58 protein-coding genes (1 of these 58 running past the window's edge) are annotated in these 55040 nt (G+C 62.5%); 26 read left to right on the top strand and 32 right to left on the bottom strand.

Going from position 1 to position 55040, the window contains the following annotated elements; genetic code table 11:
- Positions 1-265, top strand: partial view of a sigma-54-dependent response regulator transcription factor AlgB gene (algB, locus tag APH35_RS13400; RefSeq protein WP_012269937.1) — the 3' portion only. It extends 1082 nt beyond the left edge of the window; only the last 265 of its 1347 coding nucleotides appear in the window; its start codon lies beyond the left edge, outside the window; it ends in the stop codon at positions 263-265.
- Positions 266-276: 11 nt separating this feature from the next.
- On the top strand, positions 277-2043 hold the full coding sequence (locus APH35_RS13395) for a KinB sensor domain-containing domain (RefSeq protein WP_012269936.1): 1767 nt from the start codon (positions 277-279) through the stop codon (positions 2041-2043).
- Between the two features lie 14 nt (positions 2044-2057).
- Here APH35_RS13395 and APH35_RS13390 read toward each other — a convergent pair whose 3' ends face one another.
- The 7 genes from APH35_RS13390 to APH35_RS13360 form a co-directional block, all read right to left on the bottom strand.
- Positions 2058-3656: an EAL domain-containing protein gene (locus tag APH35_RS13390; protein ID WP_012269935.1), complete on the bottom strand. Its 1599-nt coding sequence runs from the start codon at positions 3654-3656 to the stop codon at positions 2058-2060.
- 87 nt (positions 3657-3743) lie between these two features.
- Positions 3744-4532, bottom strand: coding sequence for an N-acetylmuramoyl-L-alanine amidase (locus APH35_RS13385; RefSeq protein ID WP_012269934.1), 789 nt, complete (start codon positions 4530-4532; stop codon positions 3744-3746).
- Positions 4533-4610: 78 nt separating this feature from the next.
- Positions 4611-6551, bottom strand: a complete 1941-nt coding sequence (locus APH35_RS13380; protein WP_060514960.1) for a GGDEF domain-containing protein — start codon at positions 6549-6551, stop codon at positions 4611-4613.
- 27 nt (positions 6552-6578) lie between these two features.
- Complete coding sequence (locus tag APH35_RS13375; RefSeq protein WP_012269932.1) at positions 6579-7433, bottom strand: endonuclease/exonuclease/phosphatase family protein; 855 nt, start codon at positions 7431-7433, stop codon at positions 6579-6581.
- Positions 7434-7445: 12 nt separating this feature from the next.
- Entirely contained in the window at positions 7446-8078 is a 633-nt protein-coding gene (gene dsbA, locus APH35_RS13370) for a thiol:disulfide interchange protein DsbA (RefSeq protein WP_012269931.1), read from the bottom strand.
- 150 nt (positions 8079-8228) lie between these two features.
- Complete coding sequence (locus APH35_RS13365; RefSeq protein WP_012269930.1) at positions 8229-8846, bottom strand: c-type cytochrome; 618 nt, start codon at positions 8844-8846, stop codon at positions 8229-8231.
- Between the two features lie 31 nt (positions 8847-8877).
- Complete coding sequence (locus APH35_RS13360; RefSeq protein WP_012269929.1) at positions 8878-9180, bottom strand: c-type cytochrome; 303 nt, start codon at positions 9178-9180, stop codon at positions 8878-8880.
- Between the two features lie 201 nt (positions 9181-9381).
- On the opposite strand from APH35_RS13360, the gene yihA reads away from it, so the two are divergent.
- On the top strand, positions 9382-10014 hold the full coding sequence (yihA, locus tag APH35_RS13355; RefSeq protein WP_012269928.1) for a ribosome biogenesis GTP-binding protein YihA/YsxC: 633 nt from the start codon (positions 9382-9384) through the stop codon (positions 10012-10014).
- Between the two features lie 334 nt (positions 10015-10348).
- Here yihA and polA read toward each other — a convergent pair whose 3' ends face one another.
- Complete coding sequence (gene polA / locus APH35_RS13350) at positions 10349-13096, bottom strand: DNA polymerase I (protein ID WP_060514959.1); 2748 nt, start codon at positions 13094-13096, stop codon at positions 10349-10351.
- Between the two features lie 75 nt (positions 13097-13171).
- Here polA and APH35_RS13345 point away from each other — a divergent pair, with 75 nt between their 5' ends.
- Both APH35_RS13345 and APH35_RS13340 read left to right on the top strand, forming a co-directional pair.
- The gene (locus APH35_RS13345; RefSeq protein ID WP_010951520.1) at positions 13172-13459 is read left to right on the top strand and encodes a DUF2782 domain-containing protein; all 288 of its coding nucleotides are present in this window, start codon (positions 13172-13174) and stop codon (positions 13457-13459) included.
- A gap of 69 nt (positions 13460-13528) precedes the next feature.
- A complete protein-coding gene (locus tag APH35_RS13340; RefSeq protein WP_012269926.1) occupies positions 13529-14479 on the top strand; it encodes a homoserine kinase in 951 nt (316 codons plus the stop codon).
- 93 nt (positions 14480-14572) lie between these two features.
- Here the strand turns inward: APH35_RS13340 and APH35_RS13335 are convergent, their stop codons facing one another.
- Positions 14573-15529 carry a zinc ABC transporter substrate-binding protein gene (locus APH35_RS13335; protein ID WP_060514958.1) on the bottom strand — a complete coding sequence of 319 codons (957 nt, stop codon included), beginning with the start codon at positions 15527-15529 and terminating at the stop codon, positions 14573-14575.
- A gap of 18 nt (positions 15530-15547) precedes the next feature.
- Here APH35_RS13335 and zur point away from each other — a divergent pair, with 18 nt between their 5' ends.
- The 4 genes from zur (at position 15548) to APH35_RS13315 (ending at position 18413) form a co-directional block, all read left to right on the top strand.
- Complete coding sequence (gene zur / locus APH35_RS13330; protein WP_012269924.1) at positions 15548-16033, top strand: zinc uptake transcriptional repressor Zur; 486 nt, start codon at positions 15548-15550, stop codon at positions 16031-16033.
- Positions 16030-16803, top strand: coding sequence for a zinc ABC transporter ATP-binding protein ZnuC (gene znuC, locus APH35_RS13325; RefSeq protein ID WP_012269923.1), 774 nt, complete (start codon positions 16030-16032; stop codon positions 16801-16803). Before zur ends, znuC begins: the two co-directional genes overlap by 4 nt.
- Positions 16796-17578 carry a zinc ABC transporter permease subunit ZnuB gene (znuB, locus tag APH35_RS13320; protein ID WP_012269922.1) on the top strand — a complete coding sequence of 261 codons (783 nt, stop codon included), beginning with the start codon at positions 16796-16798 and terminating at the stop codon, positions 17576-17578. The genes znuC and znuB overlap by 8 nt, the downstream gene beginning before the upstream one ends.
- Positions 17579-17705: 127 nt before the next feature.
- Positions 17706-18413, top strand: coding sequence for a PA5502 family lipoprotein (locus tag APH35_RS13315; RefSeq protein ID WP_012269921.1), 708 nt, complete (start codon positions 17706-17708; stop codon positions 18411-18413).
- Positions 18414-18509: 96 nt separating this feature from the next.
- Here APH35_RS13315 and katE read toward each other — a convergent pair whose 3' ends face one another.
- On the bottom strand, positions 18510-20645 hold the full coding sequence (gene katE / locus APH35_RS13310; protein ID WP_012269920.1) for a catalase HPII: 2136 nt from the start codon (positions 20643-20645) through the stop codon (positions 18510-18512).
- A 227-nt stretch (positions 20646-20872) separates the two neighbouring features.
- Here katE and APH35_RS13305 point away from each other — a divergent pair, with 227 nt between their 5' ends.
- The 3 genes from APH35_RS13305 to APH35_RS13295 all read left to right on the top strand — a co-directional run bounded on the left by APH35_RS13305 (position 20873) and on the right by APH35_RS13295 (position 23386).
- Positions 20873-21880 carry a methionine ABC transporter ATP-binding protein gene (locus APH35_RS13305; RefSeq protein ID WP_012269919.1) on the top strand — a complete coding sequence of 336 codons (1008 nt, stop codon included), beginning with the start codon at positions 20873-20875 and terminating at the stop codon, positions 21878-21880.
- The gene (locus APH35_RS13300; protein WP_012269918.1) at positions 21880-22551 is read left to right on the top strand and encodes a methionine ABC transporter permease; all 672 of its coding nucleotides are present in this window, start codon (positions 21880-21882) and stop codon (positions 22549-22551) included. Before APH35_RS13305 ends, APH35_RS13300 begins: the two co-directional genes overlap by 1 nt.
- A gap of 64 nt (positions 22552-22615) precedes the next feature.
- Positions 22616-23386: a MetQ/NlpA family ABC transporter substrate-binding protein gene (locus tag APH35_RS13295; RefSeq protein WP_012269917.1), complete on the top strand. Its 771-nt coding sequence runs from the start codon at positions 22616-22618 to the stop codon at positions 23384-23386.
- Positions 23387-23509: 123 nt separating this feature from the next.
- Here the strand turns inward: APH35_RS13295 and APH35_RS13290 are convergent, their stop codons facing one another.
- Genes APH35_RS13290 through APH35_RS13270 form a run of 5 tightly spaced genes read right to left on the bottom strand, consistent with a single transcriptional unit; the run spans position 23510 to position 27393 of the window.
- Positions 23510-24142, bottom strand: a complete 633-nt coding sequence (locus APH35_RS13290) for an SCO family protein (protein WP_012269916.1) — start codon at positions 24140-24142, stop codon at positions 23510-23512.
- Positions 24139-25032, bottom strand: coding sequence for a heme o synthase (cyoE, locus tag APH35_RS13285; protein ID WP_060494166.1), 894 nt, complete (start codon positions 25030-25032; stop codon positions 24139-24141). The genes APH35_RS13290 and cyoE overlap by 4 nt, the downstream gene beginning before the upstream one ends.
- On the bottom strand, positions 25017-26096 hold the full coding sequence (locus APH35_RS13280) for a COX15/CtaA family protein (RefSeq protein WP_060514957.1): 1080 nt from the start codon (positions 26094-26096) through the stop codon (positions 25017-25019). The genes cyoE and APH35_RS13280 overlap by 16 nt, the downstream gene beginning before the upstream one ends.
- Positions 26097-26105: 9 nt before the next feature.
- Positions 26106-26687: a hypothetical protein gene (locus tag APH35_RS13275; RefSeq protein ID WP_060514956.1), complete on the bottom strand. Its 582-nt coding sequence runs from the start codon at positions 26685-26687 to the stop codon at positions 26106-26108.
- Complete coding sequence (locus APH35_RS13270; protein WP_060514955.1) at positions 26656-27393, bottom strand: SURF1 family protein; 738 nt, start codon at positions 27391-27393, stop codon at positions 26656-26658. Before APH35_RS13270 ends, APH35_RS13275 begins: the two co-directional genes overlap by 32 nt.
- A 51-nt stretch (positions 27394-27444) precedes the next feature.
- Here APH35_RS13270 and APH35_RS13265 point away from each other — a divergent pair, with 51 nt between their 5' ends.
- Positions 27445-27648, top strand: a complete 204-nt coding sequence (locus APH35_RS13265; protein ID WP_060514954.1) for a twin transmembrane helix small protein — start codon at positions 27445-27447, stop codon at positions 27646-27648.
- A 62-nt stretch (positions 27649-27710) separates the two neighbouring features.
- On the opposite strand, the gene APH35_RS13260 is transcribed toward APH35_RS13265, so the two are convergent.
- The 4 genes from APH35_RS13260 to coxB are packed head-to-tail and all read right to left on the bottom strand — an operon-like array spanning position 27711 to position 31952.
- Positions 27711-28598 (bottom strand): cytochrome c oxidase subunit 3, encoded by an 888-nt coding sequence (locus APH35_RS13260; protein WP_012269911.1) that lies wholly within the window; start codon positions 28596-28598, stop codon positions 27711-27713.
- A 16-nt stretch (positions 28599-28614) separates the two neighbouring features.
- Positions 28615-29181 (bottom strand): cytochrome c oxidase assembly protein, encoded by a 567-nt coding sequence (locus APH35_RS13255; RefSeq protein WP_012269910.1) that lies wholly within the window; start codon positions 29179-29181, stop codon positions 28615-28617.
- Positions 29182-29191: 10 nt separating this feature from the next.
- Positions 29192-30781: a cytochrome c oxidase subunit I gene (gene ctaD / locus APH35_RS13250; RefSeq protein ID WP_012269909.1), complete on the bottom strand. Its 1590-nt coding sequence runs from the start codon at positions 30779-30781 to the stop codon at positions 29192-29194.
- 43 nt (positions 30782-30824) lie between these two features.
- Entirely contained in the window at positions 30825-31952 is a 1128-nt protein-coding gene (coxB, locus tag APH35_RS13245; protein ID WP_012269908.1) for a cytochrome c oxidase subunit II, read from the bottom strand.
- A 369-nt stretch (positions 31953-32321) separates the two neighbouring features.
- Between coxB and APH35_RS13240 the strand changes: the two genes are divergently transcribed.
- The gene (locus APH35_RS13240) at positions 32322-32963 is read left to right on the top strand and encodes a hypothetical protein (RefSeq protein WP_012269907.1); all 642 of its coding nucleotides are present in this window, start codon (positions 32322-32324) and stop codon (positions 32961-32963) included.
- Between the two features lie 133 nt (positions 32964-33096).
- Here APH35_RS13240 and APH35_RS13235 read toward each other — a convergent pair whose 3' ends face one another.
- From APH35_RS13235 to prlC, 5 genes are all read right to left on the bottom strand, one after another.
- Positions 33097-34629, bottom strand: a complete 1533-nt coding sequence (locus tag APH35_RS13235) for a SulP family inorganic anion transporter (protein WP_060514953.1) — start codon at positions 34627-34629, stop codon at positions 33097-33099.
- Between the two features lie 192 nt (positions 34630-34821).
- Positions 34822-35541, bottom strand: coding sequence for a carbonic anhydrase (locus APH35_RS13230; protein ID WP_012269905.1), 720 nt, complete (start codon positions 35539-35541; stop codon positions 34822-34824).
- Between the two features lie 292 nt (positions 35542-35833).
- Positions 35834-36892 carry a PA0069 family radical SAM protein gene (locus APH35_RS13225; RefSeq protein WP_060514952.1) on the bottom strand — a complete coding sequence of 353 codons (1059 nt, stop codon included), beginning with the start codon at positions 36890-36892 and terminating at the stop codon, positions 35834-35836.
- 80 nt (positions 36893-36972) lie between these two features.
- Positions 36973-37254, bottom strand: a complete 282-nt coding sequence (locus tag APH35_RS13220; protein WP_012269903.1) for a YheV family putative zinc ribbon protein — start codon at positions 37252-37254, stop codon at positions 36973-36975.
- Complete coding sequence (gene prlC, locus APH35_RS13215; protein ID WP_060514951.1) at positions 37251-39338, bottom strand: oligopeptidase A; 2088 nt, start codon at positions 39336-39338, stop codon at positions 37251-37253. Before prlC ends, APH35_RS13220 begins: the two co-directional genes overlap by 4 nt.
- 66 nt (positions 39339-39404) lie before the next feature.
- Here prlC and APH35_RS13210 point away from each other — a divergent pair, with 66 nt between their 5' ends.
- Together APH35_RS13210 and APH35_RS13205 are read left to right on the top strand one after the other, a co-directional pair.
- Complete coding sequence (locus APH35_RS13210) at positions 39405-39953, top strand: gamma carbonic anhydrase family protein (protein ID WP_012269901.1); 549 nt, start codon at positions 39405-39407, stop codon at positions 39951-39953.
- Positions 39954-39973: 20 nt separating this feature from the next.
- A complete protein-coding gene (locus APH35_RS13205) occupies positions 39974-40624 on the top strand; it encodes an HAD family hydrolase (protein ID WP_041166626.1) in 651 nt (216 codons plus the stop codon).
- A gap of 33 nt (positions 40625-40657) precedes the next feature.
- On the opposite strand, the gene APH35_RS13200 is transcribed toward APH35_RS13205, so the two are convergent.
- Entirely contained in the window at positions 40658-41731 is a 1074-nt protein-coding gene (locus APH35_RS13200; protein WP_060514950.1) for an aminopeptidase, read from the bottom strand.
- An 85-nt stretch (positions 41732-41816) separates the two neighbouring features.
- On the opposite strand from APH35_RS13200, the gene APH35_RS13195 reads away from it, so the two are divergent.
- Both APH35_RS13195 and APH35_RS13190 read left to right on the top strand, forming a co-directional pair.
- Complete coding sequence (locus tag APH35_RS13195) at positions 41817-42230, top strand: PA0061/PA0062 family lipoprotein (RefSeq protein ID WP_060514949.1); 414 nt, start codon at positions 41817-41819, stop codon at positions 42228-42230.
- A gap of 55 nt (positions 42231-42285) precedes the next feature.
- Entirely contained in the window at positions 42286-42699 is a 414-nt protein-coding gene (locus APH35_RS13190; protein WP_012269897.1) for a PA0061/PA0062 family lipoprotein, read from the top strand.
- Positions 42700-42734: 35 nt separating this feature from the next.
- Here APH35_RS13190 and APH35_RS13185 read toward each other — a convergent pair whose 3' ends face one another.
- Entirely contained in the window at positions 42735-42968 is a 234-nt protein-coding gene (locus tag APH35_RS13185; protein ID WP_012269896.1) for a DUF1161 domain-containing protein, read from the bottom strand.
- A gap of 74 nt (positions 42969-43042) precedes the next feature.
- Positions 43043-43468, bottom strand: a complete 426-nt coding sequence (locus APH35_RS13180; RefSeq protein WP_012269895.1) for an OsmC family protein — start codon at positions 43466-43468, stop codon at positions 43043-43045.
- 152 nt (positions 43469-43620) lie between these two features.
- Here APH35_RS13180 and APH35_RS13175 point away from each other — a divergent pair, with 152 nt between their 5' ends.
- A complete protein-coding gene (locus APH35_RS13175) occupies positions 43621-44625 on the top strand; it encodes an LLM class flavin-dependent oxidoreductase (protein WP_060514948.1) in 1005 nt (334 codons plus the stop codon).
- Between the two features lie 37 nt (positions 44626-44662).
- Here APH35_RS13175 and APH35_RS13170 read toward each other — a convergent pair whose 3' ends face one another.
- Both APH35_RS13170 and APH35_RS13165 read right to left on the bottom strand, forming a co-directional pair.
- On the bottom strand, positions 44663-44884 hold the full coding sequence (locus tag APH35_RS13170; RefSeq protein WP_003253075.1) for a DUF1161 domain-containing protein: 222 nt from the start codon (positions 44882-44884) through the stop codon (positions 44663-44665).
- Positions 44885-44985: 101 nt separating this feature from the next.
- A complete protein-coding gene (locus APH35_RS13165) occupies positions 44986-45201 on the bottom strand; it encodes a dodecin (protein WP_012269893.1) in 216 nt (71 codons plus the stop codon).
- Positions 45202-45351: 150 nt separating this feature from the next.
- Between APH35_RS13165 and APH35_RS13160 the strand changes: the two genes are divergently transcribed.
- Complete coding sequence (locus tag APH35_RS13160) at positions 45352-45675, top strand: DUF883 family protein (RefSeq protein WP_012269892.1); 324 nt, start codon at positions 45352-45354, stop codon at positions 45673-45675.
- Here APH35_RS13160 and APH35_RS13155 read toward each other — a convergent pair.
- Positions 45672-46568, bottom strand: a complete 897-nt coding sequence (locus APH35_RS13155; protein WP_060494174.1) for a LysR family transcriptional regulator — start codon at positions 46566-46568, stop codon at positions 45672-45674. The two genes, APH35_RS13160 and APH35_RS13155, sit on opposite strands and share 4 nt — an antisense overlap.
- Before the next feature lie 110 nt (positions 46569-46678).
- On the opposite strand from APH35_RS13155, the gene trpB reads away from it, so the two are divergent.
- Together trpB and trpA are read left to right on the top strand one after the other, a co-directional pair.
- The gene (trpB, locus tag APH35_RS13150; protein WP_012269890.1) at positions 46679-47896 is read left to right on the top strand and encodes a tryptophan synthase subunit beta; all 1218 of its coding nucleotides are present in this window, start codon (positions 46679-46681) and stop codon (positions 47894-47896) included.
- A complete protein-coding gene (gene trpA / locus APH35_RS13145; protein WP_012269889.1) occupies positions 47893-48702 on the top strand; it encodes a tryptophan synthase subunit alpha in 810 nt (269 codons plus the stop codon). Before trpB ends, trpA begins: the two co-directional genes overlap by 4 nt.
- 119 nt (positions 48703-48821) lie before the next feature.
- Here trpA and APH35_RS13140 read toward each other — a convergent pair whose 3' ends face one another.
- On the bottom strand, positions 48822-49154 hold the full coding sequence (locus APH35_RS13140; RefSeq protein WP_012269888.1) for a DOPA 4,5-dioxygenase family protein: 333 nt from the start codon (positions 49152-49154) through the stop codon (positions 48822-48824).
- Between the two features lie 52 nt (positions 49155-49206).
- Between APH35_RS13140 and APH35_RS13135 the strand changes: the two genes are divergently transcribed.
- A complete protein-coding gene (locus tag APH35_RS13135; protein ID WP_012269887.1) occupies positions 49207-49761 on the top strand; it encodes an NAD(P)H-binding protein in 555 nt (184 codons plus the stop codon).
- Positions 49762-49876: 115 nt separating this feature from the next.
- Here the strand turns inward: APH35_RS13135 and APH35_RS13130 are convergent, their stop codons facing one another.
- On the bottom strand, positions 49877-50776 hold the full coding sequence (locus APH35_RS13130) for a choline sulfate utilization transcriptional regulator (protein WP_012269886.1): 900 nt from the start codon (positions 50774-50776) through the stop codon (positions 49877-49879).
- Between the two features lie 108 nt (positions 50777-50884).
- Here APH35_RS13130 and betC point away from each other — a divergent pair, with 108 nt between their 5' ends.
- The 3 genes from betC to APH35_RS13115 all read left to right on the top strand — a co-directional run bounded on the left by betC (position 50885) and on the right by APH35_RS13115 (position 55033).
- Positions 50885-52402 carry a choline-sulfatase gene (gene betC, locus APH35_RS13125; RefSeq protein WP_060514947.1) on the top strand — a complete coding sequence of 506 codons (1518 nt, stop codon included), beginning with the start codon at positions 50885-50887 and terminating at the stop codon, positions 52400-52402.
- A gap of 14 nt (positions 52403-52416) precedes the next feature.
- Complete coding sequence (choX, locus tag APH35_RS13120) at positions 52417-53340, top strand: choline ABC transporter substrate-binding protein (protein WP_060514946.1); 924 nt, start codon at positions 52417-52419, stop codon at positions 53338-53340.
- Between the two features lie 127 nt (positions 53341-53467).
- Positions 53468-55033, top strand: coding sequence for a SulP family inorganic anion transporter (locus APH35_RS13115; RefSeq protein WP_012269883.1), 1566 nt, complete (start codon positions 53468-53470; stop codon positions 55031-55033).
- Positions 55034-55040: the final 7 nt, after the last annotated feature.

Here is a 55040-nt window from a genome sequence, read left to right as displayed (position 1 = left end):
CGGCAACATTCGCGAACTGCGCAACGTCGTGGAACGGGCCAGCATCATCTGCCCACAGGAGCGTGTGGAAATAAGCCACCTGGGCATGGGTGAGCAACCCACCGGCAATGCGCCGCGCGTGGGTGCCGCGCTTAGCCTGGATGAGCTGGAGCGCGCGCATATCGGTGCCGTGCTGGCCGCCAGCGATACCCTCGACCAAGCGGCCAAGACCTTGGGCATCGATGCCTCCACCCTGTACCGCAAGCGCAAGCAGTACAACCTGTGAAGTGGCCGCCCATGAAGCTGCGCACGCGGCTTTTCCTCAGCATCTCGGCGCTGGTGACCGTGGCGTTGCTGGGCCTGCTGCTGGGCCTGGTCAGCGTGCTGCAGATGGCCGCCGTGCAACAGCAGTTGGTGCGCGAAACCACCCATGCCCTGGAAGTGGGGCTGAAATTGCGCCAGAACCTGGGCGAACAGCTGACCCTCATTCTTGATGAAGAAACCGCCCCGGATAACCTGCGGCTGCTGCAGGACAACTTCCAGGCCCTGCTCAACCAAGGGCTGGAACAAGGCGGTGAGCGCACCGGTTTCAGCAAGGCCAGCAGCAATTACCAAGCTTTTCTCCAGGCCTATCGCGATAGCGCCGCACCCGCCCGCAGCATGGGAGTCGATCAACCGCTGGGCGCCGCGTTCAACCAGGTGCGAACCGACCTGATCGATGCCCACAAGCAGGCCTTGGACCTGATCACCCGCAGCGAGGAGCACACCCGTGACCGCGCCCTGCTGGTCAGTGGTGTACTCGGCCTGATGGGTCTGGTGGTACTGGTGCTCGGCTTCATCACCGCACACAACATCGCCCGGCGTTTTGGCCAGCCTATCGAAGCCTTGGCCAAAGCGGCCGACCAACTGGGCAAAGGCAATTTCGACGTCACCTTGCCGGTCACCCAGGCGACCGAGCTGAACCAGCTGACTCGCCGCTTTGGCCTGATGGCCGATGCCTTGCGCAAACACCAGGCCACCAACGTTGACGAGCTGCTGGCCGGTCAGCAGCGCTTGCAGGCTGTGCTCGACAGCATCGACGATGGCCTGCTGATCATCGACCGCCAGGGTCGCCTTGAGCACCTCAACCCCGTGGCGCAACGCCAGCTCGGCTGGAGCGACAGCCGCGTGGGCAGCGGCCTGGCCAACGCCCTGCAGCGACCAGAGCTTGAGCAACAGCTGCGCCAGGTACTGCGCGGAGGTAGCCTAGACCGTCAACCGGACGACCTGAACATCGAAGTCGATGAAGAAACACGCCTGCTCACCTACAGCTTGACCCCCGTCAGTCACCCGCAGGGGCCCATCCTCGGCGCGGTGATGGTGCTGCACGATGTGACCGAGCAACGAGCCTTCGAGCGCGTGCGCAGCGAGTTCGTGCTGCGCGCCTCCCACGAACTGCGTACCCCAGTGACCGGCATGCACATGGCCTTCGGCCTGCTGCGCGAGCGGGTCAAGTTCCCGCCCGATGCACGCGAGAACGACCTGCTGGAAACCATCGGCGAAGAAATGCAGCGCCTGACCCAGTTGATCAACGACCTGCTCAACTTCTCCCGATACCAGAGCGGGCTGCAAAAGCTCGAGCTGGCCCCCTGCGCCCTCGACGAACTGCTGGAGCGTGCGCAGCTGCGCTTTGCCGAGCAGGCGCAGCAAAAGCAGATCGAGTTGCTCAAGGAGCTGGAAGCGCCACTACCGCGCATTCAGGCCGACGTCGCCCAGCTGGACCGGGTGCTGGACAACCTGCTGCACAATGCCATCCGCCATACCGCCAACGGCGGGCGCATCCGCCTGCATGCCAGGCGACATGCGGAGCGGGTGATCATCAGCATCGAGGACAACGGTGAGGGCATTGCCTATGGGCAGCAAGGGCGCATCTTCGAGCCTTTCGTGCAGGTAGGCCGCAAGAAAGGTGGCGCAGGGCTGGGGCTGGCGTTGTGCAAAGAGATCGTGCAACTGCACGGCGGGCGCATGGGCGTATTTTCACGGCCAGGGCAAGGGACCCAGTTCTACATGGCATTGCCGGTATGAATGCTGTAATGCGCCTACACCCGACGTGGCAGGTGCCCGCGGGTCACCAGCTCGGCAAATTGACGGGCGTTCAGTGGCCGGGCAAACAGCCAGCCTTGGCCGTAATTGACTCCCTCACTGTTCAGTAGCACCGCCTGGTCCTCGAACTCGATGCCTTCGGCAATCACCCGTAGGTGCAGGTCATGGGCCATGCGGATGATATGCGGAGCCACGCCGCTACTGGCGGCATCATGGCCCAGGGCATCAATAAACGCCTTGTCGATTTTCAGGCAGTCCACTGGCAGGGTCTGCAAGTAGGCAAGGCTGCAATAGCCGGTACCAAAATCGTCGATCAGCACTTGATGCCCCACGGCGCGCAGCGCCTGCAGGTTGTCGCGGGCCACCACCACGTCGATCAGGCCGCGCTCGGTTACCTCGAAGGCGATCTGGCTGGGTGCCACGCGATGCAACGCCAGCAAGCGCGCCGCCACCCGGCCGATACGAGGCACCATCACATCGCAGGCCGCCAGGTTTACCGATATGTACAGCTTGGGGTGCGAGCGCAGCAACTGCCCTAATTGTTCAAGTACACGTTGCAGGACAAAGTCGGTGATCTGGCGAATCTGCCCGGTATTCTCCGCCAACGGAATGAACAGGTCCGGGCTGGTCAGCGTGCCGTCCGGACGGCGCCAGCGCACCAAGGCTTCGGCCCCAACGCAACGCCGGCTGTCGAGCTCGATGATTGGCTGGTACAGCACCTGCAACTCTCCACGGCGCAAGGCATTCTGCAACTCCGAGCTCATCGACCGCCGTTGCAGGATCAACTGCAATACCAGCCAACCGATGCAGCAGGCCGCCAGCACGCTACCGGGGAACAGCAACCAGAGCATGCCGTTCATCCTCAGCGGCAGGCTGGCCCGCGGCGCGATCAGTACAAGCTGGTAATCCGGTGACTTGGTTGGCATTCGGTAGATCAGCCGATCACTGAGTTCCAGCAGCGACTTGTGGCTGGTTGACCAGGCCGAGGGTGGTGGCCATACCTGTGGCGGGCCGAGCACGGGGATGGCCCGCGCGCCATTGTCCAGCACCACCACCAGGCTGCCGCCTGGGGGCAGGTCGACTACATCGGTCAAGTGACCACGCGAGGTGGAAACCAGAAACTTGCCACGGCCCAGCATCAGTGCTGCCAGGTTCTCGTTCGGCTCGGTGGTGGTGTTAAGCCAGTAGCTGTACGTCGGGCCTTGGATATCCGGCGCTCGCAAGGGAACGAACGCGCGCTCGTCACCGCGGTTGGAGCAGGCAACGTCGCCATCCACATAGGCCGCTTCATAGATGAACCGCGAGCTCAGGCCAACCTGCTGCAAGGCTGCCAGCATCGCCGGGCTGCAGCCGCGCAATGGCTGGGCCTGCAGCAGGTCGACCCCTTCGCGCAACTGGCCGAACACCTGTTCGAGGCGATCCAGAAAACGCTCGCCCTGGGCGTTCATCTGTTCGCTTTCGCTTTGCTTCATTTGTTGCAGGGCAATGCCGATGCTGGCAGAGAGCAATAACGCAGCGCTGGCCAACGCTGCCAAGGTGGCCAGCATCCAGGGGCGGTAAAAAATTTGGCGCAGCAAGGCGATGAGTGCTGACATCAAAGGCATCCAGTTGATAACTAAGGTATAGCAACTGAATCGAGAATCACCCGCACCGTTTGGCGCTTCGCTGCGGGCTACACAGGCTTAGCGCATCCGGTTGAGCACCTGCAGCATCGCGGCTGTCTGCGCATCCGGCATGCCGTCGAAGCGCTGCGGGCGGAAGCGCATCTGGAAGGCAGCGATCACATGGCGTGTAGCGACATCCAGCACGCCGGTCTGTTCGACTTGATAGCCAAAACGTGCCAGTTCCTGCTGGTACCAGCCAACGCTTGGCGGGTTGACACTGAAGTAGGCCTGCTGCCGTGCAACCGCGTTGGCATCCGGCCAGATACCCAGCCCGGCGTCGGCCAGGCGCTTCCACGGGAACAATGGCCCTGGGTCCAGCTTGCGCAGCGGGGCGATGTCGCTGTGGCCGATGATATGCCGGGGTTCGATGTTATTGCGTTTGACGATGTCCTTGAGCAGCGCGATCAACGACTGGACCTGCGCCTCGCTGTAAGGGTGCCAGACACGGCCGTTCGGGGTGTCGGTGAAGCCCGGGTTGACGATCTCGATACCGATGGACGAGGAATTCAGCCAGGTGCGCCCCTGCCACTGGCTATCACCTGCATGCCAGGCGCGACGGTTTTCATCCACCAGTTGATACACCGTCGCCGGGCCATCGCCGATCAAGTAATGGCTGCTGACCTCACCGTGGGTAAGCAACGCCAGAGAACGCTCCAGCGAAGCATTGGTGTAGTGCAGGACAACGAACTGGATGCGGTTGTCCTGATTGGCTGAAGGGTGGCTGCGGTCGATGCGCAGGCCCGTCGAGCAACCGGCGACAGACAACAACAAAAAGGAAATCAGGGTTTTTTTAAGCGTGGAAAGCACGTCAGTGGCCTCAGCGTATGAGCGCTACAGTATAACGTGCTCCCCACAGCTGCGCCTGCCGTGGATCGACGTGACTGGCTAACCTTGTTCGACGCGATTGCGCCCATGCTCCTTGGCCCGGTACAACGCGGCATCGGCGCGCTTGAGCACTTGGTCGCTGCGCTCCCCAGGACGGAATGCGCCCAGACCGATGGAGGTAGTGATCACCACCCGTTCACCCTTGAAGTGAAATGGGCAGGCCTCGACGGTGGCACGCAGCAGCTCGGCCACCTGTGCGGCGGCCGCCGGCGGGGTCTGCGGTAGCAGCAAGACGAACTCTTCGCCGCCAAAACGGGCGATGAAATCACGACCACGCAGGCGCTTGCGCAACTGGTCGGCAACGATCTTGAGGACCTTGTCTCCAGCCAGGTGCCCATAGCTGTCATTGATGCGTTTGAAATGGTCAAGGTCGAGAATCGCCATCGCCAGATGGCCACCGTTTTCTTGCCAGTCGAGCATTTCGCGTTCGACTCGCTCGCTCCAGGCGGCACGGTTGGGCAGGCCAGTGAGCGGGTCGAGCAGGGCTTTCTGGCGCTGCTCCTCCAGATGCTCGCGATAGCCAAGCGCCTCGTGCTCCATGTTCGCCACCCGCTCCGACAGGCCTTGCAGACGGCCAGCCAGCTCTTGCTCACGGCGATCACGCTCATGCTTGTGCTCGTCCATGGTCACCAGCAAGCCTTCCAGGCGGTTTTCCAGGATGTGCTTGAGGCTGTCTACGTCGGCGGCGCCTTGCACGCTGCTCTGCAGGCCATCGACGTGCTCGCGCAGTTGGCTATCCAGCTCGCGGGCCGCACTGCTGTTGTCGGCATGGCCGGCGCTGGCCTCATGCAAGTGGCTCTGGAAACCTTCCAGGCGTTCGTTGAGCTGCTGCAGGTAGGTTTCAAATTCGTGCTGGCCGCTGTCGGTAATCGCCAGCATGAGCACCGCCAGATCATCCAGCACCGGGATCAGCTCATACCAGTTCAAGCCGCGGGCAACCCGCTCGCGCATTTCCAACGCCTGGGCCTTGTGCCGCTCGGGCAGGCTGAGGTCATCGAGCAGGCCGATCAGGGTTTGCTCGATGTGCGCGGCAACCTGGCTGTAAGGCGGCTCCACCGCATAGGGCAGGGCATAGGGGCCGTCTTCACCGAAGGTTTCTTCCAGAGCCTGTAGTGGCTCTGCCTCAGCCAGCGGCTCGCTGGCGGCAGCTTCTGCCACTGGTGCTTCATCCTGTGGCATTTGCGGCAACGAGGCGGGCTGCGTTTCGACCGACTCGATCAGCGCCGGGCCAGAAACCTCCAGCTCAGCCTCGGGTGCGTCAGTCACTTCGGCGCAGGAGGCAGCAGGGCCCGGCAACGGTTGTAGCGCGTCGACGTCATCGGGCGGCAAGAGTGCGATGCTGCCCGCTGCCTGGGGTTGGGCTTCGGCCGCTGGCTGCGCCACCGGCGCATGCTCTGCCTCCGCCAGTGTTTCTTCTTCGCGGCTGCCGAACAAACGCTGCAGAAAACCTGGCCGGGCGTCTTCGCCGGGTTTGCCCAAGGCCGACAGCGCGCGCCCCTGCAGGCCGCTCAACTCGCCCAGCAGCGGCGGCAGCTCGCGTGACTGGGCAACCCCGCCGTCGAGCTTCTTCGCCAGTTTTTTCAATGGCCGCGAGATATCGCTGGGCAGCGGTAAGCCTTGCAGTTGGCCAACCAGTGCGGTCAGCGCATCGCTGACTTGGTTCATGCGGGTTTCGCGACGCTGTTCGGAGTCCAACACCGCTTTTTCAAGGCGCGGAATCAACCCGGCAAGGCCGGCGTCCATATTGTCGCTGCGGATGACATCGCGCATTTCCTTCATGCACTCATCGACGATCTTGTCACTGCCTTCGGCAGCCAGGGTGCTACGCACCAGGCCGCGACGCAGCAAGTCAAGACGGGCATCCCAACGGCGTTCGAGCCTTTCTTGCTGCTCGATGCTTTTCAGGTATTTTTCTTTCCAGCGCTCTGCGTCTTCAGTCATGCCCAGGTCCGCAAACGGTGATGGCAATTAGCTCAAAACCGGCAGCGTATCCACAGTCAATGCATCAGGCAATCGAATCTCGACAGCAACGGGAAGGTGGTCGGAAATTGGCTGCGCCAGCACCTCGACCCGCTCCAAAGTGAGGCTTGGGCTGAGCAGGATATGGTCCAGGCAACGTTGCGGTCGCCAGCTGGGGAAAGTGGCTTCGACTTGCGGGGCAACCAGGCCAAGGTCGCGCAACGGCGAATGCTCCAGCAGGTCGGTGGCATGGGTGTTCATGTCGCCCATCAGTACCTGGTGACGGTAACCGCCAATCAGCTCGCGAATGTAGCCCAGCTGCAGGGCGCGGGTCTTGGCCCCCAATGCCAGGTGCATCATCACCACGATCAGCGCATCTTTGCCCTCGCCAAAACGCACCAGGATCGCACCACGCCCGGCCGGCCCTGGCAACGGGTGGTCTTCGAGCAGTTGCGGTTTCAGGCGGCTGAGCACGCCGTTGCTGTGCTGGGCAAAACGCCCGAGGTTACGGTTGAGCTGCTGGTACCAATAGGGGAAGGCACCCAGATGGGCCAAGTGTTCCACCTGGTTGACGTAGCCCGAGCGCAGGCTACCGCCATCGGCTTCCTGCAGGGCCACCAGGTCGAAGTCACCCAGCAGCTTGCCGATCTTCTGCAGGTTGCCGGCCCGCCCGTTGTGCGGCAGCAAGTGCTGCCAGCTACGGGTCAGGTAATGCCGGTAGCGCTCGGTGCTGATGCCCACCTGGATGTTGAAACTGAGCAGCCGCAGCCGACCATCCTCGGGCAGGCCTGGGGCCTGCAGGTGGTGCTCGTTGACCTGCGGCTGGTGCAGGCCAATGCCACGCGTAGCTCTGAGGCGGGGCATGGGTTACGCCGCTTACTTAGCGGCGCGCTCCTTCTCGATCAGCTGGTCGGCGACGTTCAGCACACCTTCCGGCCCGCCAGCGGTACCCAGGTCGAAGCGATACTTGCCGTTGACCACCATGCTCGGTACGCCGGTAATTTCATACTTCTTCGCCAGTTCCTTGGCCTGGTTGACCTGGCCCTTGATGGCGAACGAATTGAAGGTGGCGAGGAACTTGTCCTTGTCCACGCCCTGAGTGGCGAGGAAGTCGGCCATCTCTTCTGGTTTGGTCAAATGCTTGCGCTGGTTCTGGATGGCATCGAACACCGCCGCGTGCACCTTGTGCTCGACGCCCATGGCTTCGAGGGTGAGGAACATCTGGCCGTGTGCATCCCACGGGCCACCGAACATGGCCGGTACGCGTTTGAAGTTGACGTCCTTGGGCAGCTTGTCGACCCACGGGTTGATGACCGGCTCGAAGTGGTAGCAGTGAGGGCAGCCGTACCAGAACAGCTCGACCACTTCGATCTTGCCAGGCACGGAAACCTGAACAGGGTTGCTCAGCTCGATGTATTCCTTGCCGGCAACAGGCTCCGCGGCCTGGACGGCAGTCATACCGAATACGCTGGCGGCGACCAGCGCAGCGCTGAGAATCAGTTTACGCATGCTTTACTCCTGAGCAGTCATGGGTCGCCACGACGCGACCTGCACTGAGACAGGCCGGGAAGGGCCGAGTTCTGTAGTGTAACGGCTGCGGACTGAAAAAAGGGCGGCCCGGCCGCCCTTTCATCATTGGCCTACAACATTAACTGAAAGTTAATGCAGGCCCTGGATATAGCTGGCCAACGCCTCGATGTCGTGGTTGCTCAGCTTGCCGGCAATGGTGCGCATGGTCATGGCATCGCCATCGTTGGTGCGGTTGCCTTCGCGGAAGTCCGTGAGCTGCTTGGTCACGTACTGAGAGTGCTGGCCACCCAGGTGCGGGAAGCCGGCCAAAGCGATGCCTGCGCCGTTGGGCGAGTGGCAGCCGGTGCAGGCAGGCATGCCTTTCTCCAGGTCGCCGCCATTGAACAGCGAACGGCCGCGCTCGACCAGCTTGGGATCGGCAGCGCCCACGCTACCTTTCTGGCTGGAGAAGTAGGCGGCGATGTCGGCCAGGTCCTGGTCGCTGAAGGCGGTCAGCATGCCGGTCATCTCCAACACGGTACGCTTGCCCGACTTGATATCGTGCAGTTGTTTTTCGAGGTAGCGCTGGCCTTGGCCGGCCAGTTTCGGGAAGTTCGGTGCCAGGCTGTTGCCGTCGGGGTTGTGGCAGGCGCCACAGACGGCAGTCTTGGCCTGGCCAGCGGCGGCATCGCCTTTGATAGGTTGCGCAGCAGTGGCCGCACCTGCGACACCCAGGGTCAACAGCAGACTCACGACTAGTTTGTTCATCAGCTAATCCAACACGGCTAAGGGTGAAATGTTATGTATCGGGACTGCCGCTCATCCAAAGGATGACCAAACGGTAGTCCTCGGCACTGCAGTCCATGCACAATCCACGCGGCGGCATAGCCTTGAAACCCTGGGTCACGTGCTTCACCAGTACCTCCATGCCTTGCGCCAGCCTTGGCTCCCAAGCCGCCCGGTCACCCTGTCTGGGTGCCTGTGGCAACTGCCCGGTGTGACAGGCCGCACACGTGCGGTTGTACAACACCTCGGGATCCTGTGTAGCCTGTGCGCTGAAAACCGGCAGGAACATACCGACAGCAAGCAGCCATTTCGCCATGCGGAACGACCTTCAGGGTTGGGGGCCGCGCTGCGTTCTGTTGCGCGAGCTATTGTTCGACACCCCATGCCCGTTCTCCTTCGCTGGGAGAATGAGCACACAAAAACTGGGGCATTATATACTTCCGCCATCCAAACGGAAACGACACCGCTTGCCAGGCTCGGGCCTACAGAGTCAGGCAACACCCACATCGGATATCCCATGCAAGTCAAGAACCCCATCCTCGGCCTCTGCCAGAAAGCCACATTCGCCCTTAGCGCAGCCAAGGTCGAACAATGCCCGGACGACCAGGGTTACGAGGTGGCTTTTGCCGGCCGTTCAAACGCCGGCAAATCCAGCGCCCTCAACACCCTGACTCATGCCAGCCTGGCGCGTACCTCGAAAACTCCAGGGCGCACCCAGCTGTTGAATTTCTTCAGTCTGGACGATGAACGGCGTTTGGTCGACCTGCCGGGCTACGGTTATGCAAAAGTCCCGATTCCGCTCAAGCAGCACTGGCAAAAACACCTGGAAGCCTACCTGGGCAGCCGGGAGTGCCTGCGTGGCGTGATCCTGATGATGGACGTGCGCCACCCGATGACCGACTTCGACAAGATGATGCTCGACTGGGCCAAGGCCAGCGGCATGCCGATGCACATCCTGCTGACCAAGGCCGACAAGCTGACCCACGGCGCGGGCAAGAACACCTTGCTCAAGGTGCAGTCGGAAATCCGCAAGGGCTGGGGCGATGGCGTGACCATCCAGCTGTTCTCGGCACCCAAGCGCCTGGGCGTGGAAGACGCCTACCGGGTGCTGGCGGGCTGGATGGAGCTGGAAGACAAGCCAGTCGCCTGAAGCTGCACTGCCCCGCTCTTGTGGGAGCGGGGCACCTTGGTGGCAAATTCCGGGCAAAAAAAACCCCGGACTTCGTATGGGGAGGGGGAAGTTCGGGGTCCAAGTCCGGACCGCTAGGGCGGGGTCCAGATATCTGCCAACACTTAACACAACATAGGAGCATCGAAGGGCTTCACCAGCCATTCAGTTACTCTGAGTTCCGCTTCACCGGTTTAGTTCCGAAGCCCTGAAAACTATTTGCGATAGTTTCATGAAACTTCAGCACCAATGGCACTGAGCGGTGCCAGGATCCGCGTCGCTACGTCGCAGATCCTACACAGCTTTCCCTGCTCAATCAGTGAGCTTCGTCCCAATTCGCACCAATTCCTGCCTCCACCAGCAGCGGTACATCCAACTGCGCTGCCTGGCTCATGTGCTGGCGAATTTCATCTTTCACCTGCTGAACCAGGTCCTCGCGTACCTCGAGTACCAGTTCGTCGTGTACCTGCAGGATCACTCGGGCATCCAGCCCGCTCTCGCTCAGCCAGTTATCCACATTGACCATGGCCCGCTTGATGATGTCGGCCGCGGTGCCCTGCATCGGCGCGTTGATCGCCGTACGCTCGGCGCCTTTGCGCAGGGCGGGGTTCTTGGCGTTGATGTCCGGCAGGTACAGACGACGGCCGAACAGGGTTTCGACAAAACCTTGCTCGGCCGCCTGAGCGCGGGTGCGTTCCATGTAGGCCAGCACGCCTGGGTAGCGGGCGAAGTAGCGGTCGATGTAATCCTGCGACTGCTTGCGGTCGACGCCGATCTGCTTGGCCAAACCAAAGGCGCTCATGCCGTAGATCAGGCCGAAGTTGATGGCCTTGGCCTTGCGACGTTGGTCGGTGGTGACGTCTTGCAAGGCCACACCGAACACTTCCGCCGCCGTGGCGCGGTGCACGTCGAGGTCGTTGCGGAAAGCGTGCAGCAAGCCTTCGTCCTTGGCCAGGTGGGCCATGATGCGCAACTCGATCTGCGAGTAGTCCGCCGCCAGCAGTTTGTATCCTGGGCTGGCGATGAACGCCTGGCGGATGCGCCGGCCTTCGGCGGTACGGATCGGGATGTTCTGCAGGTTAGGGTCGCTCGACGACAGCCGGCCAGTGGCCGCCACAGCCTGCTGGTAGGAGGTGTGGATACGCCCGGTGCGGGGGTTGATCTGGCCCGGCAGCTTGTCTGTGTAGGTGCTTTTGAGCTTGCTCAGGCTGCGGTACTGCATCAGTACCTCAGGCAGTGGGTAACCGAGCAAGGCCAGCTCATCGAGCACCGCTTCGGCGGTGGAGGGCTGGCCCTTGGCGGTCTTGCTCAGCACCGGCATGCCAAGCTTGTCGTAAAGGATCGCGCCCAACTGCTTGGGCGAGCCGAGGTTGAATTCCTCGCCGGCCAGCTCGTAGGCACGTTGCTCCAGTTCGCCCATCTTCACGCCCAGTTCGCCGCTTTGGACGTGCAACAGCGCGGCATCGACCAGCGCGCCCTGGCGCTCGATCTTGGCCAGCACTGGCACCAGCGGCATCTCGATGTCCATCAGCACCGGCTGCACGCTTGGCGTCTGTGCCAGGCGTGCCTGCAGCGCCTGGTGCAGGCGCAGGGTGATGTCGGCGTCTTCGGCCGCGTAGGGGCCGGCCTTGTCCAGGTTGATCTGGTTGAAAGTGAGCTGCTTGGCGCCCTTGCCGGCGATATCCTCGAAGGCGATGGTGGTGTGGTCGAGGTACTTCTGCGCCAGGCTGTCCATGTCATGACGGGTGGCGGTGGAGTTCAGCACATACGACTCGAGCATGGTGTCGTAGGCCACGCCACGCATCTCGATGGCGGGCGAGCCATTGGCGAGGATGTTGATGTCATACTTCGCGTTCTGCCCGACCTTGGCCTTGGCCGGGTCTTCCAGCAGTGGTTTCAGCGCCAGCAGCACGGCGTCGCGGTCCAGTTGGGCTGGCGCGCCTTCGTAATCGTGGGCCAGCGGCACATAAGCCGCCTCATGGGGCGCAACAGCGAAAGACAGGCCAACCAGCTGCGCCTTCTGGGCATCCAGGCCGGTTGTTTCGGTATCGAAGGCGAACAGCGGCGCCTGACGCAGCTTTTCCAGCCAGGCCTCGAAACGGGCCTGGTCAAGAATGGTTTCGTACGTCGGCTCAACCTTGGCCGCCGGCACTTCGACCGGCGCAACCTCATTACCCGCCCTTGCGGCCTCACGCTGCACTTCGGCAACCCAGCTCTTGAACTCCATCTCGGTGTACAGCGCCTGCAACGCTTCGCGATCAGGCTCACCGCACACCAGCGCATCCACTTCGACGTCCAGCGGCACATCGACCTTGATGGTGGCCAGCTCGTAGGACAGGAACGCTGCGTCCCGATGCTCTTCAAGCTTGGCCGGCAAGGTCTTGGCGCCACGAATGGCCAGTGCCGGTACCTTGTCCAGGTTCGCGTACAAATCGCTGAGGCCGCCGCCGATACCGGTCAGCAGGCCCACGGCGGTTTTTTCGCCCACGCCCGGTACGCCGGGAATGTTGTCGACCTTGTCACCCATCAGGGCCAGGAAGTCGATGATATGTTCCGGGCCGACGCCAAATTTCTCGTGCACGCCAGCCACGTCCAGCACGCTTCCGGTCATGGTGTTGACCAAGGTAATGTGCCCGTCCACCAGCTGAGCCATGTCCTTGTCACCGGTCGAAATGATCACCGGGCGACCCTTCGCGGCAGCACTGCGCGCCAGGGTGCCGATGACGTCGTCGGCCTCTACACCCTCGACGCACAGTAACGGATAGCCCAGCGCCTTCACGCTGGCATGCAGCGGCTCGACCTGCACCCGCAGGTCGTCCGGCATGCTGGGGCGGTTGGCCTTGTATTCGGCGAACATGGCATCGCGGAAAGTGCCGCCCTTGGCGTCGAACACCACGGCGAACAGGCTGTCGGGGTATTGCTTGCGCAGGCTCTTGAGCATGTTCAGCACACCCTTCACCGCACCGGTCGGCATGCCCTTGGACGTGGTCAGCGGCGGCAGCGCGTGAAAGGCGCGGTACAGGTAGGAGGAACCGTCCACCAGGACGAGGGGCGCTTGGCTCATGAGCAGAATCAACCTTTTCGACGGGTCCGGCGCTAGAATAGCCAGAATCATTGACGACAAAGGGACTAGGTTATCATGCGTACACTCAATCGCCTGTTACTGCTCGGCCTGTTGGCAACCATGCCTGTCGTTACCCTGGCGGCGGACGACGCCCCCTCGGCCGATCCCGAGGTGACCATTCGCACGGAAGGCGACAAAACCATCCAGGAGTACCGGCAAAACGGCTTCCTGTATGCGATCAAGATCACGCCGAAAAACGGCAAGCCTTATTTTCTGGTACGCGCCGATGGCACTGATGCCAATTTCATTCGATCCGACCAGCCGGACATGCTGATTCCGTCCTGGAAGATCTTCGAGTGGTAATCTGACGCGCACCGTTCACATCAACCCGGCACTTCCCGGCGGAAGTGCCCGTATGGGCATTTTTTCATCATGTCAGTCTTCACCCCCGTGACCCGGCCTGAGCTGGAAACCTTTCTGGCGCCGTACCAGCTGGGCCGTCTGCTCGACTTCCAGGGCATTGCCGCCGGCACCGAAAACAGCAATTTCTTCGTCAGCCTCGAACAGGGGGAGTTCGTCCTGACGCTGATCGAGCGCGGGCCAAGCGAGGACATGCCGTTCTTTATCGAGCTGCTCGATACCCTGCACGCCGCCGACATGCCGGTGCCCTATGCCATTCGTGACCGCGACGGCAACGGCCTGCGCGAGCTGTGCGGCAAGCCTGCGCTGCTGCAGCCAAGGCTGTCGGGCAAGCACATCAAGGCACCGAACAACCAGCACTGCGCCCAGGTCGGCGAGTTGCTGGCGCACATTCACCTGGCCACCCGCGCGCACATCATCGAGCGCAAGACCGACCGTGGCCTGGACTGGATGCTGGCCTCGGGTGCCGAACTGTTGCCACGCCTGACCGCCGAGCAAGCCAAGCTGCTGCAACCGGCACTGGACGAAATCACCGCGCACAAAGCGCAGATCCTGGCCTTGCCACGGGCCAACCTGCATGCCGACCTGTTCCGCGACAACGTGATGTTCGAAGGCACCCACCTGACCGGGGTGATCGACTTCTACAACGCCTGTTCCGGGCCGATGCTGTATGACATCGCCATTACCGTGAACGACTGGTGCCTGGACGAGCAGGGTGCGGTGGATGTGCCGCGTGCACAGGCGCTGCTGGCTGCCTATGCGGCGCTGCGGCCATTCACGGCTGCCGAGGCCGAGCTGTGGCCGGAAATGCTGCGGGTAGGCTGCGTGCGGTTCTGGCTGTCGCGCCTGATTGCAGCGGAGTCGTTTGCCGGAATGGATGTGATGATCCATGACCCGAGCGAGTTCGAAGTGCGTCTGGCGCAGCGCCAGCAGGTGGCTTTGCACCTGCCATTCGCCCTCTAGTTCCTCTTCTGCTTCTTCGCGAGCAAGCTCGCTCCTACAAGTCAGCGGTGTCCCTGTAGGAGCGAGCTTGCTCGCGAAAAGGCCGGCACAGGCTCACAGCTGTTCCAGGCACCCAGCCAGGTCACCGCCCAGCTTCTCCAGCAAACGCTCATACCCTTTGCCATCCACCGGGTCTGTTCCGCCCAGCGCATCCAGCTCAGCCAAGCGCACCGGCAGCCCGGCGGTCAAGGTCTCGGCCAAGCGCGGTCGCAGTGGCGGCTCGCTGAACACACAGGTCTTGCCCACTTCCTGCAGGCGCTTGCGCATGGCCGCCACATGCTGCGCCCCAGGCTGCACCTCGGACGCCACGCTGAATACGCCGGTGTGCTTCAAACCATATTCAGCCTCGAAGTAATCGAACGCTTCGTGGAACACGAAATAAGGTTTGCCGGCAATACCGTCCACCCGCGTCTTGATACGCGCATCCAGTGCATCCAGACGCTCGTCGAAGGCCTTCAGGTTGCTCTGGTAGCGAGCCGCATTGGCCGGGTCGACCTGGGCCAGATCAGCCGCCATTTTTGCCGCGATTACCCGCGCATTGACCGACGATAGCCACAAGTGCGCATCCAGGCTGCCCGGCCGGTGATCATGGTCATGGTCGTCGTGGCTTTCTTCCTCATGGGAGTGGCTGTCCTCGCCAAAGTGACGCAGCTTCATGCCCGTCAGCGACTGCACGGCCACGGTGGCCTTGCTGCGGCTAGCCAAGACACGCGGCAGGAAGTTCTCCATGTCCGGGCCGATCCAGTACAGCAGGTCGGCATCACCCACCCGCCGTACATCGGACGGGCGCAGCGCGTAGTGGTGCGGCGAAGCGCCTGGTGGCAGCAAGACGTCAGGGCTGCCAATGCCATCCTGCACGGCAGCGGCAATCTGCTGCAGGGGCTTGATACTGGTGAGCACGCGCACATCGGCCTGGGCGGAAAATGCGATGAAAGCGACAAACAGAGCTAGGAATCGGGACACGGTGGATACTCGAGTCGTCAGAAACAGGTAACATAATAACGTCTCCATCCAGAACCGTCGCTGCCCATGTCCATCACGCCGCTGGCCAACCGTCCTCACGATCACTCCCATTGCGTACACAGCGCACTGGCTGAAGCCGACGCCTTGTGCACCCGCCTGGGCCTGCGCCTGACCGCGCTGCGCCGCCGAGTGCTGGAGCTGGTGTGGCAAAGCCACAAGCCACTGGGCGCCTACGACATCCTTGCCGTGCTCAGCGAGCAGGACGGCCGCCGCGCCGCCCCGCCCACGGTGTACCGCGCGCTGGACTTCCTGCTGGAAAACGGCCTGGTGCACCGCATCGCCTCGCTCAACGCCTTCATCGGCTGCAGCCACCCCGAGCATGTGCATCAAGGCCAGTTCCTGATTTGCCGCGCCTGCCATGTGGCCATCGAGCTGGAGCAGAGCAGCATCAGCGATGCCATCATCGACAGCGCCAAAGGCGTGGGCTTCACGGTCGAGACCCAGACCGTGGAAGTGGTCGGGCTGTGCGGCAGCTGCCGGAGCGCGGCATGAGCGATGCCTTGATCCGCCTGGAACAGGTCGGCGTCACTTTTGGCGGCGAGGCAGTACTCGACAGCATCGACCTGTCGGTCGCCCCCGGTCAGATCGTCACCCTGATCGGCCCCAACGGTGCCGGCAAGACCACCCTGGTGCGCGCCGTACTCGGTCTGCTCAAGCCACACCGCGGCAAGGTATGGCGCAAGCCCAAGCTGCGCATTGGCTACATGCCACAAAAGATCCAGGTCGATGCCACGCTGCCGCTGTCGGTGCTGCGCTTCTTGCGCCTGGTGCCCGGCGTAGACCGCGCGGCAGCCTTGTCCGCGCTGCAGGAAGTGGGCGCCGAGCAGGTCATCGACAGCCCGATCCAGACCATTTCCGGCGGCGAGATGCAACGCGTACTGCTGGCCCGCGCCCTGTTGCGCGAGCCCCAGTTGCTGGTGCTCGACGAACCGGTACAAGGTGTGGACGTGGTCGGCCAGACCGAGCTGTACAACCTCATCACCCGCCTGCGCGACCGCCACGGCTGCGGCGTGCTGATGGTGTCCCACGACCTGCACCTGGTGATGAGCGCCACCGACCAGGTGGTGTGCCTGAACCGCCACGTATGCTGCTCGGGCCACCCCGAGCAAGTCAGCGGCGACCCAGCGTTCGTCGAGCTGTTTGGCCAGACCGCACCTAGCCTGGCCATCTACCACCACCATCACGACCACAGCCACGACCTGCACGGCTCGGTGGTCGCCCCTGGCACCCATGTTCACGGAGAGCACTGCAAGCATGGCTGATTTTCTTCTCTACGCCCTGCTTGCCGGTTTGTCCCTGGCGCTGGTCGCCGGCCCGCTGGGCTCCTTCGTGGTGTGGCGGCGCATGGCCTACTTTGGCGACACCTTGTCCCATGCCGCCTTGCTCGGTGTTGCCTTGGGCTTCGCCCTGGACGTCAGCCCAGCGCTGGCGGTAACCGTGGGCTGCCTGTTGCTGGCAATCCTGCTGGTGACCTTGCAGCAACGCCAGCCGCTGGCCTCCGACACCCTGCTCGGCATCCTCGCCCCCAGCACCCTGTCGCTGGGCCTGGTGGTACTGAGCTTCATGCACGATGTGCGCATCGACCTGATGGCGTACCTGTTCGGCGACCTGCTGGCCATCAGCACCACCGACCTGGCCTGGATCCTCGGCGGCAGTGCGCTGGTGCTGCTGTTGCTCGCCGTGCTGTGGCGGCCGCTGCTGGCGGTTACCGTGCACGAAGAGCTGGCCATGGTCGAAGGCCTGCCTGTGGCCGGCCTGCGCCTGGCGCTCATGCTGTTGATTGCGGTGGTAATTGCCGTGGCCATGAAGATCGTCGGTGTGCTGCTGATCACCTCGCTGCTGATCATCCCTGCGGCTGCGGCACAGCGTCACGCCCGCTCGCCAGAGCAGATGGCCCTTGGCGCCAGCCTGCTGGGCGTTACCGCTGTGTGCGGTGGCCTGGCCATGTCCTGGTTCAAGGACACCCCCGCCGGCCCGTCGATCGTGGTCTGCGCGGCGGTGCTATTCTTGCTGAGCCTGGCCCTGCCAAAACGCTGAGAAGCAGGGCGTGTGCAGGCACGCCTTGCAACCTTTTGCCGGGTAAAGGGTCTGTAAGACCTGTTTTCGAGCGTGCGCACCTGGGTGTAGACTTGCTCGCTTTTTGCGCAAATAGAGAGTCGCAGGAATGAAGCCGTTCGCCTCCCGTTATCTGCTTGTTGCCGCGTTTTCCCTGTTCCTGGCTGCCTGTTCCAGCGCGCCGGTCGAGCAGGCCACCGCACCTGCCCAAGCCGATGCCTGGCAGCAGTTGCAACAAAATATCGCCAGCAACGAGCTGGCCACCGCCGAAGACCAGCTTGCAGCCCTGCAGGCCCAGTCGCCGGATGACCCACGCTCGGAGCAATACCAGCGCCAGCTGGCCGAAGCCTACCTGCAGCGCAGCCAGATCGTCCTGCAGAAGGGCGATGTGAACGCGGCCGCTACCGCGTTGGCCCGTGCTCGCGCACTGATGCCGCAAGCCCCGGCAGTGACCGGTGGCGATCCCCTGAGCCAGGCACGCAAGGCCGAGCTGGAGAAGGCAGAGGCCGCCTTGAAAGCCGCTGAAGCCAAACCCAAGGCACGTATCATCGACCCGACAGCGCCAAGCACTGTGGTGGCCTTGAAGACCACTGACAGCCGCGCCATGCGCCGTCAGCTCGATGATATTGCCGCCGATGTGGTGAGCTATGACTGCGAGGTGGTGCTCCAGGTGCCGCGCACTGACGACGCACCTTGGCTTAAGACTTTGCTGGAAAAGCGGGTGCGCAAGATCGACAGTGGTTTCGATCTGAAGCAAACCCATGAGATCCAGCGCTCGCTGCCGGCGCAGGTGGTTCTGGTACCGCATCAGCAGTAAAAAGCTTCGCGGGTAAACCCGCTCCCACAGGGATAGCACAGGTTTCGAGGTTGGTGCTGTACCTGTGGGAGCGGGTTTACCCGCGAATAGGACCTATCAGGCCGGCACAGCCTCCGCAGCTGCTTCCCGCTCCCAAACCCGGTGCCCTTCAACCGCTTTGACAAAGGCATCCACGGTCTTCTGGTCATCCCCCAGCAGCAATCCCTTGTCCTCCTTCAGCCCAAGGCCGGACGCCAGCTCCTTGGTCAACACCATCGCCTTCAGGTGCTTGTAGCCCTCCAGCAAGAAGTGCTTGGCCAGCCCGCTGGCCACCAAGGCGTCCGCCGAAGCCTTGCCTCCTGGCACGACAATCCCGTCGAACATGATCGAAGGCATCCCTTCCATCGACGCATCCACCGGCAGCTGCTTACCGTCCGCAGTCTTTACCGGCGCCGATGTCGGCCCTAACAGCATCGGCCGTGTACTGTGTGCTTCCAGCGCCTTCACCAGCTTGTCGACGCTAGCACCGTCCACGCCATCCGCCACCAGCAGCGCAATTTTGCGCCCCTTGATGCCCACGTCACCGGGGTGGCTCATCTGGCTCAACGCCTTGGACTGCGCGAGCTTGCTGCCTTTCACCTTGACCGTTCCCTGCTTGGGCGCAGGCAGCCCCAGGTTGGCCGCCACCGCCGCCGCCAGCTTCAGGTCGATATTGGCCAGAATCTCGTTAACCTCCCGGGCACGGATGGCTTCACGCTCCACCTTGCCCAGCTCGAAACTGTAAGCCTTGATGATGTGCTGCTGCTCGGTCGGGCTCATGCTCTGGAAGAACAGCCGCGCCTGAGAGAAGTGATCGCCGAACGATTCGCTACGCTGGCGGATCTTGTGTGCATCGATCCGCTCCTGATAACTCTCGAAGCCACCGTCCTGTGCAGCAGGGGGTGTTTCCTTCGGCCAGCCGCCGTCGATGGAGTTGGGTTCGTACGAAGCCCGGCCCTTGTCGATGGTCATGCGGTGCATGGCATCGCGCTGGCTGCTGTGGTTCGGCGCCACCGGGCGGTTGATCGGGATTTCATGGAAGTTCGGCCCGCCCAGCCGGCTGATCTGCGTATCGGTGTACGAGAACAATCGCCCCTGCAGCAGGGGGTCGTTGGTAAAGTCGATGCCCGGCACGATATGCCCTGGGCAGAACGCCACCTGCTCGGTTTCGGCGAAGAAGTTGTCCGGGTTGCGGTTGAGCACCATCTTGCCCAGCAGCTTCACCGGCACCAGCTCTTCAGGAATGAGTTTGGTCGGGTCGAGCAGGTCGAAGTCATACTTGTGCTCGTCGGCCTCGGGTACCACCTGCACGCCCAGCTCCCATTCCGGGTAGTCCCCGGTCTCGATGGCTTCCCACAGGTCACGGCGGTGGTAGTCGGTGTCCTTGCCTGCCAGCTTCTGCGCTTCGTCCCACAACACCGAGTGCACGCCCTGACGGGGCTTCCAGTGGAACTTGACGAAACTGGCCACACCCTCGGCGTTGATCAGGCGGAAGGTGTGCACGCCAAAGCCTTCCATCATTCGCAAGCTGCGCGGGATGGCGCGGTCGGACATGGCCCAGATCACCATATGCGCCGACTCCGGCACCAGCGAAACGAAGTCCCAGAACGTGTCGTGGGCAGAGCCGCCGGTGGGCATTTCATTCTGTGGCTCTGGCTTCACCGCATGCACGAAGTCCGGGAACTTGATGGCATCTTGAATGAAAAATACCGGCATGTTGTTGCCAACCAGATCGAAGTTGCCTTCATCGGTGTAGAACTTGACGGCAAAACCGCGCACATCACGCACCGTGTCACCCGAGCCGCGCGGCCCTTGTACGGTGGAAAAGCGCACGAATACCGGGGTGATCTTTTCTGGGTCCTGCAGGAAACCGGCCTTGGTCAGCTCGGCATGGCAGCCATAGCTCTGAAAGTAGCCGTGCGCCCCGGTACCCCGGGCATGGACGATGCGCTCAGGGATGCGCTCATGGTCAAAGTGGGTGATCTTCTCGCGCATGATGAAATCTTCAAGCAACGACGGCCCTCGAACACCCGCCTTGAGGCTGTTCTGGTTATCGGCGATCTTCACCCCTTGGTTGGTGCGCAAGGCCTGGCCCGTGGCATCGCTGCGGAAGGCCTCCAGGCTCTGCAGCTTGGCGTTGGTGTTGGCCCGATCAGGGGTCTGGGTGCCGGCGGCCTCGCTGTGCTTGGGCGCGTCCGTTTTCTTGCTGGGCATGGTCGGCTCTCCTCGTCAGTCTTCAGGCGTGCCCGTTTCGGGCTTGTTCAAGTAGTGACTGGGAGGCATTGCCGAGCGTTCAATCAGGATTACCGGTTGTCGCGATATGCCCGATGGATTGGTGCATTACGAAATAAATGCTAAGAACAGCTATGGGAAAAGGCTAAAATGCGCGACCCCAGCTAACCGCTGATTCAAATTTCAATGCGCCCCACAAGGTTCGCTACGTGATCGAGTTCCAACAGGTACATAAAACCTACCGCGTTGCCGGTAGGGAAATCCCCGCACTGAATCCGACCAGCCTGACCATCGAAGATGGCCAGGTGTTCGGCCTGATCGGCCATTCCGGCGCCGGCAAAAGCACCATGCTGCGCCTGATCAACCGTCTGGAAGAACCTTCCGGTGGCAAGATCATCGTCGACGGCGAAGACGTCACCGCGTTCAACGCCAGCCAGCTGCGCGGCTTCCGCCAGCAGGTCGGGATGATTTTCCAGCACTTCAACCTGCTGGCCTCCAAGACCGTCGCCGACAACGTCGCCCTGCCATTGACCCTGGCCGGCGAGCTGTCGCGCAGCGAGATCGACACGCGCGTCACCGAGTTGCTGGCCCGCGTGGGCCTGTCAGACCACGCCAAGAAGTACCCGGCGCAGCTGTCCGGCGGCCAGAAGCAGCGCGTCGGTATCGCCCGCGCCCTGTCCACCAACCCAAAGATCCTGCTGTGCGACGAGGCCACCAGTGCCCTCGACCCGCAAACCACGGCCTCGGTCCTGCAACTTCTGGCCGAAATCAACCGTGAGCTGAAGCTGACCATCGTGCTGATCACCCACGAGATGGACGTGATCCGCCGGGTCTGCGACCGCGTGGCGGTGATGGACGCCGGCCAGATTGTCGAGCAAGGCTCGGTGGCCGAGGTGTTCCTGCACCCGCAGCACCCCACCACCAAGCGCTTCGTCCAAGAAGACGAGCAGGTCGACGAAGGCGAGCAGCGCGACGACTTTGCCCACGTACCGGGCCGCATCGTGCGCCTGACCTTCCAAGGCGACGCTACCTACGCGCCGTTGCTGGGCACCGTGGCCCGCGAAACCGGTGTGGACTACAGCATCCTCGCCGGGCGTATCGACCGCATCAAGGATGTCCCCTATGGCCAGCTCACCCTCGCCCTGATCGGCGGAGACATGGAAGCGGCGTTTGCCCGCTTCAAGGCAGCTGACGTACATATGGAGGTACTGCGTTGATGGACGCCCTGAATTTCTTCGCCAACGTCGACTGGGCCGAAATCTGGCTGGCCACCATCGACACCATGATCATGCTGTTCGGCTCGCTGTTCTTCACCGTGCTGCTGGGCCTGCCGCTGGGTGTGCTGCTGTTCCTCTGCGGGCCGAAGCAGATGTTCGAACAGAAGGGCGTGTACGCGCTGCTGTCGCTGGTGGTCAACATCCTGCGCTCGCTGCCGTTCATCATCCTGCTGATCGTGATGATCCCATTCACCGTGCTGATCACCGGCACCTCGCTGGGCGTTGCCGGCGCCATCCCACCACTGGTAGTGGGTGCCACGCCGTTCTTTGCCCGCCTGGTTGAAACCGCTCTGCGTGAAGTGGACCGCGGCATCATCGAAGCCACCCAGTCGATGGGCGCCACCACCCGCCAGATCATCACCAGCGCACTGCTGCCGGAGGCCCGCCCGGGTATCTTCGCAGCCATTACCGTCACCGCCATCACCCTGGTTTCGTACACCGCCATGGCCGGTGTGGTGGGTGCGGGCGGCCTGGGCGATCTGGCTATCCGCTTCGGTTACCAGCGTTTCCAGACCGATGTGATGGTAGTGACCGTGGTTCTGCTGCTGGTACTGGTTCAAGTCCTGCAAAGCGTGGGCGACAAACTGGTCGTACATTTTTCCCGTAAGTAACCCCAATAGGGTCGGCCCGGCCGACCCGTTCGGGGGCCGTCGCGGCCCTCACAAGGAGTGATCAATGAAGAAGCTGCTTGCTGTCGCTGCCGCTGTCGCGGCCTTCTCGGCCCACGCCGATACCCTGACCGTTGCCGCCACCCCGGTGCCGCACGCCGAGATCCTCAACTTCGTCAAACCGCAGTTGGCCAAAGAAGGCGTGGAGCTGAAGGTCAAGGAATTCACCGATTACATTCAGCCGAACGTGCAGGTGGCCGAAAAGCGCCTGGACGCCAACTTCTTCCAGCACCAGCCATACCTGGATGAGTTCAACAAGGCCAAGGGCACCAACCTGGTGAGCGTGGCGGGCGTGCACATCGAGCCGCTGGGCGTGTATTCGACCAAGATCAAGAAGCTGGACGAGCTGTCCTCCGGCGCTACCGTGGTCATCCCCAACGACGCCACCAACGGCGGCCGCGCCTTGCTGCTGCTGGACAAGGCCGGTGTGATCAAGCTCAAGGACAACAAGAACATCCTGTCCACCGTGAAGGATGTTGCCGAGAACCCGAAAAGCATCAAGTTCCGTGAGCTGGAAGCGGCCACCATCCCGCGTGTGCTGACCCAGGTCGATGCCGCCCTGATCAACACCAACTACGCGCTGGAAGCCAAGCTGAACCCGGAAAAAGACGCGCTGGCCATCGAAGGCAGCGACTCGCCTTACGTGAACATCCTGGTTGCCCGCCCGGACAACAAGGACTCGGAAGACATGAAGAAACTGGCAGCTGCACTGCACTCGCCAGAGGTGAAGCAATTCATCATCGAGAAGTACAAGGGCGCTGTGGTTCCAGCGTTCTGATCCGACACCCCTGGGGCCGCTTTGCGGCCCTTTCGCGACACAAGGCCGCTCCTACAAGAGACCGCGTACCCCTGTAGGAGCGGCCTTGTGTCGCGATAGGCCTGCGCAGCAGGCCCATCAATCTCAATCCCGCTTCACAAGCCCAGGCAACTGCGCCACCAGCTTCTGGTTGTTGAACGGCGCACGAATAAACCCGCGCTGACGCCCATCCGGCCCCACAACCGCCAGGTTGCCGCTGTGGTCCACGGTGTACCCCGGCTTGCTGGTATCCGCCGGTATGAACGGAATGCTCAAGGCATTGGCCAGCTTCTGGGTGTCTTCGATCGACCCCGCCACACCGACAAAGTCCTTGTCGAAATAGCCCAGGTACTGCTTCAGCTGGTTCGGCGTGTCGCGGTTCGGGTCCACACTCACCAGCACCACCTGCAGCCGGTCGACGGCTTCCTTGGGCAACTCGCTCTTCACCTGGCGCAACTGGGCCAGGGTGGTCGGGCAGATGTCCGGGCAGTAGGTGTAACCAAAGAACAGCAGCGACCATTTGCCCTTCAGGTCATCCAGCCGCACGGGCTGGCCGTCCTGGTTGGTCATGGTCACGTCGGCCACAGTGCGGCTCTGCGGCAGCAGGATGATGCCGGCGTCGATCAGCTCGGTGGGGTTGGGCTGGTCGCGACCATTGAGCACCTTGTTGACGGTCAGGCCCAGGATCAACGCGACCAGGGCAACGAGGATGAAGACGGTTTTCTGGGTTCGGGTCATAGGTTCAGCAACAGGTAGTGGTCAAGGAGCAACGCGATGAACAGCGCGAACAAGTAGGCGATAGAATACTTGAAGGTGCCGATTGCCGCGTGCGGCCGGCTGCCACGGTACAACACCCAGCCCCATTGCAGGAAGCGCAGGCCCAAGACCAGGGCACAGGCCAGGTACAGCGGGCCGCTCATGTGGATGGCATACGGCAGCAGGCTTACCGCCAGCAGAATCAGCGTGTACAGCAAGATATGCAGCTTGGTGTAGCGCTCACCATGGGTCACCGGCAACATCGGGATATCGGCCTTGGCGTACTCCTCCTTGCGGTGGATGGCCAGCGCCCAGAAGTGCGGCGGGGTCCAGGCGAAGATGATCAGCACCAGCAGCAAGGGCTCAGCGCTGACATGGCCGCTTACCGCCACCCAACCAAGCAACGGCGGGGCGGCGCCGGCCAGGCCGCCGATGACGATGTTCTGTGGCGTGGCGCGCTTGAGAAAGCCGGTGTAGAGCACCGCATAGCCCAGTAGCGAGGCCAGGGTAAGCCAGGCCGTGAGGGCGTTGGTGAACGCCAGCAGCAGAGCCATGCCCAGCAGCGCCAGTGCCAGGGCGAACAGCAATGCCGGCAGCGGCTCGACCCGACCCTGGGCCAGCGGTCGCTTGTGGGTACGTGCCATCAGTGCATCGATGCGTCGGTCCACCACATGGTTGACCACCGCAGCGCCACCCGCGCACAAGCCGATCCCCAGGTTGCCGAACAGCAACACGCTCCAGCTCACACCCGCGCGGGTGGCCAGGAACATGCCTGCCAGCGAGGTGATCAGCATCAGCACCACCACCTTGGGCTTGGTCAGCTCCAGGTAATCGCGCCAGCTGGCCCGCCTTGCGCTCAGAAGCGTCGCCACGAATCGTTCCTCATGTGATGGGATATGCCCACGCCAGCCACAGGCCGCAGGCGCCAGCCATTGCCGACCCCCACGCGAACCCTGTCGACCACGCGAATGCGGTAATTCACCAGCACCATGCTCAGCAGCAGCATCGCGCCGCCGGCATTGTGCGCAACAGCCACCGCCAGTGGCAGGTGGAACACCACGTTGCTGATACCCAGGCCCACTTGCAGGGTCAGCGCCAGCAGCACCACCCGTGCCAGGCCGGGCAAGCCGCAGCGGTGCAACTTCCAGCTAAGCATCAGCAGCACGCAGGTCACCAGCAACGCGCCCAGCCGGTGGCTGATGTGGATGGCGGTGCGGGCATCACTGTCCAGTTGCCCGCCAAGGTAGTTTGGACCGACGTGCTGGGTCAGGTGGAAGCCATTGCTGAAGTCCGCCGCCGGCCACCATTGGCCATGGCAGGTCGGCAGGTCGATGCAGGCGACGGCTGCGTAGTTGGCACTCACCCAGCCACCCAGAGCAATCTGGCCGATCACCACCAGCAGGGCCAACGCAGCGAGCCGGCGCAGGCTCAGGGGCAGTTTTGGCAAGGGCGCAAAGGCCCGTGATAGACGCAGTGACAACAGGAACAGCAAACTCAGCGTGGTAAAGCCGCCCAACAAATGCGCCGTGACCACTTGTGGCCACAGCTTCAGGGTGACCGTCCACATGCCGAAGGCGGCCTGGGCCAACACCACACCCAGTAAGAGTACGGGCAGGCGATAGGGCTGGCCATCGCGGGCATGCCGGCGCAGCGCCTGGAAAGCGAGCACGGCGATCACCACGGCAAGAGTCCCGGCAAAGTAGCGGTGAACCATCTCGGCCCAGCCCTTGGCAGCTTCCACCGGGTGCTCAGGAAAGTGCAGCTCGGCATGGGCCAGTTGCGCTTCACTCTTGGGCACGCTGATGAAGCCATAGCAACCCGGCCAGTCGGGGCAGCCGAGGCCGGCATGGGTCAGCCGGGTATAGGCACCGAGCAGGACAACCAGCAGTGCCAGCAGGGTGGCGAACACAGCAAGGCGAAATCCGGGTCTGGCCATGGCAGGCTCCTAGCCGATATTGGACAGCTTGAGCAGGTGGCGCAGGTCATCCAGCACATGCTTGCCGTTGACCTTGCCGTCGTAGCGCAGCACCAGGTTGCCGTGCGGGTCGACGATCCACAGCTGCGGACCGGGCTCGGCAACCTTCTGCTGGTAACGTTGCACATCCAGCGGGTAGCGCTGCAGCTGCGGGTACTCGCGGCCGAGCAGCGCCTGGTAGTCGGCGCTCAGCGGCTGGGCAGCGGCCAGTGCATGGCTGGCGCGGCTGGCATCGCGGCCCAGGCCGACCTGAATCTGCCGGGCCAGGTACACCAGCCGCTGGCAGTCTTCGGCACAGGCCTTAGGCGCGCTGACCAGCAACTGCCAGCGCTCGTCCTCGCCGGCCACGCCAAGATCGGCACGGCTTTCCCCGTTGCCGATCATCACGCCGTGGTAGCTGCGGCCTTCCGGTACCCAGAAGTTGAGTTTGTACATGCTGGTGGCCAGGATCATCGGCCCGAGCACTACCAGCAGAATCAGCAACAGCTGCAAACGCCCGCGGGCTCGGGGCTTGCTACGTTCAGGCAGGTCCAGTGGAGTGGCGGTGGCCATGGCGTTTCTCCTTGTTTTGGTGCCAGCCGAAATAGAGGTAGAGCAGAACCAGAGCGGTCGCCAGGGCGAACCACTGCACGGCGTAGCCCAGGTGTTTTTCCGGGCCCATGGCCACGACCGGCCAGTCCAGGCGATAGGTCGCCGGGCCGGGCTCCAGGCGCAGTTCGTGGGCGAAGCCTTCGCGGTCGAGCTGCGGCCATAGCTGCGCGGCATCAATGGCGGTAAGCAAATGCGGCCATTGGCCGCCTTCAGGGTCGGGATGCAGCTGGAAGGTGCTGCCGGGCGAGACATACACGGACGCGTCCAGCGCCAAGGCCTGGGACGGGGTTTCGAAATGCACCGGCACCCGGCGGTCCGGCCATGGCAGCCAACCGCGGTTGACCAGCAACCACAGGCCACTGGCCTGGTCATGGAAGGGTTGCAGCAGTTCGACACCGGCCTGGCCGTCACGCATGCGGTTGTCCAGCAGCAGGCTGTGCTTGGCATCGAAGCGGCCATACAAATGCACGCGGCGGAACGCGTTGTCGTCACTGGACGTCAGCTGGGCTGCGGCCAGCGGCGCCTCGACCCGTCGCTCGGCATAGCTGGCCAACAGCCCACGCTTTTCTTCGGCTCGGCCGAGTTGCCAGCAGCCAAGGGCAATCAGCCCCGGCAGCAGCGCAAGCACCACCAGGGTCGGTACCCAGCCTGGGCGAAACGGCCTCACGGGCGCCTCGCTATACTTATCCACATCACCGCATCCCCCCGGAGTAGCGCCATGCTCAAGGCCACGATTGTCCTGATGCTGTTGGCCACGATTGCCAGCTTGTTCAGTGGCCTGGTGTTTCTGGTCAAGGACGATGAAAACTCAACTCGTCTGCTCAAGGCACTGACAGTGCGGGTGACCCTGGCGGCGCTGACCATTGGCCTGGTGGCCTGGGGCTTCATCAGCGGTCAGCTCGTGTCCCACGCCCCCTTCTGAAGTTTTCATCTGCCCCCTGTAGGCGCGGGCTTGCCCGCGCCTACAGGGGTCTCTGTTTCCCTTCAAAGCACGTATACGAATATGAACAACCCCACCCACACCACATCGACGAAGTGCCAATACCAGCTGGCCGCTTCGAAGCCGAAGTGTTTCTCCGGGTTGAAGTGCCCACGCAAAATACGCACGAACATCACGATCAGGATGATCGTGCCCAAGGTCACGTGGGCGCCGTGAAACCCGGTGAGCATGAAGAACGTCGCGCCATAAATCCCCGAGCCCAGCGTCAGCCCCAGCTTGGTATAGGCCTCGTGGTATTCAAAGGCCTGCAAGGCGATGAAGCTGATACCCAGCACGATGGTCAGCGCCATCCAGAATTTCAGCGGCCCACGGTGGTCACGGCGCAAGGCGTGGTGGGCAAGGGTGATGGTCACACTGGAACTGACCAGCAAGATGGTGTTGATCAGTGGCAAGTGCCACGGGTCGATCACCTCCTTGGGCGGCGGGAACAGTTTCGGGTCGGGTGTGTGCAGCAGCGGCCAGGTGAATTCGAAGGTCGGCCACAGCATGTGCGCGACACCTTTGGCCCCTTCGCCGCCCAGCCATGGCCCTGCCAACACCCGCACGTAGAACAGCGCACCGAAGAAGGCCAGGAAGAACATCACCTCGGAGAAGATGAACCAGCTCATGCCCCAGCGAAACGAGCGGTCCAGCTGCGGGCTGTACAACCCGGCGCGGCTCTCTTTGACCACGGCCCCAAACCAACCGAACAACATGTAGGCCAGGAACAACGCGCCGATGAAGAAGATCAGCGGCCCATGCGAGTCCGGGTGGCCGGCCTTCATGTCGTTGAACCAGGTTCCCAGACCGAACACCGTGATGAACATGCCGATGGTGGCGATGATCGGCCACTTGCTCTGCGCCGGGACGTAGTAGTGCTCATGACTTGCCATTGCTGTTCTCCTTCCCTTAACGGGCGCCCTGGACGTCCTGGGCCGCAACATGCGCGACCGGCGGGTGGCGAGCGGTGATGTCGAACAAGGTGTAGGCCAGTGTCAGGTGCTTCACGCTGGCCGGCAGATCGCGGTCGACGATGAAGCGCACCGGCATCTCTATGCGTTCGCCGGGCTGCAGCACCTGCTGGGTAAAGCAGAAGCACTCGGTCTTGTGGAAGTACGCCGCGGCCTCGGCCGGGGTGATGCTGGGTATGGCCTGCGCGCTCATCGGCCGATCGGTCGGGTTATGCGCGACGAAGATCATCTGGTTCACCGCCCCTGGGTTCACCTCCAGCTGATCGGCCGTGGAATAGAAGTCCCAGACCATGTCGCTGGCGTTGGTCGACATGAACTGCACCCGCACCGAACGCGTCGGGTCGCTGACCTGGCTACCTTCGTACTGGCCACCCGTTTTGCCGTTGATGCCAAAGGCCTTGCACATCACGTCGTAGATCGGCACCAGGGCGAAACCGAAGGCGAACATCACCACCGTCAGCATCAGCAGGCGCGTTACCAGGCGTTTCAGCGACAGGCCGTTCATGGCTGATTTCCTATTTCACTTCCGGGGGTGTCTGGAAGGTGTGGTAGGGCGCAGGCGAAGGAATCGACCATTCCAGGCCCTCAGCGCCATCCCAAGGCTTGGCAGGCGCCGGCGCGCCCCCACGTATGCACTTGATGACAATGAACAGGAAGAAGATCTGCGTGGCGCCAAACATGAAGGCGCCGATCGACGACACCATGTTGAAGTCGGCGAACTGCAGGTTGTAGTCCGGGATGCGTCGCGGCATGCCGGCCAGCCCCACGAAGTGCATGGGGAAGAAGGCCATGTTCATGCCGATGAACGACAGCCAGAAGTGCAGCTTGCCGAGGGTTTCGTCGTACATGTGGCCGGTCCATTTCGGCAGCCAGTAGTAGGCCGATGCAAAGATGCCGAAAATTGCCCCTGGCACCAACACGTAGTGGAAATGCGCCACCACGAAGTAGGTGTCGTGGTACTGGAAGTCCGCCGGGGCAATCGCCAGCATCAGGCCGGAGAAACCGCCGATGGTGAACAGGATGACGAAGGCAATGGCGAACAGCATTGGCGTTTCGAAGGTGAGCGAGCCTTCCCACATGGTGCTGACCCAGTTGAACACCTTCACCCCGGTGGGCACGGCAATCAGCATGGTGGCGTACATGAAGAACAGCTCGCCGACCACCGGGATGCCGACCACGAACATATGGTGGGCCCAAACGATGAACGACAGGAAGGCGATGGCGCCGGTGGCATATACCATCGAGGTGTAGCCGAACAGCGGCTTGCGCGAAAACGCCGGGATGATCGAGCTGACCGCGCCGAAGGCCGGCAGGATCATGATGTACACCTCAGGGTGGCCGAAGAACCAGAACACATGCTGGAACAGCACCGGGTCACCGCCACCGGCGGCACTGAAGAAGCTGGTGCCGAAGTGGATGTCCATCAGCATCATGGTCACCACGCCGGCCAGTACCGGCATCACTGCAATCAGCAGGAACGCGGTAATCAGCCACGTCCAGACGAACAGCGGCATTTTCATCAGGGTCATGCCTGGGGCACGCAGGTTGAGGATGGTGGCGATCACGTTGATCGCCCCCATGATCGAGCTGATACCCATCAGGTGGATGGCGAAGATGAAGAACGTGACGCTGGCTGGCGCATAGGTGGTAGACAGCGGGGCGTAGAACGTCCAGCCGAAGTTAGGCCCGCCACCCGGGCTGAACAGGGTCGAGACCAGCAGCAGGAAGGCCGCCGGCAGCAGCCAGAAGCTGAAGTTGTTCATCCGCGGCAAGGCCATGTCTGGCGCGCCGATCATCAATGGGATCATCCAGTTGGCCAGCCCGACGAAGGCCGGCATCACTGCACCGAACACCATGATCAGGCCATGCATGGTGGTCATCTGGTTGAAGAACGCCGGCTCAACGATCTGCAAGCCCGGCTGGAACAGCTCGGCGCGGATCACCATGGCGAACGAGCCACCAAGCAGGAACATCATGAAGGCGAACCACAGGTACATGGTGCCGATGTCCTTGTGGTTGGTGGTCAGCACCCAGCGCATCAGGCCCTTGGCCGGGCCGTGTGCATGCTCATGGCCGTGGGCGTGGTCGTCGATCACTGCACTCATGTCCTGTCTCCTGCAACCCATTGATTGCCGCGAGTAACCCGGTTCACTTGGCTTCTGCCTGCTTCAGCGCCAGCACGTCCTTCGGCGTGACCATGTCGCCTTTGTTGTTGCCCCAGGCATTGCGCTCGTAGGTGACCACAGCGGCGATGTCGACTTCCGACAGCTGCTTGCCGAAGGCCGCCATGGCCGTGCCGGGCTTGCCGTGGAAGACAATGCTCAAGTGGCCTTCCTTCGGCCCGGTGGCGATCTTCGAGCCCTTGAGTGCCGGGAACATCGGCGGCAGGCCTTGGCCTTCAGCCTGGTGACACGCCACGCAGGTGGTGTGGTAGATCTTGTCGCCACGTTCCACCAGCTCTTCCAGGGTCCATTCCTTGCTGGTCAGCTCCTTGAGCTTGGCGGCTTCGGCCTTGCGCTCGCCTAGCCAGGTGTCGTAATCGGCCTTGGACTTGACCTCGACCACCACCGGCATGAAGCCGTGGTCCTTGCCGCACAGCTCGGTGCATTGGCCACGGTAGATGCCGGGCTTCTCGATACGGGTCCAGGCTTCGTTGACGAAGCCGGGGATGGCGTCGCGCTTGACCGCGAAGGCCGGCACCCACCAGGAGTGAATGACGTCGGCAGCGGTCACCAGGAAACGCACCTTGGCACCCACCGGCAGCACCAGCGGCTGATCGACTTCAAGCAGGTAATGCTCGTCCTTGGGGGCTTTGTTGTGAATCTGATCGGCGGGCGTGGCCAGGTTGCTGAAGAACTCCACGTCCTGGCCCAGGTATTTGTAGTGCCACTTCCACTGGTAGCCGGTGACCTGAATGTCGATGTCCGACTCGCTGGCGTCGTAGATGTCGATCAGGGTCTTGGTGGCCGGGATGGCCATGACCACCAGGATCAGGAAGGGCACCACGGTCCAGAGGATTTCCACCCAGGTATGCTCGTGGAAATGCGCGGCCTGCTGGCCGGTGGAGCGGCGGTGGATGACCATCGACCAGAACATCGCGCCAAACACCACGATGCCGATGATCACGCAGATCCAGAAGATGGTCATGTGCAGGTCGAAGACGGCGTTGGAGACCTCCGTCGCCCCTGGGTGCATGTTCACGGTCCAGGCGGCGTTGGCCTGACCAAAAACCGACCACAACAGGAGGCCCATCCAGACATGTGGATGTCGCATCATTGCGGGTTCCCCTTCTAATTCTTGTTGTCCCGGAGGCGTGGCCTGCGGCAAGAGGGAACGGCGGTCAAGACTGCCTGGCTTCGACGACCGAGCCCCTGCTAAAAGCAGTCGGGCCTCATCAACGAATCACGTTCAACGGGAGTATAGACAGCGACCAATGGCACGCAATGAAGCCTGTGAAATGAACCTCACGAAATAGGCAAATGGCCTGAAAACCGCGGGGTTGATAGGGTGTGGCGAAATAATGGCATTTCGATATGCCTGAGAGCGCACACGTTTGCGGGATTTATAACAAATACGTCTTAGGTATTCTGTATACCGAGCTAATTTAGTGTCTTCCGTTTGAAACGTAATGTCCCTGGAGTTGTCATGAACATCGCTGCTGTACGCGAGCAGGTAAGCCAAGCCCATCAACATGAAGGCCAGACCGGCCAATTGAAACAGCGTCTCGAGCTGCAACTGCCCCACCTGCACCCCTCGATCCAACTGCCTGAGCAGGACGCCCAGGGTACTTTGGCGCGCTTCGTCAGCGCCTACATCGACCAGGTTCCGGAATTGCTGGAGGCCGCGCATGAGGTCGCCCGCGAAGCCGGGATCGAATCGCAGATCAAACCGGTACTGAAAATTGCCGAAGCCTACTTCCTGCAACCGCCCAGTGTGATGCAAGGGCATGTAGGCCTGGACTGCCTGCTGGATGAGGCTTACCTGGCACACCGTCTGGTGGAGGAAGTGAATGACCTGTACATCCGCCACTTCCAGCAGCCGCTGATCCCGGTCGACACCACCGTCGCCAACCTGATTGCCCACCAGTTGATTGGCGAGAGCTTTGCCAACCAGCTGGATGAGGTGGTGCATCACTCGGTTGACGAAATGCTCGATGACGAGAGCTTTGCGGTGGAATCGGTGGAGGCTTATCGCGAGAAGCTGAGCAGCCCTGCAACTGGCGAGGCGTGGAAGCGCTGGCCGTGCCTGTCGCGACAGCTGGGTGTGGAGCTGGGCCAACCGGCCTGATCCTCCTGTACTGGCCTCTTCGCGGGCACGCCCGCTCCCACAGGGACCGCACAGGCTTTGAATGCTGTGCAGTACCTTGTGGGAGCGGGTTTACCCGCGAAGAGGCCAGTTCAGACAACAGAGATTTTCAGCTTCAGGCCCCAATCCCCGCCGTAGTCCGCAACCTCCCCTCGATCCGCCGCTTCAGGCGCCGCTGCTCTATCAGCAACCGCGACCCATTGGCCGCATTGCTGCGGTTCCAGTCTTCCAGCAACTCAAGGCACGAGTGGTCGATGTAGCTCAGGTTACCCAGCGGCACGTGCAACGTAGTGCCCGCCGGTACGGTATCCAGCACCTGGGTCAGCGCCGGCACCTTCAGGAACGTCGCCGCACCACTGAGCCGCAGCTCCATATCCCCAGCTTTCTCCAGGCTGACCAGGTTGATCTTCAGCCGCGCCGCCTTGAACGCCAGCTTCAGCAGGGTCAGGGCAAAACCCAGCATCACGCCGGTCAGCAGGTCGGTGAAAATGATCGCCAGCGCCGTCACCGCATAGGTGAACATCGGCATGCGGCCATAACGGCCCAGCCCACGAAACGCCTTGAAATCGACCAGCTTGACCCCGGTGTACACCAGCACACCCGCCAGGCTCGCCACCGGAATCTGCTGCAGCACGCTGCTCAGCGCCACCACGAAAGCCAACAGCCAAAGGCCATGGAATATCGCGGAGGCCCGCGTCTGCGCCCCCGCCTGCACGTTGGCCGAGCTGCGCACGATTACCCCGGTCATCGGCAAAGCACCCAGCGCCCCGCAAAGCATGTTGCCGATGCCCTGGGCTGACAGCTCGCGGTCGAAGTCCGAACGCTGGCCACTGTGCATGCGGTCAACCGCTGCGGCCGACAGCAAGGTTTCGGCGCTGGCGATGAACGCCAGGGCAAAGGCAGCGACCAGCAGGGTAGGGTCGGCGAGTTGCATCAGGTCATCTGGGCGAATCCAGTCAATGGCCTCGGACAGGTCTGCCGGCACTTGTACGCGGTTCACCGGCAAGGCCAGCCACAGGCTGATGGCGGTCATGCTCGCCACACCGAGCAAGGCACCCGGCACGAAGCGCAGCCGCTGCGGCCGAAGGCGCTCCCAGCCCCACATGATGGCGATGGTGCCGAGGCCCAGCGCACCGGCCATCCAGCCAGCGCCTGCGCGTTCCTGTGGCAGGGCTGCGGCAACGGTGGACGGGAATGTCAGCAGGTTCTGCAACCCGGAAGGCTGCGGCGCCGTATCGAACATCACATGCACCTGCGACAGCACGATCAGCACCCCAATCCCCGCCAACATGCCATACACCACCGCCGGCGCGGTGACGCGGAACCAGCAGCCCAGGCGCAAACGCCCAGCCAGCAACTGCAGCAGGCCGGCCAGCAGCAGGATCGGCCCAAGCATGGGCATGCCATGTTGGCGCACCAGCTCGAACACCAGTACTGCCAGGCCTGCGGCCGGTCCACTGACCTGCAGCGGTGATCCAGCCAGAAAACCGACGACAATGCCGCCGATAATGCCGGTAATCAGGCCTTTGGCCGGCGGCATACCCGAGGCGATCGCAATGCCCATGCACAATGGCAGCGCCACCAGGAAGACCACCACCGACGCCAGCAACTCACGCGGCAGGGCCGCTTTCAACTGTGTAATGTTCACCGTGTTTCTCCTTTCTCTAGTCGCACGGCCATTCCTCTGGCCGTGGGCACGTTTGCCCCTGACGAGCGCGCAGGCGCGGGCCGCCAGCGGGTTTGCCGGCAGGGCAGTCAGGGATTTCAAGGCAGCCGAAGGCCGCGCCACACCCCTACAGGGTGCAGCCGGCTATCAAGGTTCTAGCGGTGGATGGGTCGCTTAGTAGCGGCCTCTCGGAGTGGCGCAGGGGACCGGCTCGCCGGCGGCCAGGGGCAGGAAGCTGTCGCTGGCGGCGTCATAGGCTTCGATCCTGCTGGTCTCAATGTCGTAGACCCAGCCATGAATGTACAGCTGGCCAGCGGCCAGACGCGAGGCCACCGAAGGGTGGGTACGCAGGTGGTGCAGCTGGGCGATGACGTTTTCCTTGGTCAGCACCTGCATCGTTTCGTGTTCACTGCCGCACGAGCAGTTGTTCTCGACCACGGTGCGAGCCACTTCGGCATGGCGCAACCAGGCCCCGACCGTCGGCATCTTGTCCAGCGAGTGCGGGTTGAGTACAGCACGCATGGCGCCACAATCGGAGTGACCGCAAATGATGATGTGGTGCACTTTCAGCGCAAGTACGGCGTACTCGATCGCGCTGGAAACACCGCCATTCATCTGGCCATAAGGCGGTACCACGTTGCCCACGTTACGGGTCACGAACAGGTCGCCTGGCGAGCTCTGGGTGATCAGCTCGGGGACAATGCGCGAGTCTGCACAGGTAATGAACATGGCGCGCGGTGTTTGCGCGGTGGCAAGCTTCTTGAACAGCTCTTGCTGATCAGGGAAGACATCATGGTGAAAGCGCAGGAAGCCGTCGACGATGTGCTTCAGGGCAGCATCGGCGCTTTCCGCGGGGACCTGCGGTACGACCTTGGATGGGTCCTTGACGGGCATGATTCATCCTCTTGACGGTGTGTAGGTAAATCCATTTTACCGGTGAAAGATTCTGGCTATGCAGGGATTTAGATGACACGCACAGGCCATAGATCACAGTCGGTGTGGACTGATTTCCTACGCTAGCGGGGAAAACTTAACTGAAACTTAATTCGAAGGCTCTAGAACGGGTGTTCCAGATAGAAAAGGCGGGACTTGGATAATAGCAAAAAAACATCAATTGCCAAGATGCATTAGCGCATTTATTAACTGGGATTAGTTAAATTCTGGGCTGGCATTGTGCCCTTGGGTTTCAGAACAGGGCCATCTGCCCACCCGTCGGACAGAAGGCCGAGCAATCCAGCCCCTGCGCTTCCCGGCCTTCGAATTCCAGCCGCTTCATGGCCTTGGCAAAACGCTGCCCCAGCAGCTCGGCAAACACACCCTCGCCACGCATGCGCGTGCCAAACCGGCTGTCATACAGCTCGCCCCCCCGGCTCTGGCGGATCAGGCTCAATACATGCGCCGCCCGCTGCGGGTAATGGTCCTGCAGCCATTGCTCGAACAACGGCGCCACTTCCAGCGGCAGGCGCAACATCATGTAGGCCGCACTCTGTGCGCCAGCGTCCTTGGCAGCCTCCAGCAAGCGCTCCAGCTCACTGTCGTTGATCATCGGAATCATCGGCGAACACAACACACCTACCGGCACACCCGCCTCGCGCAACACGCGGATGGCCCTCAACCGGGCATTGGGTGACGCCGCCCGTGGTTCCAGCACCCGCTTGAGATCGTCGTCCAGTGTGGTCAGGCTGATCATTACCCGTGCCAGGCGCTGGCGGGCCATCTCTGCCAGCAGATCGAGGTCACGCAACACCAGCGAGCCCTTGGTCACGATGGTCACCGGGTGACGAAAACGCAGCAACACTTCCAGCAGACGCCGGGTCAGCATCTGTTCCCGCTCGATCGGCTGGTACGGGTCGGTATTGGAACCCAGATTGATTGGCGCGCACACGTAACCCGGTTTGCTCAGCTGTTGCGCGAGCACTTCGGCGGCGTTGGTCTTGGCGATCAGCTTGGTTTCGAAGTCCAAGCCGGGGGAGAGGTCCCAATAGGCATGGGAGGGGCGGGCATAGCAGTAGATGCAGCCATGCTCGCAGCCGCGGTAAGGGTTGATGGAGCGGTCGAAGGGCAGGTCGGGCGAGGTGTTGCGGGTGATGACCGATTTCGCCGTTTCGCTACGCACCTCGGTGCCTTGGGTCTGCGGCACTTCCTGATACCAGCCGTCGTCCTCTACCAGCGAATGGCTGGGGGCAAAACGGTTGTGCGGATTGTGTGCCGTGCCACGGCCCTTTAGTGGTGCTGGAGGATTCATGGCCAACCCCTATACTGTATTTACATACAGTATCGTACCTGCCTTGAATCCACCAGCGCCTCTGATCCGACAGCCAGTACTTACTCTGTCGGTTTCTTCAGCTTCGGATTAGGGAAGAACTGCACCGTCTGCACCTTGGCCGGCGCGGCTTTGGGTGCCAGGTTGTTGACCCGCGTGCCGAGTTCCTTGGGCACCGACAGGCCCTGTTCGTTGAGGGTGTCGGTAAAGCCGCAAGCCACACACTCACGGTGCGGCACGCCGTCTTCATTCCACATCATCAGCTTGTCGGGCTCGCTGCATGCCGGGCATACCGCCCCGGCAATAAAGCGTTTCTTGGTCTTGTTCACAGCAACCTCACTCATGCCGCAGCGTCCTCGGTGAGGCCACTGTGGCGCAGCAATGCATCGATGGAAGGCTCACGGCCACGGAAGTCGACGAACAGCTCCATCGGCTCGCGCGACCCACCACGGGCCAGGATCGCCTCGCGGAAGGCGCGGCCAGTCTCGGCATTGAGAACACCTTCTTCTTCGAAACGCGAGAAAGCGTCGGCCGACAGCACTTCAGCCCACTTGTAGCTGTAGTAGCCCGCTGCGTAACCGCCCGCAAAAATATGCGCAAAGCTGTTGGGGAAGCGGTTATACGCCGGTGGGCGCATGACCGATACCTCGTCGCGCACGCCTTCGAGCACCTGCAGCACGCTGCGACCGTCGCCATGGCTGGCGTGCAGTTCGAAGTCGAACAGCGAAAACTCCAGCTGGCGCACCATCATCATGCCCGACTGGAAGTTTTTAGCCGCCAGCATCTTGTCCAGCAGGTCCTGGGGCAGGGCAGCACCCGTTTCGTAGTGCCCGGAGATCAGTGCCAGGCCTTCCGGCTCCCAGCACCAGTTTTCCATGAACTGGCTCGGCAGTTCGACCGCATCCCAGGCCACGCCATTGATGCCGGAAACCCCGGCGTGTTCGATGCGGGTCAACATGTGGTGCAGGCCGTGGCCGAACTCGTGGAACAGGGTGGTTACTTCATCGTGGGTCAGCAGCGCCGGCTTGCCGGGTGCAGCCGGGGTGAAGTTGCACACCAGGTTGGCCACCGGGCTCTGCAGCTGGCCGCCGGCCGTGCGGCGACGGTCACGGGCGCCATCCATCCAGGCGCCACCACGCTTGTTGGCGCGGGCGTACAGGTCGAAGAAGAAGCGGCCGACGTGCTGGCCGTTTTCCTTGATCTCGAACAAGCGTACGTCTGGGTGCCAGCTGTCGAAGCCCTTGAGTTCGGCGATTTCGATGCCGTACAGGCGCTGCACGATGCTGAACAGACCGCCCAGCACCTTGTCGATCGGGAAATAGGCACGCAGGGCTTCCTGCGACACGCTGTAGCGCTGCTCGCGCAGCTTCTCGCCAAAGTAGCCAGTGTCCCAGCTGGCCAGTTCAGGGCAGCCTTGTTCGGCGGCGTAGGCCTTGAGCTGTTGCAGGTCCTGGGCGGCGAACGGCTTGGAGCGCTTGGCCAGGTCTCGCAGGAAGCTCAGCACCTGGTCGCTGGACTCGGCCATCTTGGTGGCCAGGCTCAGCTCGGCGTAGTTCTTGTAGCCAAGCAGCTCGGCCAGTTCCTGACGCAGATCGAGGATTTCGCCCATCACCGGACCGTTGTCGAACTGGCCGGCATTCGGGCCCTGGTCCGAGGCGCGGGTGCAGTAAGCGGCGTATAGCTCTTCGCGCAGGGTGCGGTCGCTGGCGTAGGTCATCACCGCGTAGTAGCTGGGGAACTCCAACGTGATCAGCCAGCCGTCGAGGCCCTTGGCTTGGGCAGCGGCGGCCATCTGCGCCTTGGCCGAGTCGGTCAGGCCGGCCAGTGCGGCTTCATCGGTAACGTGCTTGGTCCAGGCCTGAGTGGCATCGAGCAGCTGGTTGGAGAAGCGGCTGCCCAGCTCGCTGAGTTTGCTCTGCACTTCGGCGTAGCGCTGCTGCTTGTCCGCCGGCAGGTCGATACCCGACAGGCGGAAGTCACGCAGGGCATGCTCGAGGATAGTCTTTTGCGCCACGTCGAAGCCGGCGGCCTCCGGGCTGTCGATCAGTGCCTGGTAGGCTTCGAATAGCGCACGGTTCTGGCCCAGTTCGGTAGAGTAGGCGCTCAACGCCGGCAGGCATGACTCGTAGGCCTCGCGCAGCTCCGCGCTGTTGCACACCGCGTTAAGGTGGCTGACCGGGCTCCAGGCGGCGCCCAGGCGGTCGTTCAGTTCGTCCATGGCCAGCACCAGGCCGGCCCAGGTGGGGTTCTTGCCCTGCTTTTCGAGGATCTCGGCAATGGCTTTACGGTTGTCGGCCAGGATCGCTTCGATCGCCGGCAACACGTGTTCGGCACGAATTTGCGAGAAGGGCGGCAGATCGTGGGATTGCAGAAGCGGGTTGTTCGCAGTCACGGTTTGGATACCTTGGCAGAAGAAACACTGCCCCATCTTAATTACAATCGACGCCGACCGCAGCAGGCAGCCTGCCTATCGGCACAGATGAGAGACGCTATCATGGCCATTCGCAACTTCCAGCAACACACTCCGAAAGTGGGGCCCAGGGCCTTCGTCGACCGTTCGGCGGTGGTGCTGGGCGACGTGGAGATCGGTGAAGACAGCTCGGTCTGGCCGTTGACCGTGGTACGCGGCGACATGCACCGCATCCGCATCGGCGCGCGCACCAGCGTGCAGGATGGCAGTGTGCTGCATATCACCCACGCCGGCCCGTTCAACCCGGACGGCTTCCCGCTGATCATCGGTGACGAAGTGACCATCGGCCACAAGGTGATGTTGCATGGCTGTACCCTGGGCAACCGCATCCTGGTCGGCATGGGCAGCACCATCATGGACGGCGCCATCGTCGAGGACGAAGTGATCATCGGCGCCGGCAGCCTGGTCCCGCCAGGCAAGCGCCTGGTCAGCGGCTATCTGTACATGGGCAGCCCGGTGAAACAGGCCCGGCTGCTGAACGACAAGGAGCGCGCATTCTTCTCCTACAGCGCCGGCAACTACGTGAAGCTCAAGGACCAGCACCTGGCCGAAGGCTACGACCAACCGGAATGAACCCGACTACCGAGACGAACATGCATCAGCAAAATATCCTCTTCGACCTCGACGGCACCCTGACCGACCCGCGCCTGGGCATCACCCGCTCGATCCAGTACGCCCTGGCCAAGCTGGGTATCGACGAACCGGACCTGGCCCGCCTCGAGCACTTCATCGGCCCGCCCCTGCTTCAGGCTTTCATGCAGTTCTACAGCTTCGACGAAGCCAAGGCCTGGGATGCGGTGAATTTCTACCGGGAGCGCTTTCGCGTAACCGGGTTGTACGAAAACCTGGTGTTCGAAGGCGTGCCGGCGTTGCTTGAAACCCTGAACGGGCAGGGCCGTACGCTGTACATCGCCACCTCCAAACCTTGGGAATTTGCCCGGGAAATCGCCCGGCACTTCGCCTTCGACCACCACTTCAAGGTGATCTACGGCAGCGAGCTGGACGGCACGCGCACCAACAAGGTCGAGCTGATTCGCCACCTGCTCGATGAAGAAGGGCTGGACCCGGCGCAGACGCTGATGATCGGTGACCGCAAGCATGACCTGATTGGCGCGCGCAGCAATGGCTTGCAGGCAGTGGCGGTGGGGTATGGGTTTGGTAGCCAGGAAGAGTTGATGGCGGAGGAGCCCGCTTTCCATTTCGCTACGGTAGCCGAGCTGCATCAGGCTTTCAGCAAGGGTTAAGGGCCACTGGGGCCGCAAAGCGGCCCCAAAATCTCACTGGCTAACCATCAACCCCTGCAATGCGGCCTTCCGTTCATCAATCGGCAACCGCCCCAGTTGCTCGACCCGCTGGTAAAACCTGGCCCAATCTCCGCCAACCTCACGAAACACCGCCGTAAACGCCGGCACCCACTGGTCATAAAGCCCGAACGGTAACAACTTGGCATTGTTCATCGGCCCATACACCCAGGCGTCATAGCGCTTGTCCCCGCCCCATTGGCCATCTCGCAACCGCCGATACTCCTGCCTCAGCCGATCGAACTCCGCCCGTTTGGCCAGCCGCTTGTGCGCATCGTCCAAAGGCCCGGCATAAATCGCCTGCAACCGCCCACGACTGGCCAGCACCAGCCGAATGAACTGGTCACGCTGCTGCCCCTGCGCCTCGCCACCGGCAGCCAACCCACGCGCCGCACGCCATTGCCGCGTGCCTTCCTGCTCGACGAACGAGGCAAACGACTCGTTGAATTCGGTGTCGTCCTGCACATAAAAGCGCTGGTGGGCCAGCTCATGGAAAATCAACGTCGCCAAGCGCTCATCGCCCCAGCCCACCATCGAGGACAGGATCGGGTCATCGAACCAGCCCAGGGTCGAATAAGCTTCCACCCCCCCCACGTACACATCCAGGCCGTCCTGGCGCATCAGCGCCGCCGCGCCGCGCGCCGCGCCTTGCTGGTAGTAGCCGCGGTACGCCACACACCCTGCAATCGGAAAACAGTGCGTCACCGGTTGCAACGACAACTCGGGCGTGGCGAACACATTCCACACCACGTAAGGGCGGCCAAGGTCGGCGTAAACCCGATAGCTGCGGTTATCCGGCAGTTTCAATTGCTGGCTGGCAAACACCCGCGCCCGTTCGGCCTGTTGCAAGTGCGCGCGCAATGGCGCGGGGGTAGCAGGGTCAGCCACCACCTGCTCCACTGGCTGGCGCGCACGCAGCAGTTGCCACTGCCCCTCTGCCAACTGCCCGTAGTAGGCCGCGCTGGTGCAACCGTTCAGCAGAAGCGCCGCCAGCAGCGGAACCAAACGGGTGAAAACGCGGTCGAGTGCCCCAGGGCCTGAGCGCTGCATAAGAAAAAGTCGAAGCATCCGGGACTGTCTGACTCGCTCAAGGCTGATTCGCTCCAAGACTATCTCGCCAAGGGGGAGTTTCGCCATGCGTGCATTGTTGGTCGCCGGCTCACTGTTAATGATTTCCGCCTGTTCGACGTTGCCAGACCCAGACCCGAACCAGGCCTGGATCGACCTCACGCCCTACGACAACACCTCGCTGGACGCCGTGCAGGTAGATGAGCGTGACTGGGCCGACAGCCGCTATTTCGAAGTACAACCCGGCAGCCACGAGCTGACCGTGCGCTACCAGTTCCCGGTTACCCCCAGCAATATCGGCCCGGTCAGCGAACCGCTGTGGCGCGATTGCCAGGTCAAGCTGACCTTCAAGGACTTCGGCGCCGGCCAGCGCTATCAGCTGCACGCGGGCAGTATCGGCTTCCGCCCCTGGATCAAGCTTTACGACGACCAGCAAAAAATGGTCGGCCAAGGCTTGCCCGCAGGCTGCCAACGCACCTGAAGCGTACAATCGGCGCTATGCTTGTAACGTGTAAATCGCAAGTGGGAGTTTTGCCATGCGCCAGCCCATGATGCTGATCGCCCTCAGTGCACTGGGGGCTTGCGCCAGCCCCTTGCCACCCGTCGACCCCAAGCAGGCCTGGGTCGACCTCTACACCATGACCCCCGGCCGAGTGATCATGGCCGACCGCCTCGACGGCAAGCGCCTGGATGATGGCCGCTATTTCCAGGTAACGCCGGGCAAGCACGAGTTGGTGGTGCGCTTCGATTATGAAATCTACTCGGGCGGCATCATGTCCGAACCCAGGGACCGTACCTGCTACCTGACCGTGCGCTTTGATGACTTCAAGGCTGGCGAGCGTTATCGCCTGGAGGCGCGTGCGCCGGTGATGGAGCCGCAAGTGCTGCTGTATGACGCCAGCCGCAAGGTGGTGGTGAACGAGCCTAGCAACGTGTTCTGCATTCCATGATGCTGGGGCTGCTTTGCAGCCCCAAAATCGTGAACCTACCGATCATTCTTCTGGTAAATGATCTTCTTGGTCCCGCCATCACAGCTACCAACGACCATGTTCTGGTCCTTGGCCTCGCTGTTGGGCACGATCTCCAAGGTGTAGGAAGTCACCCCCTGGGCCTGGATCTTGGCCTCGATCTCGGCTTTAAGCTCCTCGCACGGCTTCACCGCCGCCAACGCAGACGTGGCGACCAGGGAAGCCAACACGGCGATTGCTACGCGAATCATGGAACGGCTCCTGAAAAGGCAGTGGTGCTGCCGACGCTGTTTAGACTACAGCAAAGCGCCACCGTTGCGCCGCTTCAGCCCACCAACGCTGCATCCAGGCTGATCTTGGCGTTCAACACCTTGGACACCGGGCACCCTTCCTTGGCCTTGTTGGCGATCTCCAGGAACTGCGCCTCGCTGGCCCCAGGCACCTTGGCCCTGAGCACCAGGTGCACAGCCGTAATGGCAAAACCATCCGCTTGCTTGTCGAGCGTCACCTCGGCCGCAGTGTCGATCCGGTCCGCGGTCAGCCCCGCTTCACCCAGCATCATCGACAGCGCCATCGAGAAACAGCCGGCATGCGCCGCCCCGATCAGCTCCTCCGGGTTGGTCCCGGGCGTGCCTTCAAAACGGGTGTTGAAGCCGTAAGGGTTCTGCTTGAGTGCGCCACTTTCGGTAGAAAGCAGGCCTTTGCCATCCTTCAGGCCACCTTGCCAGATTGCCGATGCTGTCTTTTTCATGATGCCTCCTGGTCACTGGGTTACTTACCTACCGTTCAGAGGCCTGCCGCCAGCCGCAAGTTCAGCGCAATATGAGTGCAGGCATTGAATCCAACGAATGCGCCCATACAGAGTCAAAGAGGCCGCTGGCCAACCACTTTTGCGGAGGCACCATGACGCAGCTGCGTGACCTGAAGATTTCCACCCTCGACCTGGTGCCCGTGCGCGCAGGCGCAGGCCCGGCGCAGTCGCTGCGCAACTCTCTGGACTTGGCGCAGCACGTCGAGCGCTTTGGCTACAACCGCTTCTGGGTGGCCGAGCACCACAACATGGACGGCATCGCCAGCTCAGCCACATCGGTGCTGATCGGTTACCTGGCCGGGGGGACTTCGACCATTCGCGTGGGCTCTGGCGGGGTCATGCTGCCCAACCATGCGCCGCTGGTGATCGCTGAGCAGTTCGGCACCCTGGCCAGCCTGTATCCAGGGCGTATCGACCTGGGCCTAGGCCGTGCGCCGGGTTCGGACCAGATGACGGCCTATGCCCTGCGACGTGACCGCGCAGGCGGCCCGGACGACTTCCCGGACGATGTCGAGGAGCTGTCGCGCTACCTCGGGCCACGCACCGATGATCAAAAAGTGATCGCCGTACCGGGGCACGATACCGACGTGCCCATGTGGTTGCTGGGCTCCAGCCTGTTCAGCGCCCAGCTGGCCGGCATACGCGGCATGCCCTACGCCTTCGCCTCGCATTTCGCGCCGCGCTACATGCACGAGGCCATTCGCGTTTACCGCAATCATTTCAAGCCATCGACCACGCTGGACAAGCCCTATGTGATGTTGGGCATTCCCATGGTGGTGGCGGAAACCGACGAGAAGGCCGAATTCCTCGCTACCTCGGTGTATCAGCGCATTCTCGCGCTGATTCGTGGGCAAAGCCTGATGCAGAAACCACCGGTGGAAAGCATGGATGGGCTGTGGTTGCCCCATGAACACGACGCGGTGGGCAGTTTCCTGGGCCTGGCGATGATCGGCAGCCCGCAGAAGGTGCGGGCCAAGGTGGAGGTGCTGCTGGAGCAGACCGGGGCGGACGAACTGATCTTTACCTGTGACCTGTATGAGCATGAGGACCGGATTCGGTCTTATGAACTGATGGCACAGGCCCTCAAAGCCGAATGAGCCCCTTCGCGGGCTTGCCCGCGAAGAAGCCAACACATCAGCCGCGCCGGTACACAATCTCCTTGGTACCGGCCTCGCAGCTACCAATCACCTTGCCCGCCGGGTCGCCTTTCTTGACGATCTCCAGCTTGTAGCCAGTGACACCCTTGGCATCCAGCTTGGCCGCAATTTCCGCCTTCAGCTCCTCGCACGGCTTGCCCGCTGCCAGCGCACCACCGGCCAGGGTCATCAGGCCCAGCGCCAGAATCAGTTTGTTCATCACTCGCTTTCCTTGTGCAGATGAAATCAGAAAGGGCGCCCGCCAAGGCGCCCCTCTCTTAAATACTCCATCACGCCGAGATCATCCAGCCCGGCGCTGTTTCAGCTGTTGGCGATACGAAAGCCCACCTTCAGCGTGACCTGGAAGTGCGCTGCCTTGTTATCGCGGATATGGCCACGGGTATCGACCACTTCGAACCATTCCAGGTGCTTGATGCTTTTGCCGGCTTCGGCCAGGGCATTGTTGATCGCATCTTCGATACTGGTGGGCGAAGACCCTACCAGTTCGATCTTCTTGTAGGTGTGATGATCGGTCATGAGCGCTCTCCATGGGTGACTGTGAGATTGAGCCTAGCAGCGCAGGCCTGGTTTACCTGCGAGCCATCACCGTCAGCGAAAGTTCGATCGCACTTTCACGCAGGCCGAGGGTCGCATTTCTTACAGTCCATTCTGCAAAGGAGAGTCAACATGCACCGCAACTCGCTGCGTAAAACGTCCCTGGAAAGCATGGAAGCGGAGATCGAGAGCCTTCTGAAAAGCCTGGAGAACCTCAAGCACGATGCGTCGGAAGAATCCCAGAAGTCGGTGAAGGCAATCCGCAGCAACGCCGAAAGCGCGCTGAAACACTCGCGCAGCCTGCTCAGCGATGCTTATGAGGAAGTGAAGACCCGCACCCGCCAGACCGGCATCGCCACCCGTGATTACGCCCAGGAACACCCGATTACAACGGCGGGCGTAGCCATTGGTGCCCTCGGTCTGCTGGCGGCCTATCTGTTGTCGCGTCGCAACTAACCCGCCTGGCGTTGCAACTCACGGCGCAGCCACTGCGCCAGTTGCTCGGCGCGCCCATCCGCGGCGCGCCGGGGCACCCACAACGCCAGCGCTGCCCGCGTTGGGGAAAACCCCCACGGCGCGCTGAGCCGTCCAGCCCTCAAGTCATCCGCCACCAGCGGCTGCGGCGCAATGGCCACGCCAAGGCCCGCGACTGCAGCCTCCAGCAAGTAATACAAATGCTCGAACGCCTGGCCATAGTGCAACCCGGCCGGGTCCAACCCCTGCTGCCGAACCCAGGTTGGCCATGCTTGTGGCCGTGAGGTGGTATGCAAAAGGGCCTCCTCCAGCAAGGCGCTGGCAGGCGCGCCGCGCAAGCGTTCGAAGCCGGCAAAGTGGGGGCTGAGCACCGGGCCGATACGCTCTTCGGCCAGCACATGCACCTGCATGTCCGCAGGCCACGGAGGCTCTGCGTACACCAGCAATGCATCGAGCCCTGGACGACGCGGGTCGAGGTCGCCTTCACCTGCCGACAAGTGCAGACGCAATTCAGGTAATTCCGCCTTGAGTCGCCCCAGCCTGGGAATAAACCAGCGCGCCAGCAGGCTGCCCGAGCAGCCCAGCACGAACGGTGCCTCGCTGACATCACGGCTGAGTTCGGCACACACGCTGCGCAGCCGGTCGAAAGCCTCGCCACTGGCATCACGCAGGCGCACGCCGGCATCTGTGAGTTTGATGCCACGCCCGTCCTTGACGAACAGGGCTACGCCAAGGTGCTCCTCCAGCACCTTGATCTGCCGGCTGACTGCGCCATGGGTGACATGCAGCGCTTCAGCCGCCTGGCTAACGCTGTTGAGCCTGGCGGTTGCCTCGAAGGCGCGCAGGGCGTTCAGGGGAGGGAGGTCGTGGGCCATGTTACCTGTGAGTTTTTCTGACAAGTTTGCGCAATCTTATCGGTTTTCAGCGGGGCCTGCCGTGGTTAGAGTAAAGCCCATCACTCATTCATTACGCCCTGGAGCGCCCCATGACCCAGTCCCAATACCGCCCCGGCCCCGACGCCAATGGCCTGTTCGGCTCGTTCGGCGGCCGCTACGTGGCCGAAACCCTGATGCCACTGGTGCTGGACCTGGCCCGCGAATACGAAGCGGCCAAGGCAGACCCCAAGTTCCTTGAAGAGCTGGCCTATTTCCAGCGCGACTACATCGGCCGCCCCAACCCGCTGTACTTCGCCGAACGCCTGACCGAGCACTGCGGCGGCGCGAAAATCTTCTTCAAGCGTGAAGAGCTCAACCACACCGGCGCGCACAAGGTGAACAACTGCATCGGCCAGGTGCTGCTGGCCAAACGCATGGGCAAGAAGCGCCTGATCGCCGAAACCGGCGCCGGCATGCACGGTGTGGCTACCGCCACCGTCGCCGCACGCTTCGGCCTGCCTTGCGTGATCTACATGGGCGCCACCGACATCGAGCGCCAGCAGGCCAACGTGTTCCGCATGAAACTGCTGGGCGCCGAGATCGTCCCGGTCACTGCCGGCACCGGCACCCTCAAAGACGCCATGAACGAAGCTCTGCGCGACTGGGTGACCAACGTCGAAGACACCTTCTACCTGATCGGCACCGTGGCGGGTCCACACCCGTACCCGGCCATGGTTCGCGACTTCCAGTCGATCATAGGCAAAGAAACCCGCGCCCAGTTGCAAGAGAAGGAAGGCCGCCTGCCAGACAGCCTGGTTGCCTGCGTTGGCGGTGGCTCCAATGCCATGGGCCTGTTCCATGAGTTTCTCGAAGAGCCGAGCGTGCAGATCATCGGCGTCGAAGCCGGTGGCCACGGCGTGCACACCGACAAGCACGCCGCCAGCCTGAACGGCGGCGTACCGGGCGTACTGCACGGCAACCGTACCTACCTGCTGCAAGATGCAGACGGCCAGATCACCGACGCCCACTCGATTTCCGCAGGCCTCGACTACCCAGGCATCGGCCCGGAACACGCCTACCTGCACGAAGTGAAGCGCGTCGAATACGTCAGCATCACCGATGACGAAGCGCTGGATGCGTTCCACGCCACCTGCCGCCTGGAAGGCATCATCCCGGCCCTGGAAAGCTCCCACGCCCTGGCCGAAGCGATCAAGCGCGCACCGAAGCTGCCCAAGGACCACCTGATGGTCGTGTGCCTGTCAGGCCGCGGCGACAAAGACATGCAAACCGTCATGAACCACATGGCCGCCCAGGAGAAACAGGCATGAGCCGTCTTGAACAACGCTTCGCCGAACTGAAGGCCGAAGGCCGTTCGGCACTGGTCACCTTCGTCACCGCAGGCGACCCGGGCTACGACGCCTCCCTGCAGATCCTCAAGGGGCTGCCGGCCGCTGGCGCCGACGTGATCGAACTGGGCATGCCGTTCACCGACCCGATGGCCGATGGCGTGGCCATCCAGCTGGCCACCCTGCGCGCCCTGGAAGCTGGCCAGACCTTGGCCAAGACCCTGCAGATGGTCCGCGAATTCCGTGTGGATAACCAGACCACGCCAATCGTGCTGATGGGCTACTACAACCCGATCCACCGCTTTGGCGTGGAACCGTTCGTGGCTGAAGCCAAAGCAGCGGGCGTCGATGGCCTGATCATCGTCGACCTGCCGCCAGAGCACGACGCCGAACTGGCCACCCCGGCCCAGGCCGCAGGCATCGACTTCATCCGCCTGACCACGCCGACCACCGACGATGCGCGCCTGCCGCGGGTGCTGGAGCGCAGCTCCGGGTTTGTCTACTACGTGTCGGTGGCCGGGGTGACCGGTGCCGGCTCGGCGACCACCGAGCACGTGACCGAAGCCATTGCCCGCCTGCGCCGGCATACCGACCTGCCGATCAGCGTTGGTTTCGGCATCCGTACCCCGGAGCAGGCTGCGAACATCGCCCGCCTGGCGGATGGTGTAGTGGTGGGCTCGGCGCTGGTCGACAAGATTGCCCAGGCCAAGAGTGCCGACCAGGCAGTGAATGATGTACTCAGCCTGTGCTCGGCACTGGCTGAAGGGGTGCGCGGCGCCCGTCGCTAAACCGCGTCGCCTGCTTCGCGGGTAAACCCGCTCCCACAAGGAACGCGCCGCTCTCAAGGTCTGTGCAGTACCTGTGGGAGCGGGTTTACCCGCGAAGACGCCGGCACAGGCATACCAATCTACCCACCAAAAATCGACAGGTCCAAGGGCCGCAAAGCCCCCATCCAGATCGCATGATCCCGGTGGTCCGCCAGCTCATCCCCGGTCAGTGGGTGCATGAACACCACCAAACCCTTCCGATACAGCGCCAGCCATGGCAGCACCACGCCCACGAACTCCGGCTCGAACGCCAGCTGGCAACTCCAGTCCGGGTGCGGCCCCACCGGCTTCTGGTGCATGCGCCCCATCGTCACGGGGAACAGCCGCGCCGCCTCCTCGCACAGTTCCCGGGCCTGCTCCATGGTCGCTGCGTCGTAATAAACGTGGGCGTGGTAACCCTTGATCCTCTGCACGATAACTCCTGATTGCGGTCCAACCATCACCACCTGCAAAGGGAGTGATGCAGTGAAAAACGCCGAAACCCCAGTGTACAAACTGGTCTTGTTCGGGCCTGAAAGCAGCCTGGGCAATGCCCTGATGGCCGAGCTGCTGTCGCGCCAGCACGAAGTCACCGCCGTGGTTGATGACCTCAACCGCCACACAGCGCGCCCGGGCCTGCACTTCAAGATAGGCGGGCTGCACGATGCCGACCAGGCTGAACAGGGCGCGGCAGGCGGCTCGGCAGTAATCGCCCTGCTATCGGCGCTGGCGCCAGGTGACTTGCCGGGGCAAGCACGCCTGAGCGAGGCACTGGTGGCGGGGCTTGAGCGTACGACTATACGCCGGCTGTTGCTGGTGGGCGATTTCGCTGTGCTGGATGAGCCGGGCAAGTACAGCGAGGCAGAGCGGGAATGCGTGGACCATGTGGTTGATGGGTTGCAGCGCAGTGCGTTGCGCTGGACCCTGATCAATACGCCGCAGGCGTTGCCCGATGAGGGGTGGGCACGTGTGGCGGCGGGGATGGCGGATATGCTGGAACTGGACCTGCACCGGGGCGAGCATCTGAACTTCGTGGTCTAGATCTGAACCCGCTCCCACAGAGCCCCCTCCGGCCTGACAGCCGACGACATTCCTGTAGGAGCGGCCTCGCCGGGGCGCCGTACCGGTCGGATGGGCCGCAAAGCGGCCCAAAATCTCAAAGGCTGCGCTCATGCTCCAGCCAACCGACAAACCGCTCGATCAGCGCCCCACGCCGCTTGCGCGGTGGCAGAACCGCATAATATCCACGCTCCGAGCGCAAACTCCCCTCCAAAGGCCGGCAAAGCAACCCTTGCTCCACCAACTTATCCACCAAGTGCCCCCACCCAATCGCCACGCCCTGGCCAGCAATCGCTGCCTGAATCAGCAACGTGTAGTTGTCGAAACGCAACTGCCCCGCCGCCGGCGGGCTGGCCACACCAAACCCGCGAAACACCCCCGCCCAGTCAAACCAGCGGCTGGCTTGCTCGCCCTTCAAATGCAGCAAGGGCAATCGTTGCAAAGCCACGGCTGACAAGGGTTTGCCATCCGTCAGCCGGGGGCTGCACACCGGGAAAACTTCCTCATCGAACAGCCAGCGGCTTTCGCCCTGGTGAAAGCGCCCATCACCGAAAAGCACCGCCACATCGATGTCCGGGCGCAGCATCCCCTGGCTGCGTTCACCGGTGACCAGGCTCACATCCACCTGTGGATAAGCCTCATGAAAGCGCTGCAGCCTTGGCATCAGCCAGAACGCCGCAAAAGCAAAGTCGGTGGCCACCTGCAGCACCTCGCGCTGGCCGCGACCGGTGGCTTGGGCAATGCCGTCATCCATCGCCTGCAGGCCCTGGTGCACCTGCTGGAACAACACCTGGCCGGCCTCGGTCAACTCGATGCCCCGGTAAATGCGATCGAACAGGCGCGTGCCCAGCTGTGCTTCCAGGCGCTTAACCTGCTGGCTCACGGCCGGCTGCGTGGTACCCAGCGCCAGCGCCGCAGCGGTAAAGCCCCGCAGGCGTGCTGCGGCTTCGAATACGCGCAAGGTATCCAGCGACAACTCTGCGAGGTGGTCAAACATAAGCTCAGCTAATCCCAGTCATTGCCCACCATGGGCTTTACCCATGTTATCCACAGTCTCATCTTGGTAGGCAAGCAGATCGCATAACTCCAAACGATGGAAGCCACCATGACGCGCCCGAATATCCTGTTCATCATGGCCGACCAGATGGCCGCACCCTTGCTGCCGATCTACGCCCCTTCGCCCATCCAGATGCCGCACCTGAGCCGCCTGGCCGAGCAGGCGGTGGTGTTCGAGTCGGCCTACTGCAACAGCCCGCTGTGCGCACCGTCCCGCTTTACTCTGGTCAGCGGCCAACTGCCTAGCCGCATCGGAGCCTACGACAATGCCGCCGATTTCCCTGCCGATGTGCCGACCTATGCCCACTACCTGCGCCGCCTGGGTTACCGCACCGCACTGTCAGGCAAGATGCACTTCTGCGGCCCGGACCAACTGCATGGCTACGAAGAGCGCCTGACCAGCGATATTTACCCAGCCGACTATGGCTGGGCAGTGAACTGGGATGAGCCGGATGTTCGCCCGAGCTGGTACCACAACATGTCCTCGGTGCTGCAGGCCGGTCCGTGCGTGCGCACCAACCAGCTGGATTTCGACGAAGAAGTGGTGTTCAAGGCACGCCAGTACCTGTACGACCACGTGCGTGATAACGATGGCCGACCGTTCTGCCTGACCGTGTCCATGACCCACCCGCACGACCCCTACACCATCCCCAAGCGTTACTGGGACCGCTACGAGGGTGTGGATATCCCCATGCCCCGTGCCGAGTTCGGCCAGGCAGAACTCGACCCGCATTCGCAGCGCCTGCTGAAGGTCTATGACCTGTGGAACAAGCCGCTGCCTATGGAAAAGATCCGCGACGCCCGCCGCGCCTACTTCGGCGCTTGCAGCTACATCGACGACAACATCGGCCAGCTGCTGCAAACCCTGGAGGAGTGCAACCTCGCCGACGACACCCTGATCGTGTTCTCCGGCGACCACGGCGACATGCTTGGCGAGCGTGGCCTCTGGTACAAGATGCACTGGTTCGAGATGTCGGCGCGGGTTCCGCTGCTTGTCCATGCGCCCAAGCGCTTTGCAGCAGGCCGGGTCAGCGCCTCGGTATCGACCTGCGACCTGCTGCCAACCCTGGTCGAACTGGCCGGTGGGGCTGTGGATAAAAGCCTGCACCTGGACGGCCGCTCGCTTGTCCGCCATCTGCAAGGGCAGGGCGGTCACGATGAAGTGATCGGCGAATACATGGCCGAAGGCACCGTCGGCCCGCTGATGATGATCCGCCGCGGGCCGTACAAGTTCGTGTACAGCGAGGATGACCCCAGCCTACTCTATGACCTGAGCCGCGACCCGCACGAGCGGGAGAACCTCACCGGCAGCCCGGAGCATCAGGCGCTGCTGCAGGCATTTGTCGATGAAGCACAACAGCGCTGGGATATCCCCAGCCTGCGCCAGCAGGTACTGGCCAGCCAGCGGCGCCGCCGCCTGGTGGCCGAGGCGCTGGCCATCGGCACGCTGAAAAGCTGGGACCATCAACCGCTGGTGGACGCCAGCCAACAGTACATGCGCAACCACATCGATCTCGACGACCTCGAGCGCAAGGCACGTTATCCACAGCCCGCCCCCCTGGATTGAGAAGAGAGGCCGCCATGCACAAGTTCTCCGCCGCCGTGTTCGCCCTGGCCATAAGCACCGCCACGGCCCACGCCGCCGACAGCGACGCGCAATGCAGTACCGTGAAAATGGCCGACCCCGGCTGGAGCGATATTGCCTCGACCAACGCCGTCGCCCGCCTGTTACTGGAAAGCCTGGGCTACCAGGTGAAAATCGACAGCCTGGCCGTGCCAATCATCTATGGCGGCCTGAAGGACGGCCGCGTCGATGCCTTCCTCGGCAACTGGATGCCGGCGCAGCAAGGCTTCCATGACAAGTTCATCGCCAACGGCGATGTGCAGCAGCTGTCGCGTAACCTGGAGGGAACCGAATTCACTCTGGCAGTGCCCGACTATGTGTGGAATGCCGGGGTGAAGGACTTTGCCGACCTGCAGAAGCACGCCGACCAGTTCGACAAGAAATTGTACGGCATCGGCTCCGGCGCCCCGGCCAACCTGTCGTTGAAGGAAATCATCGACAAGAATGAGTTCAACCTTGGCCAGTGGAAGCTGGTGGAGTCCAGCGAGCAGGCGATGCTGGCCCAGGTCGACCGGGCGGTGAAGAAGCAGCAGTTCATCACCTTCCTTGGCTGGACCCCGCACCCGATGAACGTGAAGTTGAAAATGCACTACCTGACCGGCGGGGAAAAGTGGTTCGGCAGCAAGGGCGAGGTGTACACGCTGACCCGAAAGGGTTATCCACAAGCCTGCCCGAATGCAGCGAAGCTGTTGGGTAACCTTAGGTTCACACTGGACATGGAAAACTCCATCATGGCCGAGGTTGTGGATAAGAAGATCAGCTTCGATGACGCGGCCAAGGCTTGGGTGAAGACGTATCCCGAGGTGCTGGACGGGTGGTTGGCTGGAGTGACTACCAAGGCCGATGGCAATGCCCTGGAGGCCGTCAAAGCCAAACTGTAGTCTTAGATACGACGCGCCCCTGTGGGAGCGGGTTCACCCGCGAATGCTGCAGTGAATGTACCGACGCATTCGCGGGTAAACCCGCTCCCACAGAGGGACAGTGGACCTTTGGAAATGTGAATATCTCATGCATCGCATCATCCACCTGCTGCCCTTCCTCTCCTGGCTACCCCGCCAATCGGGCCACAGCCTGCGCCAGGACCTGCTGGTCGGCCTGAGCGGTGCCATCCTCGCCCTGCCACAATCCATCGCCTATGCCCTGATCGCCGGCCTGCCCGCCGAATACGGCTTGTACGCTGCCATCGTGCCGGTGCTGGTCGCCTGCCTGTGGGGCTCGTCCTGGCACCTGATCTGCGGCCCGACCGCCGCCATTTCCATCGTGCTCTACGCCAGTATCAGCCCGTTGGCCGTGGCCGGCAGCGCCGATTACATCACCCTGGTGCTGCTGCTGACCTTCCTCGGCGGCATCTTCCAGCTGCTGCTCGGGCTTTTGCGCTTTGGCGCGCTGGTCAATTTCGTTTCCCATTCCGTGGTACTCGGTTTCACCCTGGGCGCCGCTATCGTCATTGCCCTGGGCCAACTGCCCAACCTGCTGGGCATGGACCTGCCCAGCCAGGCCACGGCCCTGAAGACCATGCAGGACCTGGCCAGCCATGCCGGCGAGGTCGACCTGCCTTCCCTGGTTCTGGGTTTGGCCACCGTCATGATCGGCGTGGCCTTCAAGCTCTGGCGCCCGCGCTGGCCGAGCCTGTTGATTAGCCTGATGCTGGTGAGCCTGCTGGCCTGGTTGCTGCCTGGCTACTTTGGCCATGTGCCAAGGGTGACGGCGTTCACCGGGCAACTCCCACCCTTCAGCCCGCTGCCTTTGCTGGATGTGGAACTGATGCTGCGTCTGCTGCCCAGCGCCGTAGCGGTGGGCATGCTGGGGCTGGTCACCAGCCTGTCGATTGCCCGCTCGTTGTCGGCACGTTCGGAACAACTGATCGACCCTGATCAGGAAATACGCGCACAGGGCCTGTCGAACATCGCCGGTGCATTCTTCTCCGGCTACCTGTCCGCCGGTTCCTTCACCCGCTCCGGCCTGAGCTACGAGGCGGGTGCCCGCTCGCCCATGGCCGGGGTGTTCTCGGCGCTGTGGGTGGCGTTGTTTGCCGTTACCGGCGCCGGCCTGATCGCGCACCTGCCGATACCGGCCATGGCCGGCAGCATTCTGCTGATCTGCTGGGGGTTGGTGGACCATCGAGGGATTCGCGCGCTGTTCAGGGTCAGCCGCTCGGAGTTTCTGGTGATGGCGCTGACGGCGGCGGCGACATTGTTGCTGGAGTTGCAGACGGCGATCTATGCGGGCGTGCTGGCTTCGCTGTTCTTCTATTTGAAGCGCACTTCACGGCCACGGGTGCAGCAGAGCCGTGAAGGGGACGCGGATGTGTTGCGGGTGGGCGGGTCGATTTTCTTTGGTGCCGCGCATTACCTGCAGGTGCGCTTGCAGCGCTGCCAAGGGCCGCATGTGGTGATCGATGCGCGGCAGGTGAATTTCATCGATTACTCGGGTGTGGATATGTTGCACCGCGAGGCGCGGCGCTTGCGGCGGTTGGGCGGGAGTTTGACCCTGCACCGGGCCAGGCCGCAGGTGATCGAGGAATTGCAGAAGCTCGAAGGGGTGGCGTTGTGCCCGATCCGGTTTGAAGAGTGAGGTTGGG

The sequence above is a fragment of the Pseudomonas sp. NBRC 111132 genome, assembly GCF_001320565.1.
Taxonomy (GTDB): Bacteria; Pseudomonadota; Gammaproteobacteria; order Pseudomonadales; family Pseudomonadaceae; genus Aquipseudomonas; species Aquipseudomonas putida_P.
The sequence above is the reverse complement of the archived record's forward strand: the minus strand, read 5'-3'. Positions and strand labels throughout refer to the sequence as shown.

Bases quoted from the DNA above. Each gene is read 5' to 3' on its own strand.
- APH35_RS13395 (WP_012269936.1), top strand. From the start codon at position 277: ATGAAGCTGCGCACGCGGCTTTTCCTCAGCATCTCGGCGCTGGTGACC.
- APH35_RS13390 (WP_012269935.1), bottom strand. From the start codon at position 3,656: ATGTCAGCACTCATCGCCTTGCTGCGCCAAATTTTTTACCGCCCCTGG.
- APH35_RS13380 (WP_060514960.1), bottom strand. From the start codon at position 6,551: ATGACTGAAGACGCAGAGCGCTGGAAAGAAAAATACCTGAAAAGCATC.
- APH35_RS13375 (WP_012269932.1), bottom strand. From the start codon at position 7,433: ATGCCCCGCCTCAGAGCTACGCGTGGCATTGGCCTGCACCAGCCGCAG.
- dsbA (WP_012269931.1), bottom strand. From the start codon at position 8,078: ATGCGTAAACTGATTCTCAGCGCTGCGCTGGTCGCCGCCAGCGTATTC.
- APH35_RS13365 (WP_012269930.1), bottom strand. From the start codon at position 8,846: ATGAACAAACTAGTCGTGAGTCTGCTGTTGACCCTGGGTGTCGCAGGT.
- APH35_RS13360 (WP_012269929.1), bottom strand. From the start codon at position 9,180: ATGGCGAAATGGCTGCTTGCTGTCGGTATGTTCCTGCCGGTTTTCAGC.
- yihA (WP_012269928.1), top strand. From the start codon at position 9,382: ATGCAAGTCAAGAACCCCATCCTCGGCCTCTGCCAGAAAGCCACATTC.
- polA (WP_060514959.1), bottom strand. From the start codon at position 13,096: ATGAGCCAAGCGCCCCTCGTCCTGGTGGACGGTTCCTCCTACCTGTAC.
- APH35_RS13345 (WP_010951520.1), top strand. From the start codon at position 13,172: ATGCGTACACTCAATCGCCTGTTACTGCTCGGCCTGTTGGCAACCATG.
- APH35_RS13340 (WP_012269926.1), top strand. From the start codon at position 13,529: ATGTCAGTCTTCACCCCCGTGACCCGGCCTGAGCTGGAAACCTTTCTG.
- APH35_RS13335 (WP_060514958.1), bottom strand. From the start codon at position 15,529: ATGGAGACGTTATTATGTTACCTGTTTCTGACGACTCGAGTATCCACC.
- zur (WP_012269924.1), top strand. From the start codon at position 15,548: ATGTCCATCACGCCGCTGGCCAACCGTCCTCACGATCACTCCCATTGC.
- znuC (WP_012269923.1), top strand. From the start codon at position 16,030: ATGAGCGATGCCTTGATCCGCCTGGAACAGGTCGGCGTCACTTTTGGC.
- znuB (WP_012269922.1), top strand. From the start codon at position 16,796: ATGGCTGATTTTCTTCTCTACGCCCTGCTTGCCGGTTTGTCCCTGGCG.
- APH35_RS13315 (WP_012269921.1), top strand. From the start codon at position 17,706: ATGAAGCCGTTCGCCTCCCGTTATCTGCTTGTTGCCGCGTTTTCCCTG.
- katE (WP_012269920.1), bottom strand. From the start codon at position 20,645: ATGCCCAGCAAGAAAACGGACGCGCCCAAGCACAGCGAGGCCGCCGGC.
- APH35_RS13300 (WP_012269918.1), top strand. From the start codon at position 21,880: ATGGACGCCCTGAATTTCTTCGCCAACGTCGACTGGGCCGAAATCTGG.
- APH35_RS13295 (WP_012269917.1), top strand. From the start codon at position 22,616: ATGAAGAAGCTGCTTGCTGTCGCTGCCGCTGTCGCGGCCTTCTCGGCC.
- APH35_RS13290 (WP_012269916.1), bottom strand. From the start codon at position 24,142: ATGACCCGAACCCAGAAAACCGTCTTCATCCTCGTTGCCCTGGTCGCG.
- APH35_RS13280 (WP_060514957.1), bottom strand. From the start codon at position 26,096: ATGGCCAGACCCGGATTTCGCCTTGCTGTGTTCGCCACCCTGCTGGCA.
- APH35_RS13275 (WP_060514956.1), bottom strand. From the start codon at position 26,687: ATGGCCACCGCCACTCCACTGGACCTGCCTGAACGTAGCAAGCCCCGA.
- APH35_RS13265 (WP_060514954.1), top strand. From the start codon at position 27,445: ATGCTCAAGGCCACGATTGTCCTGATGCTGTTGGCCACGATTGCCAGC.
- APH35_RS13260 (WP_012269911.1), bottom strand. From the start codon at position 28,598: ATGGCAAGTCATGAGCACTACTACGTCCCGGCGCAGAGCAAGTGGCCG.
- APH35_RS13255 (WP_012269910.1), bottom strand. From the start codon at position 29,181: ATGAACGGCCTGTCGCTGAAACGCCTGGTAACGCGCCTGCTGATGCTG.
- ctaD (WP_012269909.1), bottom strand. From the start codon at position 30,781: ATGAGTGCAGTGATCGACGACCACGCCCACGGCCATGAGCATGCACAC.
- coxB (WP_012269908.1), bottom strand. From the start codon at position 31,952: ATGATGCGACATCCACATGTCTGGATGGGCCTCCTGTTGTGGTCGGTT.
- APH35_RS13240 (WP_012269907.1), top strand. From the start codon at position 32,322: ATGAACATCGCTGCTGTACGCGAGCAGGTAAGCCAAGCCCATCAACAT.
- APH35_RS13230 (WP_012269905.1), bottom strand. From the start codon at position 35,541: ATGCCCGTCAAGGACCCATCCAAGGTCGTACCGCAGGTCCCCGCGGAA.
- APH35_RS13225 (WP_060514952.1), bottom strand. From the start codon at position 36,892: ATGAATCCTCCAGCACCACTAAAGGGCCGTGGCACGGCACACAATCCG.
- APH35_RS13220 (WP_012269903.1), bottom strand. From the start codon at position 37,254: ATGAGTGAGGTTGCTGTGAACAAGACCAAGAAACGCTTTATTGCCGGG.
- prlC (WP_060514951.1), bottom strand. From the start codon at position 39,338: ATGGGGCAGTGTTTCTTCTGCCAAGGTATCCAAACCGTGACTGCGAAC.
- APH35_RS13210 (WP_012269901.1), top strand. From the start codon at position 39,405: ATGGCCATTCGCAACTTCCAGCAACACACTCCGAAAGTGGGGCCCAGG.
- APH35_RS13205 (WP_041166626.1), top strand. From the start codon at position 39,974: ATGCATCAGCAAAATATCCTCTTCGACCTCGACGGCACCCTGACCGAC.
- APH35_RS13200 (WP_060514950.1), bottom strand. From the start codon at position 41,731: ATGCAGCGCTCAGGCCCTGGGGCACTCGACCGCGTTTTCACCCGTTTG.
- APH35_RS13195 (WP_060514949.1), top strand. From the start codon at position 41,817: ATGCGTGCATTGTTGGTCGCCGGCTCACTGTTAATGATTTCCGCCTGT.
- APH35_RS13190 (WP_012269897.1), top strand. From the start codon at position 42,286: ATGCGCCAGCCCATGATGCTGATCGCCCTCAGTGCACTGGGGGCTTGC.
- APH35_RS13185 (WP_012269896.1), bottom strand. From the start codon at position 42,968: ATGATTCGCGTAGCAATCGCCGTGTTGGCTTCCCTGGTCGCCACGTCT.
- APH35_RS13180 (WP_012269895.1), bottom strand. From the start codon at position 43,468: ATGAAAAAGACAGCATCGGCAATCTGGCAAGGTGGCCTGAAGGATGGC.
- APH35_RS13175 (WP_060514948.1), top strand. From the start codon at position 43,621: ATGACGCAGCTGCGTGACCTGAAGATTTCCACCCTCGACCTGGTGCCC.
- APH35_RS13170 (WP_003253075.1), bottom strand. From the start codon at position 44,884: ATGAACAAACTGATTCTGGCGCTGGGCCTGATGACCCTGGCCGGTGGT.
- APH35_RS13165 (WP_012269893.1), bottom strand. From the start codon at position 45,201: ATGACCGATCATCACACCTACAAGAAGATCGAACTGGTAGGGTCTTCG.
- APH35_RS13160 (WP_012269892.1), top strand. From the start codon at position 45,352: ATGCACCGCAACTCGCTGCGTAAAACGTCCCTGGAAAGCATGGAAGCG.
- APH35_RS13155 (WP_060494174.1), bottom strand. From the start codon at position 46,568: ATGGCCCACGACCTCCCTCCCCTGAACGCCCTGCGCGCCTTCGAGGCA.
- trpB (WP_012269890.1), top strand. From the start codon at position 46,679: ATGACCCAGTCCCAATACCGCCCCGGCCCCGACGCCAATGGCCTGTTC.
- trpA (WP_012269889.1), top strand. From the start codon at position 47,893: ATGAGCCGTCTTGAACAACGCTTCGCCGAACTGAAGGCCGAAGGCCGT.
- APH35_RS13130 (WP_012269886.1), bottom strand. From the start codon at position 50,776: ATGTTTGACCACCTCGCAGAGTTGTCGCTGGATACCTTGCGCGTATTC.
- betC (WP_060514947.1), top strand. From the start codon at position 50,885: ATGACGCGCCCGAATATCCTGTTCATCATGGCCGACCAGATGGCCGCA.
- choX (WP_060514946.1), top strand. From the start codon at position 52,417: ATGCACAAGTTCTCCGCCGCCGTGTTCGCCCTGGCCATAAGCACCGCC.
- APH35_RS13115 (WP_012269883.1), top strand. From the start codon at position 53,468: ATGCATCGCATCATCCACCTGCTGCCCTTCCTCTCCTGGCTACCCCGC.